The sequence below is a fragment of the Paenibacillus catalpae genome (assembly GCF_900112695.1).
In the GTDB taxonomy this organism is placed as follows: Bacteria; Bacillota; Bacilli; order Paenibacillales; family Paenibacillaceae; genus Pristimantibacillus; species Pristimantibacillus catalpae.
Map to the genome: position 1 here is coordinate 461,371 of NZ_FOMT01000004.1, position 57,671 is coordinate 519,041.

The window sequence follows — 57,671 nt, forward strand, 5'->3', positions numbered from 1 at the left end:
AGAGCCGTCCGGGTTCTTGAAGGCAACCTGCTCCATCTCTCCGCTCACGGACTCGCCGGATTCAATCCGGTAGGCACCGGTTTTCACGAATTTGCTGGCATGGCCAAACGAATAGTATTCCGAGTTAAAAGTCACATCTCCGGAGCCTTGGTTAATCGTGACGACACCCATGCAGTCTTTACAGCCGCCAATCGTCGGGCCGTAATTCTCATCAAGCGCAAGGTTCCACTTCAGGACCACCTTCGACCAGTTGCGGGTTGCGCCAATAATCAGATTTTCCATATCCCATTTCAGGTTGCCGCCGAAGTCCGTCGACCACGCTCCGCCGCTGCTCTCGGTGAAATAGAGATTCTTATCCGGGTACGCTTCATGCACCTGCGCCTGATTGCCAACCTCTCCCGCATATCCGTGGAAGGCTGTGCCGTCCACATACTTCAATGCTTCCGGGTCGTTCAGAATCGTAAGCGGATAATACGGCTCATCCCAGTTATGATCCCAGATGACAATCTTGGACTTGATGTTGTTCTTCTCAAAAGCAGGACCGATATAGTTCTTGATCAGCTCGCCCTGCTCGACCGGCTCCATCCGCATACCCGGATAGTCCTCCGGCGTATAATGCGGTTCGTTCTGAAGCGTGACCGCGTCAAATGGAACGCCTTCTGCCTCGTAAGCCTGAACCATTTTCACAAAATAATTCGCAAACGGCTCATAAGCATCAGGCTTCAGGCTCCCGCCAATAACGGAATCGCTAGTCTTCATCCAGCCCGGCGCGCTCCATGGACTGCCCATCAGCTTCAAATCCGGGTTAATCGCAAGCGCCTGCTGAAGCGTCGGAATAATATATTCCTTATCATGAGCGATGGAGAAGTTCTTCAGCTCCGGATCGCTCTCGCCAGCCGGCATATCATTAAAGGTATAGTTCTTCACGGCAAAATCCGAAGCGCCAAGCGGCACGCGCATATAACTGATGCCAATACCCGCCTCATGATCAAACAGCTTGTTCATCAGCTCTTCCCGCTGCTCGTCATTCAGTTTGTTTGCAATCAGCCAAGCCGAGGAATCCGTTAACGATGCTCCAAAACCGTCCATCTGCTGATAGACCTTCTGATCATCGATGGTGATGACATTTTCTTCCGATCCCTTTGCTTTGGTCAGCTTCAGGCTATCCTCCTGCTGCAGCAGCTTGCTCTGATCCGGCGTCGTCAGCCACACCTGAACCTGCCCTGGACCGTCAGCAGAGCTGCCCGAATTGCCGCTGCAGGCCGCCGTGAGTAAGGTCACGAGCAGAACGGGAAGCATCACGGCATTAATTCTTCTCATTAACGGCCTCCTCCAGCTTCTGGCCAAAGCCGCCATGATGACGGGTAATGAGCCCGTATTCGCGGCGAATGAGCGAAGCAACCGGCTTCTCGGTCTTGCGGTCCATATGAATAATGCCAAACGTATCAATCCAGTTGTTGTGGTTCACGTACCAGTCATACATAATCCAGAAGTCGATCCCGGCGACATAGCCGTCCGGATTGTCCTCTCCTTCGGCATTCAATGTCCCCTTCTCCATTAAAGCCCGCATGGTCTCTTCATATGTGACCACCTGCTCGCCCTCCTTACCGCCGGAGGACCAATGCCCAAACTCGGTATTCAGAATCGGCTTGTCAGGGAAAATGCGATGCGCTTCCTCAAGGTACCGGCGAGTGCCTTCGTAGTACGTTCCGCCATGGAAAATGCCAAAATACATGGTCCAAGCCGCCACATCAAGCGGCGCCATCGACGGATCATGCGGACCTGGCTGGTCAGCAGCCGAGCTCTGCGTAAGCAGGCGGCCGTCGTTGTAGTTCTCTCTCAGGTCCCTTACCAGACGCTCATTATAAGCGAGGCGCAGCCATACATCCTTGGATTCGTTTTGCGTACTCCACATCAGAACCGACGGACGGTTGTACTGGGAGAACACCATCTCCCGCCACATTTGATCGGCAAGACGCTTTTCATCCTGCGCTTCGTAATGCTCCGTCTCAAACTGCCAGAGCGGAATCTCGCTCATCGCCATCAGTCCCATCCGGTCCAGCAGCAAATACGTGTACACATGGTTCGGATAATGCCCCGTTCTAACCATGTTGACGTTCAGCGCGCGAATCTGTTCAAGATCCGATCGAATCCGATCCCAAGCCGCGGTCCGGCCCGTATCCGGCCATTCCTCATGACGGGCGATTCCAGCCATAAAGACGGACTGCTCATTGAGCAAAATTCTCGTCTTATCGGTCCGCACGGTCCGAATGCCGAATTGAGTGCTGAACGAATCCTGCTTCAGAGTCGTTGTGCCTGCCGCCGTTAGCGTAAAGGTCGCCACATACAAGTTAGGCTGCCAGACCGACCACAGCTTTGGATCAATAACGGTTACTTCGAACCGAGCAACCATCACCTCACCAGGCTGCAAGGTCAACTCCCTGTTCATTGGCTTATCCGTAACTGCAGGTACACCGGTAAGCGAGGATGCCAGCGGTGAGTCCAGGAAATGAGGGCCTTCGGGGTCCGCTTCAAGCAGACTGCCTTCCAGTCCTACCTGAACCGCATCGTTCCCCCGGTTATGCAGCACGACCTTCACATCCAGCTTGCCGTTCACATCCTGCGGGACTATGTCCGCCCGGACGATCGCAGCTTGAGGGGTGATTTCAATATAAAGATCATGAATAATGCCCGTATAGTTGAAGAAGTCTGTTCCCGCAACAGCCGGAATCGTATCCTTGCGGCTTCCCCACGGCGGATTGTCGACACGGATGCGGATCTCATTGTCCCCTGTGCGCAAGCAGCCCGTTATATCAAAGGCAAAAGGCGTAAATCCGCCTTCATGGCAGCCAAGCCACTGCCCGTTCACCCAAATATCCGCGACGTAACTGATGCCAAGCGCCTTAAGCGTGTAGGCATATCCATCGTTTTTGCTTGCAAGGGTAAACGCTCTGCGGTACCAGACTCCGTCTTCATACGTTTCCGCCGCATTCGCTTCAGGCAATCCGGTTAAGGTATTCTCCGGTGAAGGAACGGCGTGAGGCTGCCACTGCTCAAGCGCATCGCCGCGCAAGTAGTCCCCTTCCCGTTGCTCCAGCTCGGACAGCCAGCCTTCGCTCCGCGGTGACAGCGAGAAATCATGATTCATTGCCAGGCGGCGCTTGTGCCACTCGCCGTTCAAAGCGATTTTCGCTCTTGTCTGCGGTTCGAAGGAAGGTACCGGAATCCCGTTCTGGAACGGAATATTTACACCATTAATAGCTTCCAGCGTTAAGGTTGTCTTCAGCATGATGTCTCTCCTATCTCTCTTTTTTGGTATAAAAAAAGGGGATGAGGACGAATGCGCACGCCGATCCCTACGCACAGGTCACTTACATCCCCCTTGGTCATGCAATGCCTATTATTTAATTCCTTGTGCATCAAATGTTTTGTTTGCTTGCTCTTGCACATATTTCAGTACATCGTTTACGCCAGCTGCTTCCAGCTGTTTGCGGTAAGTCGCGATCGCCTTATCCACGTCTGGTACAAGACCCATCATCAGAGGCATACCATACTGCTGGATAACGGAGTTAACAGCCGCTTGCTGCGATTTCACGGGAGCATAGTCCATGATAACTTGAGCGAAGATATTAGGCTTGCTTTGCGATTTGAACTCTTCAAGCAGAGCGTCGAAGCCTTCCCATCCGCCAGCTTGCTTCTTGCGTTCCATCGACTCAACGCGCACGCCCCAGGTTGCGATATCATAGCCAACGAAGCCTTTAGCTTCTACGCCCGCAGGAGGTGTAACGATATGCTTGCCGTCAGCATCCATCGAGTAGTGAGTGCCCTCAATACCGTAGTTGAACAGGTCATAATACTTCGGATCATTGCGCAGTTTGTCCAGTACCATCAGGGAACGCTCTGCGTTTGGCGCGCTCTTCGGAATAGCCATTGCATTGTTAACCGACAAAGTTGGCGTCGTCAGGCCGTGGAAACGGCTGAACGGGAAGTAGTTCATTTTGATGTCCGGATTGGAAGACTGCAGACCTGTAATGAAGCCGCCCGCGCCGGGAGCATTACGCCAGTATACCGCGCCTTGACCTGTTTTGATGGCATCGCCGGCTTCTTTTTGGTCAGACAACGTATCCGATTTCCAGAAGCCTTTCTCTGCCCAAGTCTTCATCTTCTTCACCCACTCTTCGAACTCCGGAGTGAATGGATAAGCTACGATATCACGCGGAGTGTCGTACGATTTGGATACGATGACACCGCTGTCGCCGCCGATTTGCTGATAGCCCTGGAAGGCTTTGAACATCGTAAACACTTCGTTGTAGGCTTTGCCGTTGATCGGCGTTACGCCTTTTGATTTCTTCACGCCGTCAAGGTAAGCCTCGATGGAGTTAACGTCCGTGATTTCAGGGAGACCAAGCTCTTGTCTCCAGTCGTCGCGGTATACAATGCCGTCCGGTGTATATTCCGGATAAGTTGCCGGAACCGCGTAGATTTTATCGTTAACGGTTGCTTCTTTCCAGTCTTGCTCCGATATGCTGCTCCAGGTTGCAGGAGCATAAGTTGGCAAGAGATCATTCAGAGGCATGAATGCGCCTTGGTTTGCGAATTTATAAAAGTCCGCCCATGAGGACGCGAAGATCATATCAATTTTCTCGCCGGAAGCAAGCAGCAGGTTGTATTTCGTCTGCCAGTCGGTCCAAGTTGTGAAGTTCAGCTTAATGGTTGTGTTCAGATCTTGCTGGAGCATTTTGTTCAGCTCGGCCGTAACCTTTGCCTGGTCTTTCGCAGGATCGCCGAGCAGATACCAGGTCAATTCAACCTTCTTGGAAGTATCCGGTGTTTTGGCATCAGCTTTGTTGTTGGAACCCGTGTTTGCGCTGGCTTCAGCATTCGTGCCTGTATTCGAATTCGTATTCGAATTGTTGCCCGACCCGCAGGCTGCAAGCATACTTGCCATAATAGCCGTTGAAACGAGCAGCGTGCCCATTGTTTTTATCTTTCTTTTCATGCTTGATGACTCCTCCTTTTATTTAGTAAACCTGTATGTTAGCCGGCCCTTTGGCCGGTTCTAACCTTTCACGGCGCCGATCGTCAGGCCTTTAACGAAGAAGCGCTGAACGAACGGGTACAAAAATACGATAGGACCGGTTGCGATAACGGCTGCTGCCATCTTGAGCGTTTCTGCGGGCGGCTGGAAGTCTGGCGACAGGTTGCCTGCCACGTTCGTCTTGAGAACAGCTGCGCTCGCGAGAATCTTGTACAGCAGGAATTGCAGCGGATAATGGGTTTCGCTTGTAATGAACAAGTTCGCCATAAACCAGTCATTCCAGTAGCCAAGGGCCATGAACAAGCCGATGGTGGCAAGACCGGGACCGGAAAGCGGAAGAATCAATTTCATGTAAATCGTAAATTCGCCTGCTCCGTCAATTTTGGCTGATTCGACGATCGAATCCGGTATCGATTTCATGAAGTTCTTCATCAGGATGATATTCCATGCGCTAAGGAGTGTCGGAACGATCAATGCCATATAGGTATCTTTCATATCCAGATGTTTGGTAATCAGGATGTACCATGGAATCAGGCCGCCGCTGAACAGCGTCGTGAAGTAGATGAAAAAGGACAGCTGATCCCGGTACTTGAAGTCTTTGCGGGAAAGCACGAAGCCCGCCATGGAAGTCAGGAACAACCCGACTGCCGTACCAACGACCGTGATAAAGATCGTCACTTTGTAGCCGTCAAAAATTTGCTTCGGATTGCTGAAAGCTGCCTTATAAGCATCCAGGGAGAATGTCTCCGGGATCAGGCTGAAGCCCTTGGATATAATCTGCATCTCCGGCGTGAACGAACCGGAGACGATCAGAAGGAAGGGCAGCAGGCACAGCACGGTCAAGACGGTAATCAACACGTAACCAATGATGTTAAAGACGATTGTTGCGCTTTCCATTTTAATTTTCATGCGATCCCCCTCCTAGAACAGTGCGTAGTCCTTCTGCACCTTCCGAATAATATAGTTAACCAGAATAATTAAGACAAAGCCGAACAGCGACTGATAAAGACCGGCTGCCGTACCCATGCCGATATCGAAGTTAACCGCAAGCGAGCGGTATACGTACGTATCGATAATGTCTGTCGAGTTGTAAAGCATGCCGTTGTTGCCGATGATTTGATAGAACAGGTCGAACTGGCCTTTCAGGATGCCGCCGAGGCTAAGCAGGATCAGCAGAATGAACGTAGGTACAAGCAGCGGAAGCGTAATATGCCTAACCCGCTTGAAGATGTTCGCTCCGTCGATCTTCGCTGCTTCGTGGTATTCATCGCTGATGCTCATAATCGCAGCCAGGTAGATTACCGTACCGTACCCGAGACCCTTCCACACATGGAAGAAGACGATGATGTATTTCCACGGCGCGGTATGCAGGTAGAAGTCATAAGGCTGCAAGCCCATCGACGTCAGCATCGTGTTCACGACGCCCGCGTTCGAGAAAAGGTTAAATACGAAAGCGCCTACAAGGACGAACGATACGAAGAACGGCAGGAACATAATGGACTGCGTCGATTTCTTGAACCATTTGCCCGGCAGCTCGCTCAGGAAGATTGCGCATGCCAGCTGCAGCAGATTACTGATGATAATGAAGGCGATGTTGTAGAGCACTGTATTTTTTGTCAGATTCCACAAAACACCCGAGTTGAACAGAAATTCAAAGTTCTTGAACCCGATGAATTCACCGCCGAACAACCCTCCGTCAAAGCTGAACCGGGTGAAAGCGTAGTAGACCCCCACCATCGGGACGTAGGCAAAGACAATAAAGAATAGCAAGGCAGGCGCAATCATGAGGAATAAAATCCTATTCCGTACGAGCTCCTGGAAAAAACCTTTCATACCGGCATTCCTCCGTGACATCAAAATAAACGTTGAATGTAATCGATTTCTTTTTCCTTCAAAATAAAAGGCTTACTTCGTTGCTTGCTGGCTGTCATTCTCGCGGGTTCTCGCAAAGATCGAGGATTCCCGGATAAGCAGCTTGGATTCCACCTTAAAAATCCGTTTGTCCTTAAACTCATTGTTGTTCATCTGGTCGATCAGCTTCTCCGCGAGCAGCGCCCCCATCGTGTATTTCGGCTGATCCACCGTGCTTAGGCGAGGTGCAATGTACTTCGTAAGCCGGATGTTATCTACGCCAACAACCGCCAGCTGCTGAGGGATTTGAATCGAAAGCTGCTTGCAGGCTTTGTATACGCCAAGCGCCATTTCGTCATTCGCTGTAAAGATCGCTGTAAAATCGGCATTCTTCTCGCGAAGCCTCATGAAGCTGTGGTAACCGCCGTCCTCATTGAAATCTCCGTTATCGATGAGATCCGGAATGAAGGGCATTCCTGCATCTCGAAGCGCTTTCATGTAACCTTCAAGACGTTCGTAGCTGTCAATGGCATCCGCATATCCGCTCAGGAACGCGATCTTCTCGTGCCCCTGCTCAATCAGATGATTCACAACATCCCTGGCCATCTTCACGTTATCCGTGAAGGCGCATGGAATCTGTTCATGCTCGATGTTTCTCCCAATTACCCCAACACTGTAGCCATCCTCCACCAGCCCGATAATTTCCTTGTTGGTCATCTCGGGGGTAACGAAAATCATGCCGTCTACGGTACGGTTCTGCAGCAGCGAAACATACTCCAGTTCCTTCTGCTTCTTGTTCTGCGCATCACAGATAATGACGTTGTAGTCTAGGGAATTCGCCATATTCTCGATCCCTTTAATAATCTCGGCGAAATACGAAACTTCAATGTCCGCAACAACAACGCCAATCTTCATCGTTTTCTTGGACCGGAGATTCTTGGCCATCGCATTTGGAGTATAATTCATCTCTTGAATGGCTTCGAGCACCCGCTTCTTCGTCTTCTCGCTAACCAGCTCGCTTCGATTCAGCACTCTCGATACTGTCGCTACGGATACTTTCGCCCGGTTCGCTACGTCAATGATCTTGCTATCATTCATTGCATCACTTTCTTTTTGCCTGACTTATATACACCGATATTAGCATGGACTGAAATCGATTTCAATACCAATTTTTAAAGTTTGTCCCTGTTTTCTAAGAAAACGGCCGAAAACCGCATAGATACGGGCTTTTTCGGTCCGTTTTCCGGCAGTGTCCGGGAAGCACTATGTGAAATCGATAACATATATGCGCTAAAAACAACTGATTTACATCAAAACAGCTGGCATTTATCCTCTTTTGCTTTCCGATTACATCCGCAACGCATTCCCGCTCCGTTCAATAAAAAAAGACTGCCAATGGCAGTCCTTCTAATCCCGTTTATAGCTGGATGATTCTCTTATTATCAATGTCGATTCAATCACATGCTTCTTCTGCATGTTCTGTTCATTCCCGCTCATCTGGGCGATCAGCTTCTCCGTAAGCTGCGATCCCATCTCATACTTCGGCTGCTCTACCGTGCTGAGAGCCGGCAGCAAGTATTCCGTAATCCGGTTATTATCGACGCCAACGACTGCCATGTCCTCCGGAATGCGGATGCCTCTCTCCCGGCACGCACGGTATACGCCCAGCGCCATCTCGTCATTGGCCGCATAGACCGCAGTGAAGGACTGATTACGCTCCAGCAGGCGGCAGAATGCCTGGTAACCGCCGGTCTCTTCGAAATCACCATTATCAATGAGGGATGGCAGGAACGGAATCTTCCCTTCCTTCAGTGCCTTCATATAGCCTTCCATCCGTTCATAATTCTCCAGGGAATCGGAATAACCGCCAATGTAGGCAATCTGCTGATGTCCCTGCTCGACCAGATGACGCACCGCTTCATTCGAGAATTTTACGTTATCGGTCTTGCAGCTTAGGATGTCTTCATGTACAACTGCTCGTCCTACAACGCCAATCACATAGCCTTTCTTCACATACTCCTGGATCGTGTCGTCACTTACCCGCGGTGTAACCAGAATCATCCCGTCAACCGTTCGGTCCGGCAGCAGATCCAGGTACTCCATCTCCTTCTCGATCTGGTTGTCCGAGTCGCAGATGAGCACTTTGTATTTATGGGCGTAAGCCTTATTCTCAATGCCTTTTATAATCTCGGAGAAGTAAGACACATTAATATCCGGCACGATAATGCCGAGCGTCATCGTCCGTTGGGAACGCAGATGCTTGGCTGCCGCATTCGGATGATAATCCATCTCCTCGATGGCTTTGAGCACCTTTATTTTCGTTTTCTCCGATACAAGACTGCTCTCATTCAGCACCCGCGATACAGTCGCGGCAGATACGCCGGCCAGCTTCGCAACATCCACTATTTTTTTGTCCACGATATGATCCCTTACCGTAACGTTTTTACTCATTATATGAATAAATTCTTGCAAGTTCAATATAAGCTTTTCAATGCTTGGGATTGTCGTCCTTTTTGCTGACGGCTACAACCGAAGCTGAAGCTTTATGACAATCTGATTGTCCTGGAACTGCATGTCACCAATTGAAATCAGGCTCGGAAGCTCAATCGGAACAACGATCCGGTCCAACCTCTCTTTCCCCAGATCATAGTCTTTGACCGACAAGGATAAGGGCTCAAGGATAAGATTCGGAGCCTGCCACGTCATCTTGTATGTTGCAAGCATGCCTAGCGGCAGGAAATCGCGGTACGTCATGTTCAAATGGGCAATCAGCCTGTCGCCGCTGAGTTCAAAGCGTGCGCCGTCAAGCGTGGTGTCCGGAGGCAGAGATTCGGGGCTGCCGCTTTGGAGCTGGCTTTTGATCAGATTGTTCACATCGGCTTCCGACAGGACAATCTCCGGCTTTAACTTCTGCACCATCTCCATTGCTTTATCCTTTATCGAGACGGGATCATAGGCTAAATCAAGCTGCTCGGACGGGGCAACATAGGATTTGAGCCATAATCCTCCGCCTGCCACAACGGCAGCCAGCAGCACAATAACAAGAATTAACCATTTCAGCCAGCGGAACATCCTGTCTCCTCCCTTTTTGCCTACATAAAAATAAAGATAGTGCTATAATAAATCATCAGTGTTTGTCGAATCGCGACTATAAATGAGGTGACGCTATTATGGAATTTCAATCATCCTATTTTACCAAGATCGGACTTGAAGATATCGTTCATGCCCAAATGCATCTTAAAGATGTCATTACCCGCACGCCCTTACAATATAACCGCGTCCTCTCCGAGCGTTACGGCTGTAATGTCCTCCTGAAGCGCGAGGATCTGCAGATCGTCCGTTCGTTCAAAATCCGCGGCGCTTACCATCTCATGCGCACTCTGCCGCCCGAGCGTCTCGCTGCAGGTGTTGTCTGCGCCAGCGCGGGCAATCATGCGCAAGGGGTTGCTTATTCCTGCCAGGCTCTTGGCGTACAAGGCAAAATCTATATGCCAAGCACAACGCCGCGGCAAAAGGTAAACCAGGTCTCCTTCTTCGGTGGCACATTCGTCGAGGTTATATTGACCGGCGATACGTTTGATGACGCTTATGCCGAAGCGATCGCCGAAAGCCAGCGCAGCGGTATGGCCTTTATTCACCCGTTTGACGATCCGAAAATCATTGCAGGGAACGGAACCGTTGGCCAGGAGCTGATGGAAGCGGCGGAAACCGTTCCTGATTATGTGCTCGCTTCCGTTGGCGGCGGCGGTCTGGTAGCAGGCGTAGCCTCCTACGTGAAGACCGTCTCCCCAATGACAAAGGTCATTGGCGTGGAGCCGGAAGGCGCGCCTTCGCTCCGCTTATCTCTTGACGCCGGAGAAGTAACTCCTCTCGAGCATATCGACAAGTTCGTAGACGGCGCTGCCGTTAAACGGATCGGCGACCTGACCTTTGCGATCTGCCGCGAGCTGCTCGACGATGTACTGACCGTTCCGGAAGGCAAAATCTGCACGACTCTGCTAGACCTGTACAACGAGAATGCCATTGTCGCAGAACCGGCAGGCGCTTTGCCTATCGCCGCTCTCGACATGCTCCGCGAAGAGATTGCGGGCAAGACGGTCGTGTGCGTCATCAGCGGCGGCAACAATGATGTCGACCGGATGCAGGAAATCAAGGAGCGCTCGCTCATCTATGAAGGGCTGAAGCATTATTTCATGCTTAGCTTTCCACAGCGAGCTGGAGCGCTCCGAGAATTCCTTGACGATGTCCTTGGCCCAAGCGACGACATTACCCGATTCGAATATACGAAGAAGCATAACAAGGACAACGGACCGGCTCTTGTCGGCATTGAGCTCAAGCAGCGTGAGGACTACGCGCCGCTTATCGGCCGGATGCAGAAGAAAGGCTTCCAGTTCGTTGAACTGAACAAAGATCCTGTACTCTTTAACATCCTGATCTGATCCTTACGTGACGCGCCGACGGCTTACCGCTTGGGAGATTACCAAGCGTAGGCTTTCGGCGCGTCTCCGCCTGGACCAGGGAAGATCTCATCAATACGTTTCAATGTCGACTCATCAAGCGTCAGTTCAACCGCGCGAAGCGACCGTTCGAACTGCTCTAGCGTACGAACCCCGATAATTGGGGCTGTAACGGCCGGATTCGCGAGCAGCCATGCCAGCGATACGAGATCCTCCGGTTCGCCCAGCTCATCGCATAATGCCCCGTAAGCATCCAACTGCTCTTTTACTTGGCCAAAACGTTCGTTTTTCTCACCGCTGCGTCTACCCGATGCACCGCGGCGATGATTGCCGGACAGGAGACCTCCGTCCAATGGGCTCCATGGAATAACGCCAAGACCCAGCGCCTTCGAAGCCGGCAGTACTTCCAGCTCCGGCAGACGGCAAAGCAGGTTGTATTTATGCTGCTCGGACACAAGACCCAGAACGCCCCTTGCTTTCGCCTCGCCCTGCGCAACCGCAATATCCCAGCCTGCAAAGTTACTCGAGCCTACATAACCGATCTTGCCTTGATGAACGGCCGTCTCGAATGCACCCCACAGCTCATTCCAGTTCACATTCCGGTCAACGTGATGCATCTGGTACAGCTCGATATGATCCGTCTGAAGACGGCGCAGCGATCCTTCCAGATGACGGCGAATTTTATAGGCAGAAAGACCTGCATCACGGTTTGGACCGTCATAAGGATCATGCATGTCGCCGTATACTTTGGTAGCGAGCACTGTTTTCTCGCGGCGACCGCCGCCTAGTGCGAACCAGCGCCCGATAATCTCTTCGGTGCGGCCGGAATTCTCGCCCCAGCCGTAAATATTAGCTGTATCAATAAAATTAATGCCTGCGTCAAGCGCCGCATCCATTATGCGGAAAGCTTCTTTCTCATCCGTGTCCACGCCAAAATTCATCGTTCCCAGGCAAAGCCGGCTCACACGAAGGCCAGATTGGCCCAAATAGGTGTACTTCATCTCCCGATCACTCCCATTAGTGAGTTTTCCCTGGACCATCCCAAGGAAAGTCTCAGATCAAATTTTGGATACATGTCCCATTATACAAAATTAACATGAGGGAACCAACTTGATCACAATGCGTTGACATTGATCCGCTATACTTGCGGCAGGAGGTGTGCATCTATTGGTTCGTTATCCTGACAGCCATCAGCCTAAGGTGCTGATTTTGTATGCTTCGTATGGTGAAGGTCATCTGCAGGCCGCCAAAGCCATCCGCGATGCCCTGGAGGAACAGGGCAATAACAGAACCGTGATGGTCGATCTGATGGCCGAGTCTCATCCCTGGCTGAACGAAATGACAAGGCGCGTGTATTTGAAAAGCTATACGCATATTCCTCATCTGTACGGCTGGGTATACGATGTCACCCGCCCCATGAAGCATAACTCCTTATTCGGCGGATTCCTGCACTCCTTTGGCCGCGACAAAATCAGAAAGCTGCTCCAGAAAGAAAAGCCCGATGCGGTGATCCACACCTTCCCATTCTTCGCGCTGCCCGACCTTCACCGCCGCCGGCCGAAAAAGACCGTTCTTCCGCAGGCTTCCATTCCAACCTACACCGTTATAACAGACTTTGACCTGCATCGCCGCTGGGTTCATCCCGGTATCGGCCGGTATTTCGTCGCAACAGAAGACATGAAGCAAGAGCTGGGTTCGCTTGGCATCCACCCGGGACGCGTGTCTGTAAGCGGAATCCCGCTTGCGCGGGGCTTCCGAAGCAGCCTGACTCCTTCCTTTGAGCTTTATGAGAAATATGGACTTTCCCCCGAGCAGCCTGTCATTCTGCTTATGCCCGGCGCACAAGGCGTCATGCCGGACTGCGATGAACTATGCCGCCATTTGCTTGAGCAGCACCCAAATGCACAGATCGCCCTTATATGCGGACGCAATAATGTGTTGAAATCCTCAATGGCGGACCAATTTAAACACCATGCAGCGGCAGACCGCCTCCATCTGTATGGCTATGTCAATCAGGTGCATGAGCTGATGGCGCTGTCGACCTGCCTCGTCTCCAAGCCCGGCGGTGTCACGCTTGCCGAAGCGATATGCGCCGGTCTGCCATTATTTCTCTACAAGCCGGTTCCCGGCCAGGAGAAAAACAATGCCCGTTACCTGCAGTCGAAAGGAGCGGCCAGCATTGCCAACGACCCCGAAGAAATGGCAGCGGCCATCATCAAGCTGGTTAATGATCCTGAGCAGCTGAAGCTCAGCGAAGCAGCCGTGCAGCGCCTTCAGACAGAAGGTGCGGCAGCGGACAATATTGCCCATCATATTTTGCTGGAATGCGGTTGGAATGCAAAATTTGGTCAACGCTATAGTTAAGGGTAATTCGAAAAGGAGCCTGACTGCAGGTGAAAAATATGGGGATGAGATTCGGAGCGGAGATGCGGCTGATCTCCGTCATCCTGTTTCTGGTTGAATTTGTACGGGGCGCGGTGCTGATCAGCCTGCTCCCCATTTATGGGGCAAAGGTTCTTGGATTGTCACTGGATGTGATCGGCATCGCGATAACAGCTCATTATTTGACGGACACGCTGCTCAAGATGCTCATTGGCTATCTGCTCGACCGCTTCTCGATCCGTTTCGTGGTGCGGACAGGCCTGTTCATTTCGCTTGCCGGTGTATTCCTGATCCAATTTGCCGATATGGCCTGGCTGTTTATTCTCGCTGCTGCTCTGTACGGCATCGGAATGTCGCCGATCTGGATTGTTTGTCTGACGAAGGTATCCGATGACAAAAGAGCGACACAAATGGGGCTGCTCTATACGATATGGCTTGCCGGACTTGGTGCCGGCCCGATTGTATGCAATATTTTGCTCGACTATTATGTGAACGGTACATACTTCCTGCTGCTCATTCTGTCGGTCTTTGCGACATTCCTGGCTTTTTTCATGAATGGCGCGAAGGCAGTAGGGCAGCAAATTCAAACCATTCCATTAAAACGGCAACTTGCAGCTCTGATCGAACGTATAAAAGCTATGCGCATGCTTCTGCCGGGTATGATTCTGCAGACAGCAGGCGCCAGCATGCTTGTTCCCGTCCTGCCAAACTTCGCCGAGAAAGAGCTTGGGCTTGCAGGTGCCCAGTACTCCCTTCTGCTGACGGCGGGCGGAATATGTGCCGCGGCAGGGCTCATTCCAATGGGCCGTTTATCGGACAAGCTTGGCGGCAAGAAGTGGTTTCTGATCATCGGCTTTGCCGTTTTTGCTGCCGGGCTGTATATGTTGGCATGGCGGCTTCCGTTTTGGTATTGTTTAGTTATTGTGATTATAATCGGGTTATCCTATGCAGCGATCCTGCCGGCCTGGAATGCTTTGCTTGCGGCATACGTGCCCCCGAAGCAGGAAGGTTTAGGCTGGGGGCTGCTGTCGACCGTTGAAGGTCTCGGCGGTATGATCGGGCCCGTTGCGGGCGGCTTAATAGCCGCAAGCTATGGCGCATCCTCGGTCCTGTATATCAGTGCCACGCTGTTTGGGCTCATTGCCCTTTTGTATGTGATGATTCCGGCAGCCAGGATGAACGGCAAGAACGGATAGTTGATTCGAATTATTTTCCCGCAAAGGGGTAGAGTGGGGTTGTATTCAACAATGTATGTGATGGAGAATATGAAGAATCTGTTAGTCCAGATGCGAAGTCTGGATCTTGAGCATTTGCAGCGGACGCTGGAGAGTTATTCGCAGTTTGGCATTTTGCCCGGTATTTTGCTGCCGCTTCTTGAATCGTTCCTGCCATTCCTTCCCTTGGTCGTCATTGTCGCGGCGAATGCGAATATTTTCGGACTGTGGCTTGGCTTTCTGCTCTCCTGGATCGGCGTATCCATTGGTGCCGTATGCGTATTCCTGATCAGCCGTAAGCTGGGGAAGAATGTGAAGGCTAAGATTGAACGGAGATTCCCTAAGACCGAGAGGTTCTTCAAATGGGTGGATCAGAAAGGATTCACGCCGCTTTTTCTGCTGGCCTGCTTCCCGTTCTCTCCTTCCTCCATTATTAATATTGTCTCCGGCTTCAGCAAAATCCCGTTCCGCACCTTTGTCCTTGCAACCGTTCTGGGTAAAGCGGTCATGATTCTCAGCATCTCGCTGATCAGCTTCAATATCGGCAGTTTCCGCGAGGAGCCTTGGCGCATCTTCGTTACCTGCGCCGTGATTATTATCATGTGGTTCGGCGGCAAAAAAATCGAGTCCCGTTATCACGTGAACTAAACAGTAATTTGTTCCTCTTGCCCTTGACTGCTCATACAATGCCTCCTTTCGTGGCAAACTCTAAAGGATTAACTGCCGAAAGGAGGATGGCAGCATGTCAGGTGAATGGCCGTCCCATAAACAAGTCGAAGCCAGCAAAGCGCAATCATTAGCGGACCGTACCGGCAAAGGCAAGCAGAAGGCTAACGAAATGCAATCCGAAGCCGATGCAGCAGCGGTACCGAAGCACGGATTATAAGCTAAGGGAAGGACGAGTGGCCATGAGCGAGCAAGAACATCAGCATAATGAGATGGATCCGATGTCAGGCGAGCACGTCGAGGTATCGGGTGTTTATAAAAATGAATTAGGCCGCGTAGAAAAGCTTGAACGCGGCGTTGTATTCCCGGCCGATCCGCAGCTCGGGACGACCGAATGGGAGCTTGTCGAGCTTGATTTCGACAATCACCATGAAGGCCGTACGGATCCGCGGCTTATTCCGAAGGATGACGACGACGATCCGGAAGCTCATATGCAGCATCCGCGCCGCCATAAGGGGAGTAACAAGACGGACTCTTAGGTTGTGTTTGTGAGGCGTGGTGTGCAGCGGTGGTCGGGGTGACGGGAATGTGTCTACCCCTCCCCTAGCTGCACCAAACACAAAAACGGCCCCCTCTTATTTTTGAGGGGGCCGTTTTTGTGTTCGGCTGCTTGGCCTGCCGACCGGCTTAGTTCGAATTATTTTTGTACTTGCGGTTTTCCTTGATCATTGGGATCGTTAGATCGCGACGGTTTATGCTTTGGCGTATTATTATCGGGTTTGGCTTTCGTACTCATAGCATTGTTCACCTCCTTGGTTAATCATAAAGAGTATCTCTCTAAACCGTTATCCTTATGAGACTTCGCTGTCGCTATATTTTTAGTGTCTAGAAAGCAAAAAAAAAGAAACCTGTCGTTTAGAAAACGTCAGGTTTCTCTGCCATTTGCCCCGTTAATCCTGGATCGCCGCGGGCTCGTCTGCCTTGTCGGCGCTGCGTCGTTCCTCGGCTTCGCCGGAGGTGCGCTGGGTATGGTCGACCAGCTTCTCAAGGCGGCGAAGATGGTAGGCGTATTCGAACAACGCGGAGGCGACGAAGATAAGCCGCTTATGTTCATCCGGATCCTCGCGGACATAGTCCGTGAGCTCGGCGACAAGGCGCGCCTCCCGCTCCTCGCCAGGCTCCATGGACATGTTAGGCTTCATCTTGTTTTCGAGCTTCAGCACGATTGATTCGTGGTACTTCGTCAAATCCTCAATTTGACGGTCAAACCGGACTGCCCATTCCCCTGCCTTCGGCGAAGCGAAATAATGCTCCTCGACGACCTCCAGCAGATCCGAGCCCTTCTGCAGCGCCCGGATCATCTGCTTGGACACAAGCAGCTGCCTGGCGTGGCTTCTCTTCGCGCGGGCAAGCACCTTCCGTTCCTCTTCGAACAGGTTGTAGCTGTCCTCGAGCTTGCGCAGTGTTTTGTGCAGCTTATCCTTCTCCTTGCGGTAGACCTGCTCCCGCATTTCATTGGAAATCGCCGTCCGCAGCAGCAACGACATCTGTGAGAACGCATGATGTCCCTGCTCGGTAAACTGCCTTCTTGGACGAGGCGGGAAGACAAGCACATTAACCGTAAAGGCTGCTCCCATTCCCGCCAATACCATCAGAAACCGTTCAAGCGCAAGAGTCATCTCCTGGCCGTGCGCCTCCATGATGGCTACTACAGTGACTAGCGTAACGCCTATGGTTGTCTCCATTTTAAGCCTGATACTTACCAGAATAACGAGAATACATACAAGTCCAACTGCAATTGGCGTTTGCCCAAACAGCTTCATCGCAGCCAGCGCCATCGCGGCTCCCAGCAGATTCGTCTGGAGCTGGTCCAGCACCTGCTGCCACGAGCGGTAAATGGACGGCTGGATGGTCAGAATAGCTGCGACCGTTGTAATAAGCGGGGAAGCAAAACCAAATAATCCGCTTAGATAGATGGCAAGTGCGACTGCCATACCTGTCTTGAGCACCCGCGCTCCAATTGTCATACCAACTTCTCCTTCACGAGCGAGAAGACTCGCCCATCCTTGTCTTCCCTTTATTATGCCACAAACGCTAAATTAGCCAAGGATTTCATCCTGTTTGTTCACTAAATCTTCTACCGTGAGCACAAAAAAAAGCCCGAGACGCCCCTCACGGAAGCATCTCGGAACGTCCAGATCACTTGCTGAATTAACCTGCTGCCAAACTAGATTGTTCTGGCGATCAGCTCGGACAGCTGGCGGGCAATGCCTGACGGTCCTGCCTGAAGCTGTTCTTCGGTAAATCTGCAGCGTACAAAGGTTTCATCCATATCAAGCGCTTCGGCGAACAGGCCGCTCAGCCCTCTCGCCCGCCGGTCAACCTGAAGAATCAGCTCCAGCTCGCGGTCTGACGAAAAGAACATAACCTCCAGCTCATCCAGCTGCCCCCTGAACTGGCTGGTTGGCACAAATTCGAACTCTTGCACGAATGGCATTCCCCCTCCATGACGCGGGGAATATTCGCACTCTGCCTGCCGCAGGCGGAAGCCAAGCAGATCCAGCGCATGAAGCACGGTGTTAATCCCGCTTGTTGGCAGTACATCAATCCGGTCGTTATCTCCCGGATCCACGGCACCGCGAATATCAAGCTCTGTCTTCACCCATACCGGTGCCCGGCCGATGGTAAGCGGGGTTTGATACGGCAAACGGAAGGCGAATGGAACCTCTTTGGTTTCGCCGGCCTGCAGGGTGAACGGAGCGCTGACATGATAACGTCCAACTTCCCCGTGCTGCCTGATTTTGCTGTCATTGCTTTCCCTAATGTATTCGGTCATAACCGACAATTGAATGGTATCTATGTTTTGCGGAACACTGCCCCCACGAATATTGACTACACCCCGAACCTCTTCGCCAGGCACATATTGTGACTTCTCAAGAAGCGTATCGATTTTGGCGGAACCAATTCCAATACTGGCCAATAAACGATTAAACATGTCATCCATCCCTTCACGCTCATAATTGGATTAAATAAGATTGCCTAAACCTATTACGGCCGACTGGCGAAAGAAGTTGCATTTTTCTAAAGGGTCATTTCATCCTCATTCCACCTCGTACTTTCTATCGGAAGCAAGATCGACTAATATAGTAGAGTAGATTTCATAGAGTTTGGCAGGAGGGATTTATCATGAAAAAATTTATTCAGGAATTCAAGGAATTCGCCATTAAAGGGAATGTGATCGATCTTGCGGTCGGTGTTATTATCGGCGGCGCCTTTGGCAAAATCGTCACTTCACTCGTGAACGATATCATTATGCCTCCCATCGGGCGGATGTTAGGCGGAGCCGATTTCAAGGACTTATTCATTAATCTCGGCTCGGACAAGCCTCTGCCCGAAGGCGTTACAATGGACTCTATCCATACGATTACCGATGCGACCAAATATGGAGTAGCCGTTATCGCTTACGGCCAATTCATTAACGTATTACTGGACTTCTTCATCGTTGCCGCTTGTATCTTCCTCTTGGTCAAAGGCATCAACATCCTGCGCCGCATCAAGCCGGAGGAAGCTGCAGCTCCCGCAGAGCCTACCGAGAAGGAATGCCCGTACTGCTTGTCCCAAATTCCGATCAAGGCTACGCGCTGCAAGCATTGCACTTCCGTTCTGGAAGAAGGAACAGCAAGCAGCAGTTAGGAACCTGACAAAAAGGTGGCTATCCCATGGCAGAAGAACGCTTCGATATTTACGATGAACATCTGAGGCCGCTTGGCACCGCCAGCCGGGCTGAGACGCATGCGCTTGGCTACTGGCACCGTTCCTTCCATTGCTGGCTGACGCGCCGCGAGGAGAACCGCCGCTTCGTGCGGTTCCAGCTGCGCCAAGCCGGGAAGGATACCTATCCCGGCTGTTACGATATTACCGCAGCGGGCCATCTGACCGCCGGCGAGACCATACAAGACGCGGTGCGCGAGATCGAAGAGGAGCTTGGTGTTGCCGCCCGCTTCGAGGACCTGATCCCGCTCGGCAAAGCACGCAAGGAAATGTTCGGCGAAGTAAAAGGCGTGCCTTTCATTGACCGCGAGGTCAGCGACGTTTTTGCTCTTGTGTGCTCTTTGCCGCTTGACGCCTTAAAGCTGCAAGCTGAAGAAGTGGCGGCTGTATTCGAGGCTGACGTCGAACAGCTGATTCGGCTGTTCGAGGGAGAGCTTCCGGAACTGATTTGCCAGGGCGTTGGGACATCGGCTGAAGGTGTCCTATCCACGGTGACGAGAGCCGTCCGAGTTGCTGAATTTGTGCCGCGGGAGCCGAGCTATTACGCATCGATAATGCGGGCCTTGCGCGATTGTACGTAACCGAGACCCCGCTTGGGAGCTCCGGCTTCCCGCTGTTTGAGCGGACACCCCAGGCTGCTTCCCAGTTCTTGTACCACTGGTCGATCATGCCGTGGATATTGTAGAACACCGTTTGTCTGGGCGCCAAGTCAAAGTTATCGATCTCCGGCGAGTTAAACAGCCTCGAAGAAGTCGCATGGATACAGCCGTGAACCCCGCTTGATTCAAGAAACCGGCCGAAATCATCCAGCGTGGGGAACGACCTCGGGTTGTAGAGAATCCGGTATAACGCCTGCTGATTCATACAAGGGGCCTGCATGATACCCGCCGGCATTTCCGGCCAGCCAGCGATAGCCCGTTTGTCATATCCTACGTTGTCAAACCAGGTATTTACCTTGTTAATAAAATAGCGGTGGAACCGTAAAAACTGCTCGCCGAACCCGGGTGGCGGAATCGTCCCTGGCGTCACATGATGCCGATGATGCCATACTTTATGCTCCTCCAGCCATTCCCGCGGGAAGTTCGGGATAATAGGCATTGTCATTCGCCTCCTGTACCAAGCGATATCTTTCATATCGTATGCGTAGGCGGATGAATAAGTGTAGACGCCTATCAAGCTGCAAACAGAAAGGCTGCTCCCTTAGACGGGAGCAGCCTTTCCTGCGGTTTGGAACATTAGAACCAGCAGCAGCCTCTGTTATTATTTTGTCGATCGCTGATGTCATCCACTCCGCGACGACGAACGCAAATATCAAATGATACGACTACATCTCTGTAGCGACCAAAAGAGCATCTAACGCGTACGCAATCTGCATTTCTCGTACGGAAGAAATCCACAACGCGGCAATGGCAGCCGACCAGGCACTGTACGGCTTGGGCATCATGATCGCGGATAGCTCTAACAAGCTTCTCAGCAACTCTTTCGTTTTTCAGATTGTCAAACACCTTGCTTAGATGTTTACCCGCATCCTGTACGCCTTCTACCGCAGGATCCTGATGGTCATTGTCACAATGACGATGATTGTTTCCGCCGGATTCAACGCCACCTACACGATCCCCCATTGAACACCCACAGTTCGAGATGCGAGCTCCTTTTTTCGCTCTGCGTTTCACGCTTTTAACTTTCACTTTAAATTTAGCAGACAATACTTTCACTCCTCTCAATCGATCTGCTTTTATACTATTCAGATTTAAGAGAGAAGTATGGACGAGTGGATAGGGTGAAACATACAAATTAATAGACATACAGATTTAAAGGTAAATTATTTATGCGGCGAATTTGCCGCTTATGAATAATTAACCCCCTCTTGGTAAAAGCTAACTTGGAAATTACGCCCCAAGGAGGATAACATGAACAAATCCATTATGCTGTGCTCGCTTGGCTTCCTGATTACAAGCTGCGGGTTCTCCAGTATGGCAGCCGCCAGCCATGGACATGGCCATCACACACGTGGCCACGTGATGGAAGCAAAAGCTGCGTTTATTGATACGAAAGGCAATCAGATCGGTACTGTCGTACTGACGGAGGAAAAAGACGGCGTGCACCTGAAGCTGGATGCCAAGGGCCTTACGCCAGGCGTTCACGGCATTCACTTCCATAACGTCGGCAAATGCGAAGCGCCGTCCTTCGAATCCGCAGGCTCTCACCTGAATCCGAAGAACAAGCAGCATGGCTTCGACAATCCGCAAGGCTTCCATGACGGCGATCTGCCGAACATTACCGTTGGAAAAGACGGTACCGTAAAAGCCGAGATTATCTCGAAAAATGTGACGCTGGACAGTGAAGCACCAAACTCTCTGCTGCCAGCAGCAGGCACTGCGATTGTCATTCATGAAAAAGCCGATGATTACAAAACAGACCCGGCCGGCAATTCCGGCAGCCGTATCGCTTGCGGTGTAATCCAGCATTAGAACGTCAAAGGCACAGCATCCGGCTTCGGATCGCTGTGCCTTTTTCACCTCAATATCTTCTCTCCACAATAAACCGCGGCCGCTCATTTCCGCTTCGTAAACGTCTGCTTCACGACCTGGTTTCCGTATACGGAAACCGCTCCGCATAAAACACCCTGCAGCACGCTCTGCACATCAAAGCCTAAAATGAGGCACGAGCAGATAATAGCAACCCCCGTAACCGCATACACAATGCTCCAATCCGGCACGGCCGGCGTCTGCTTCAGCATGTAGCCGATAACCCAACAAGCCGCAACCACAATCATTAACCGGGGATCAATCAGATCGGTAATATCATCCCAGGACATACCGCCACTTCCTTCGCTCCACGATATAAGAACCCTGCTTTATTCTATGAATCTATGGACCGCGAAGTTCCGGACAACCACCTGGAGCAGACAAAAAGCGCGGCATCCCGAAACCTCGGAACCCGCGCCGTTACTGGCTTTGAAGAATGCTGATGAAGGGAATTGAACCCCCGGCCTACGCATTACGAGTGCGTTGCTCTACCCCTGAGCTACATCAGCGAGACAATTATTAGGATACGAATTTTTATTTTAAAAGTCAACCCGTTTCCGCCTCTTTTTCTGGGTGCTCATACCTTAACCGGATTCGACATTTTGCCGCCTCATTCGTTATTTCCCGAGGAATAATGCTCCAGAATTCCCTCCAGAATCCGTCCGCATTCGGCTGCCGTCTGCCATCTGCTCTCAAGCAGGCCTTTGACAAAACTTCTTACTTCGGGCTTCAGCGTAAGCTCTTCCTCCCAGCCTCGCTCCTCCTCTCCCTCTTCCGGCGTATAGCCGGCATACATGAGGAACAGGAATAGATGACCGAGACCATACAAATCACTAGTCCGGTCCGGCTGGCGCATGCGATGCTTGACGGCCCCCCAGCTGTCAGCGAATCCGCTTGGCGCCTCTTCTTCCCGCCCGTCAGGATTTTTTTCCCCAATCCGGCAAGCAAGGCCAAGATCAATCAAATAAATGTTCTCCCGGTGCAGCATAACATTCGGGATCCGTACATCACGATGCACATAACCCGCTTCATGCAAATGCTTCAAGGGAGAGAGCAAATCCTGTACCATCAGCAGAGCTTCAAGTTCTGTATAGGTTCTTCCCTCGAGCAAAATCGCCTGCTCCGCATTAACCCCATCAATGAAGGCCATAATTAATGCAGCTTCCCGTCGGTGCATTGCCCAGTCCAGCCATTGCGGCATCTGCGGATGATCAAGCTTCTGAAGAATATCATTTTCACGTCTCAGCAGTCTTCGTCCTGTATCCCGCTTGCTTGGTTTGGCACGCTTCAGCAGAACGGACGTCCCGCTCCGAAGATCCGTACAGCGATAAGCCTGACCATAACTGCCCATCCCGAGGAATTCCTCGATCCGGTAGGTTTCCGCCCAGACGAGCCCTTCCCTTAACGGGTAGTCCATCCATTTAATTATCCATTGCTTCCACCAGATAGGAATCCCTCCTTGCCATTCACAATACGGGATGAGAGCAGGTTTGGTTTCCTGGTACCAAAAGCGGAATAGCCGGAATGAACGAAACCTGGGGTATACAGCTGCGTATTATTTGATAAGTCTAAAGTGTTTCAAATCTATAAAAAAGACTTAATTATGAATATAGGAGGTCAAAATTATGATTAGACACTTGATACAAAGACTCCTCGGTTCGATTACCGGCAAGCATAATAACCATCATGGTCATTATGGCCATAAAGGCCATCAAGGACACTTCGGCCGCAGCAGCAGCGATTACAAAAAAGGCAACTACTATCCGCCACAACAACCGCCGTACGGTCATAGCCACTACAAGAAAAAGTATGGCAGCTACAGCAGCAGCTAAAGGAAATTGTTAGGAGTATGTTAGCAAACTAAACAATAACCTTATGACCATTTTATAAGCGGCTAAAACGTTTCTAGTAAACTGGAAAAAAACGAGTGGAGGTGCGAATGGTATGATGAAAATCATTACCTTCAAAGACCGTTCGGTTCCCGTTTATTACGTTAACGAGCAAGCGGCTTCCGTTGAGCAACTTCATCATAAATTGGTTGAGATGGAATTCAACTTCGATTTCCGCAAGAAGTGGAAACGTATATCGAAGGTCGAGGTTGTCCGCGACGTTGCGATTTTCCAATATAATGACGGGACTAAGCTGTATCTTGAAGTAAGCTAACGAAAGAAAAGAACCAACTGATCGGCAAACACAAAAGCCCCGAAAGATCCGCTGTCATGCGAATCCTTCGGGGCTTTTAGATTTAATCCGGTTTATTATTTAGGCCGTTTGCGGCGACTTGCGGATAATCGACATGTCGAGCAGGTCCGGCTGCATCGGCGAGCCAAGCAGGAAGCCCTGCACAAAGTCGCAGTTCCATTCCTTCAGCAGCTCATACTGCTCCTCGTATTCGACGCCGCCTGCAATAACCATGATCTCCAGCTTATGCAGGAGCCCAATCATCGCCTCTACGATATGACGTTCTACGCTCTGCACGTCAATCTGGCGAATGAAGGATTTGCTGATCTTCACGCTGTTGATCGGCAGCTGCTTCAGGTTCGCAAGAGACGAATAGCCTTCTCCGAAGTTGTCGAGCGTAATTCTCACGCCTAAGGCACGGAGCTTGCTGAGTACGGCCAAAGTCTGATCCGTGAAATGAAGAATGACATCCTCCTTCACCTCAAGCTCAAGCGATGAAGGCTCAATCCCCGCCTCCTCCAGCACATGAGCGACCATGCTGCAGAAGGAACCGTCCATCAGCTGGACATGGGAGACATTAATCGAAATAACGAGCTCCTTCAGGCCATATTCCTGCATGCCTGCGAGCATCTTGCAGGCCTCACGCAGCACCCATTCGCCAATCGGTACAATAAGTCCATTTTGCTCTGCGATCGGGATGAATTCCCCCGGCCATATCGTTCCAAGCTCCGGGTGATTCCATCGGAGAAGCGCCTCAAAGCCGCGCAGGCGCCCGCTCTCGGTACGGAAAATCGGCTGATAGCTCAAGTGGAACTGACGCATATAAAGAGCCGGACGCAGAGCCGCTCCAACCTCCAGCCAGCGGTTCATCTGCTCCGTCTCTTCTTCACTATAAAACGTAATTCGGTTGCCGCCATGCTCCCGGGATTTGATAAGCGCTGTTTCGGCGTGGCCGAGCAGTCTCTCGCTTGTCCGTCCGTTCTGCGGGAACAGGCATGTCCCTATGCTGGCCGTGAGATTTAATTCTGCACCCTCATAGGAAACCGGATATTGCGCTGCATATTTCATCTCTTCTACCGCGCCTGCGCATTCCGCCTGCGAGTATCCGATCTCTCTTGCCATCAGAAAGGTATCGCCGCTAATTAAGGTGACAAAGGCCGTGCCTTCCCCCTGCCTTAACCGCCCCCCGATACTTTCAAGTACCTGGTTGCCTGCCTCTAAGCCCTTAGCCTCATTCACACCATAGAATCGATCGATCTGAATCAACGCCACAACGAGCCGCTGTCCTGAAGCCCGCACGTTGCTCAAAGCTACTTCCAGCTGAGCATATGCCTCCTGCCGTTCAGGTAAACTGGCTAACCCACGCACGATTGCTACACCATCCTTTTGTCATAACTGTTAATCCTATAGTCCCATATAAGTATTAGAAAAATTGCGGATTGTTCTTTAGAAGTATGTTAGGTATTTGCAGCTGTTGGAAATGGGAGTACAAAAAAGATCACCCTGCAGCGGAGGTGATCTTTCGGGCGATTACCTTAATCATTGTCCTGACTGTGGTCGGTCGTATATTTGTAACCAAAGCCCCATACCGTACGGATTAAACGGGGCTCTTTCGGGTTTTGTTCGATTTTTTTGCGCAGATTCACGATATGTACGTCAATAGCTCTATCCGTTACAAAAGAATCAAACCCTCTAATCGTATTAATCAGTTCTTCCCTGCTGAATACCTTGCCCGGGTGGGATAAGAAGAGTTTCATCATTTCAAATTCAGAAAAGGTCGTCTCAATCAGCTTGCCTCTTACAAGTAGCATTCGGCGCTCGGCATCGAGCTGGATTGGCGCAAAATCTATTTCTTCCGCTTCTTCGCCGCTCGCGATTTCAGCCGTACTGAAGTGTGAACGCCGGATTAAAGCTTCCACTCTCGCCGTCATCTCATGCATACTGAATGGCTTGCACATATAATCATCAGCTCCGGCCTTCAAAGCCTGAACGCGCTCAGAGACTTCGCTTTTCATCGACAAAATCATAATTGGCACATGCGATCGTTCACGAATAGAAGCGCAAACCTCCATGCCATCCCTATCTGGCAGCATCAGATCCAGCAAGACAACATCAGGCACAAAATCCTGAACGATCTGCAAGCCCTCTTCGCCAGTCCCCGCTTGCCTAACCGAATACCCTTCTTCTGACAAGTACATCGACAGCATATCCCTCATCATGACGTCATCTTCAATTACTAAAACTTTATACATTGGCGCCACCCCTATGGGAAAGAAGATTTCTGTCAAAAAATATAAATCTATCTCTAATATACAATAACGATGGAAGGGTTAACAATAAAATGTTAGAAGATTGTTAGGAGAAACTGTCGAAAAATGAAAACGGTTTACTTTGAAGACCGGCTATCACTCGATGGAGCTCTGCCTTCAGCTGTTCGGCAGCTGGCTTCCAATCGTCTTCCCCATCCTCTTTCTTCAAAATTTCATTCAGCCGCGCAGCCGCCTGCACCACATCATTCGCCGATAAGTGGCTTGCCGCCCCCATCAGCGTATGCACCATGCGTCTTGCGGTCACGATCTGACCGCTTGCCAGCTCTTCAATCAGCTTATCCGGGAAACCCTCGTAATCTTTCAGAAAATGAATCAGCATCTGACGAAGGATAGCTACTTTACCGCTTACTCTGGCAAGCGCGGTGTCGATTTGAATGCCGTCGAGTTCAGGCAGCGAATGGTCTGATTCGCTCCAGGAACCATGCTGCAGCATAGGGAACTTCTTGTTGTTCAGCAGATTGGTGATAACCATAGAGAGCTTATCGGGATCAAGCGGCTTGGTCACCACTCCGTTCATGCCAAGCTGCAGGTAATGCTCATGATCCGCGCGAAGAGAATTCGCCGTTACCGCAATAATCGGCAGCTGTTCATACCGGGAATCGGCACGAATAAGCGTTGTTGCTTCCATCCCGTCCATCTCCGGCATGTGAATATCCATCAGCACAAGATGCCAGCCCCCTTGCTCGAGCTTCTCCAGCACTTCCCGGCCGTTCTCGGCAACCCCAACCTCAAAGCCCCGCTCCTTCAGCAGCTCGATTGCAACCAATTGGTTAATATGATTATCTTCGGCAAGCAGAATGCGCACTTTATCCTGAGGTTCGGCGGATGCCGCCGCTTCCAGGGCGCCGCTCATCCATTCCTTCACCTGTACCGGCTTCTGATCCAACGTCCCGCTTAACGCGTGGAATAACGCAAGACGGGTAACCGGCTTGGTAAGAATCGCATAAGGACGGCCTGAATCCGGCATTTGCATCAGCTCATCCCGGCCGAAGGAAGTCGTAAGCGCCACTGTCTTCACACCAGCTGCCGACGCCAGCTTGTGGAATTCCAGCCATGTCTCTGCGCCATACATATCGGGCATTTCCATGTCCAGCATAATCAGCTTGGGCATAGCCCCTGCGCCCATCCGGCGCAGCTTCTCTCTTGCGCTAGACCAGGAAGAGAAGGCTACCGGGGTCAAGCGGAAGGACTCCGCGAGCTCGCACCAATGATGCCGCATCTCGTCGCTGTCCTCCACCACCCATACGCATTGATCCTCTAACTCCTTGCTGACAATCAGCCTGTCCTCCGCAACGGAAGACAGAATAGGAAACGTAAGGACAAAGCTGAAACGGCTGCCTAAGGAAGGCTCGCTGTCTACCTGCAGCTTGCCGCCCATCATCTTAACAAGCCCGTTGGCAATCACAAGCCCTAGGCCGGTGCCGCCATATTTGCGCGTTGTCGAGCCGTCCGCCTGCGTGAATGGAACAAACAGCTTATCAATTTGTTTCCTCGTCATGCCGATACCGGTGTCTTCCACTGTAAAACGAAGCTTTAACCCCTCCGCTTCATGCTCCAGCATCTCGAGAACCAGCTTCACATGACCGTGTTCGGTAAACTTGATGGCGTTCATGCAGAGATTAAGCAGAATCTGCTCAACGCGCATCTGATCGCCGAGAAGCGCAGAAGGCAGCTGCTCCGGCACATCCAGAATAAATTCGAACTGCTCCTTGCCGCCCATAAAGACGCTGAGCTGGTCCGTTAACCGGCCGAGCAAATCCTGCGGATGGAAGGCAATCCGTTCTACCTCGACCTTGCCTGCCTCGATTTTGGAGAAATCGAGCAAATCATTAATGATGCGAAGCAGCGTTTCCGACGAAGTGCCGAGCTTATCCATATAGTCCTTCTGCGAAGGCGACAGTCCGGTGCGCCGCATCAGCTGCGACAGGCCAATTATGCCGTTAAGAGGCGTACGGATTTCATGGCTGACCAAGGCAAGAAATCGGCTTTTGGCCGCATTCGCCTGCTCTGCCTCTTTGGTTGCACGGATCAGCTCTTCCTGGATATGCTTCTGCTCCGTAATATCCCGCGCAATACAGGAGAAATAGAGCTCTCCGGTATTCGTATACGAATGCGCCACGATTACAAGGGATACATTCACCTTGTCTCCGGATTGCGTCAGAAGCTCGGCCTCACCCTCCCAGTAGCCGCTTTGCTGGGCAATTCGGGAGCCTTTAATGAGATAGAGAGACATCGATGGCTCAACGTAGCTCTTGTAATCCTTCGGCTTATAGTTCAGCGGCAGTCCCAGCATTCTTTTGCCTGCTTTATTAATGTACACAACCTTCCCGTTGCGATCGAGAGAAGCGATTAAATCCTTGGCCGAGCCGATAATGTCGAGCAGAAGGTTGCGGGATTTCTCTACCCTTACATGCTCCGAGATGTCATACGCCATTCCGAGAATGCCGGTCAGACGGCCCTGCTGATCGCGCAAACCGTTCGAGAAGTGACGGACCGGAATCTTGGTCCCGTCTTTATGTACATAGGTCCACTGCCGCTCATAAGAGAAATCGACCTGACGAAGCATTCTGAATACTTCGAGGCCGGGCTCTACGTGGACGCCCAATTTCTCCGATAACACTTCCGCTTCACGCTCGATTTCTTCCGGATCCATGAACAGAAGTGGTGTCGCATGGCCCTTTAGTTCCTCCGTGGTATAGCCGATCAGCTTCTCTGCTGCCTGATTCATGTAATTAACCCGATAATTCTCATCGAGCAAAATAAAGGAGTATTCGTTCTGCTTAATAATCGCCTCAAGCCTGCCAAACATGTCCTTCAGATGCTCCATCATCCCGTTAACCGATTCGGCAAGCTTGCCAACTTCATCTCCCGGCTCCTGGGACAGATGCTCCACCTCAAATTGGCCGTCAGCCGCTTGCTTCGTAACGGTAAGAATTCCTTTAAGCCGATTAATGATGGTACCGAAGTATAACGAGAACAGAATGACAATAACGACCTCGGATAAAGCGATCGTTGCAAAGGTCCACCACAATACTTTGGACAAGCCTTTATTGAGGTTCGCTTCGGGGATCTCAAGAGCTGCATGCCATGGAGCTGCGCTGTCTACATCCATATAGAACAGGACATGATCCACATTCCCGCGCTTCATGTTCATCTGCCCGGTCGGCTCCAGCAGCTTGTCGAGCTTAAGACCCGGCTGCCCGTTAAGCAGACCTGAGCTGGGCTTAATACCGGCTGTTGCCGAATACGAGTGGAACAGAACAACCCCGCGCTCGTTATAGAGCCAGAATTCCGAATCGGGGTCTTTATCCACGAGGAAATAAGGCGACATCGTCGACATCGGCATGGAGGCATACACCACGCCGCTGATCTTGTTCGTCTGATCGTATACGGGGATCACAATGAGGGACTGCTTCAAATTATCAAAGGAAGGCAGGAACAGATCCGTAATGGCCGACTTGCCCTTGACCGCGTCCCGGTAGAAGGCTTGTCCGCTCATATTAACCGGCTCACCGTTCGTACGGATGGCCCGTCCGTTCAAATCAATATATCCTATCGCGTGATAGGTATAATCGGAGCGAGAAAGCTCCTGCCTGAAATAGTTCATTTTCTCTTCCTCGCTGCCGAATCGGACAACATCGGTGCGGCTCATGACCACTACCTCGGCGCGTCTGATCTGCACCCAGGAGGCGAGGTAGTTCGCGCTGACGCTCAGCCGGCTGGCCGTTCTCTCGGAAGCGGTATTTATCATCTCCTGCTTGATTGACAAGTAGTTGATCACTCCAGCGATGCCAAGCGGTATGAAGGTAATTAATACGATAATTAACAGGCCTTTTGTCCGCAATGATAGATTGTTCAAGCGAGCGGTCCCCTTCCGAGTAAATCTACATGTATTATATCGTCACGAGGGGGGAGAATCGATAGACGACTTGGTATGCGCGGAATGTATCTCCTTCGGCTGCTGTTGCGAGCGTGAAACTTTGAATCAACTCGCATTAGCGAGATTTCACGCTCACAAAGGCAGGCGCTGCGCTCCTTCAGGAGATACATTCCCCTCCAATCGTCCTCGATTCTTCTGGGGGAGGCAGAAATAAACCGCCTCCGTTCCTTGGCGGTTGCTGAGGCAACAGCATGGCGCTATCAGCCTTGCTGTTGCCTGCACCGAACACCTCTTAGCCCCGCCAATGCGGGTCTAAGAGGCAGTTCGAGATAACAGTGTCGGACTGACATCAGCCCTCCATCACGAACGATGTCGCCTGAATATTTAACACTACTGTACGCATCTCATAAACTCACTCTACACCCGCCCTTTGTGGCGAGCGATGCTAGTATAATACTGGTTAATCTCTATCGTTATCTCTGCACCAGACCAGCCCCTCGCAGTTTGCTCTCCAGTACGCTTCATGTCCGTCACTCCGCACCAACCTGCCCAGCTTAGGCACAATGTTGCTTTCACTTGTTTGTTCTCAGTATGCTTCATGCCCATCCACTCGCACCAACCTGCGCATCGCAAACCTTTATTGGCTCACACTGGTTACTCAATTTGTGGCAACATGAGCCGCCCCCCCCACCAGACACGCCGGTACGTTGTAGTAAATGCAGGATATTCGAGCATATGGAGCATGTTGGAGGCAATATCCTGTACGGAGTGCAGGATATTCTTCTATATTGGGGCCAGTTGAGAGGTTGGAGGTCAAATATACTGCAGAATGTACAACATATTTTCCGAGAAGAGGCATTTGGGGGCAAATATGTTGTAGAAAGTGCAATGTAAACATTGAAAAGGCAGGTTATTGATTTTTTTGCTTATACCAGGTGAGGGCGAGTTGTTCCATTTCGCTTACGAATGCTTTTTTGGCGGGGCTGTATTCGCTGGTTCGGTCATAACGCTGGGCTAGCTCTTCTTTAAAACGGCTGTATCTGGCGGCTTCCTCCGGATGCAGGCGCAGATAGTCTCGGAAGATGAGATGCCGCTGAATTTGAGGGTTATCAGACTGGTAGAAATGAATATGGTGGGTACGCTCTTCTCCGCCTTTACGGAACAGCCTTCTGCCGGGGATGCCCCAGTCACCTGCCACATCGTATCCGAGAGCGGCCATCGTATCGTTATATCGATCAACCTTGTTAATGTCATCTACGATCCCCATCATATCGATGACAGGCTTTGCTTTCATTCCCGGAACCGCCGTGCTTCCGAAATGCTCAAATCGCATTTCCACTCCCTGAAATACAGATTGCAGGTATTCCGCTTCATCCCTAAACATCCGAATCCATTCTTCCTGATAACCAGACAACCGTACCTCCACCCTTGCCCCTCCTCTAAAAAAGGCTGCCGTATTAAATCGGCAGCCTTTCTTTGTTTTAAAAATAATATCGTTGAGAGCCAAAGGAATTGTATCTCGTGTAGGAGCGCAGCGTTTGCCTTTGTCTGCACATGGTTACCTTGAAACTTTCGTTCAGGCCATGTGCAGACAACAGCAACCGGAAGGAGATACATTCCTCAGGCGACACGACGATATTTTACGCCAGGATACTCTCGATCGCCTTCAGCTCATCCTCGGAGAAATCGAGGCGGCTGAGAGCAGCAACGTTATCGTCGATTTGCTCGACGCGGCTTGCGCCGATCAGGGCGGAGGTTACGCGGCCGCCGCGAAGTACCCAGGCAAGGGCCATTTGTGCCAGCGATTGGCCGCGGCTTTGAGCAATCTCATTCAGCGCGCGAACTTTAGCCAGCTTCTCGTCAGTAATGCTGTTCGAGTTCAAGAAGACGCTTGGTCCGCCTGCGCGGGAATCGGTAGGAATGCCGTCCAGGTAACGGTTCGTCAGGAGGCCGCCGGCAAGCGGCGAGAACACGATAGAACCGATGCCTTCCTGGTCGAGCACATCTTGCAGGCCATTCTCGATCCAGCGGTTGAACATCGAATACGATGGCTGATGGATCAGACATGGCGTGCCCAGCTCTTTCAAGATCGCAGAAGCTTGAGCGGTCTGCTCCGCAGTGTAGTTGGACAGGCCAACATACAGAGCTTTGCCCGAACGTACGATATGGTCAAGTGCGGCCATCGTTTCTTCAAGCGGTGTTTCCGGATCCGGACGGTGATGGTAGAAAATATCTACATACTCAAGGTCCATCCGTTTCAAGCTTTGGTCAAGGCTCGAGATCAAATATTTGCGGGAGCCCCAATCGCCGTAAGGACCTTCCCACATGTAGTAGCCTGCTTTGGTGGAAATAATCATTTGGTCGCGGTATGCGGCCATGTCCTGCTTCAATACTCGACCGAAAGTCTCCTCTGCGGAGCCCGCCGGAGGACCGTAGTTATTCGCCAGGTCGAAATGGGTAATGCCCAGATCGAAGGCGCGGTGAATCATGGCGCGTCCGTTCTCCAAACGGTCGCTGCCGCCAAAGTTATGCCATAAGCCAAGCGATACAGCCGGCAGCTTGAGGCCGCTCTTGCCTACGCGGAAGTATTTCATGTCTTCATAACGAGATTTCTCTGCAATGTATGTCATTTCTGTCATTCCTTCCTTTCTATAAAGAACTATCCATATGTAACTCCTTTATCATACACCCGCCGCCTATGGAAATAAACCCGGGCTATTCGCCCATGCCGATCTTTACAATATAACCACAAAACCAATCAGCCTGCCGAAGCCTTAAAAGCCCAGCCCTTCTCACCCGCTATCCGTACCAGAGCATCTACACACAACGGGTCAAAATGCTTCCCGCGCTCCTTACAGATGATGCTTATCGCTTCCTCATGCGACAGCGCAGCCCGGTAGGACCGGGATGAGGTCAGCGCATCATACACGTCCGCAACAGCCGTTACCCGCGCAAGCAGCGGAATATTGTCCCCGCTAAGCGCATCCGGATAGCCGCTTCCGTCCCAGCGCTCATGATGCGAGCGGATAACAGCCAGCTCCTCCTGCATAAAGCCAAGCCTGCGGCACAAGTTAAATCCGGTAACCGGGTGCTTCTCGATGACCTCCCGCTCTTCCGGAGTCAGCTTGCCCGGCTTGTTCAGAATATGATCGGGAACGATGAGCTTGCCGATATCATGCACAATGCCGCCCTGCGCTATAGCCCGAAGCTGATCCCGCTTCAACCCAAGCTCCTCCCCAAGCTGAATCGCATAAAGCGCCACGCGGTAATTATGTCCCGCCGTATAAGCATCCCGGGTTTCCGTCGTCCGAATGAGCTCCTGTACTGCCGGGGACATATACCCGTGAATCCATTCCTTCGGATCATTCTGGAACAGCTGCTTAAGCGACATGGTATAAGAGCCGGAGCTCCGGTACTGATAATAAATGCCGACGACCATCGCAATAACGGAGGCAAGCAGCAGCAAGTGATAGATCCACCAGCTGACCATCCACATTTTCCCCGTGACGTTAATGAATTGAGCCCCAATCATCCAGCCTGAGCTGTACACGATGGCAAGCTGCAGAGGAAACCGGGTGGACAGATAAGTCTCCAAATACCGATACATCGTCCAGCCATTTAAACCAATGATAAGCACGGTAGCTGCCCACTTGATAGGCTCCTGCTTCATTTGAAGCCATGACATCTGGTCGGAAAACAGCCACAGCAGCGCACAAATGACCGCAATCGACGCGGTCCAGATCGGCAGCAGCCAGCGCTGATGCGCCGAAAGCCATCCAATGATGCGGCGGTCCGAAGACATAGACGACAGCCATAGCCACATAACCGCCAGCAATATACTCATTTGAGCGGCATTGCTTGGCAAAGCTGTTGCATGATCGGCATGTCTTGGCGTGGATAAACCGTGGACTAGGAAAAGGGCTGCCAACGATACAAAGGACAAGGACAAAAAGCTGATTTTCAAATTTCGAAGCCGAATCGCCGCAACCCCAACTGCTACAGCAAGCGCAAAGGCCGCGCCGGACACAATGCTGACGACGTAAAAATGACCGCCCGGTGAATGAAGATGATAATCCCAAGCCGGATTCGTATGAAGCACGATAAAAAGGATGAGTGGGACCGCCAATGACAACAGAAGATACAGATAGATTTTCGCCTGATTACTCAAAATCCGACGCCCTCCTTGGCTAACGATTATCCGATCAAGCTCTGCGACGTATGTCTTCCATTAACGAACATCGACTGCTGCAACCAAAGATCAAGATCAGCACGTGATATCGGCTTGCTGAAGTAATAGCCTTGCATCATACTGCAGCCGGCGGATTGCAGAAATGCCATTTGCTGCTCCGTTTCGACTCCTTCGGCGATGACTTCCAGATTAAGCTGCTTCGCCAGCATAATAATCGTATGGATGATCGCGCGCTTGGATGGCGAATCGCTTTGCTGCATGTATAACTTGTCTATTTTTAACGTTTGGAAAGGAATCAGATCAATGGAGCCTAGCGCCGAATAGCCTGCGCCAAAGTCATCCATCGAGATCTGCACGCCTATCTCCCGGATGGACTTCAGCTGCTCGACCACATCCTCGACGTTGTGCATGACAATCGTCTCTGTAATCTCCAGCTCCAGCAGCGTGGCATCAAGCCCGGAATGCAGCAGAGCCGAGACGACCATATCCTCAAGATTTTTGCTGTCGAACACGCAGACGGACATATTAACCGATACGCTAAGCGGCTCGGTTCTGTCTTCATTCCATTCGAAGCAGTCCCGGCAAGCTTGTCCAAGCACCCAGCGCGTGATCGGAACAATCAGCCCTGTCTCTTCCGCAATCGGAATAAACTCCTCGGGCGAAATCCGGCCCAGAATAGGATGATTCCAGCGCAATAGCGCTTCTACCCCGATAGCACGGTTAACGGCTGCATCCCACTTCGGCTGGTAGTGAACGACAAATTGATCCCTGGCGAGCGCGATCCGCAGATCCTTTTCCAGCTCCATCCGGCGCAGAAGCTCCCGCTCCAGATGCTCGTTGTAAAGGCAGTATTGGTTCTTGCCCCTGCGCTTTGCCTGATACATCGCCGTATCCGCCGCAATCAGGAGCGAGGATCGCTCATTGCCATGCTCAGGGGACAAGCTGATCCCGATACTGCCCGTTATGTAAAGCTCATTGCCTTCGAGCAAATACGGCTTGCGGATATCCTCCAAAATATGAGTGGCAAGCTGCTCTACCTGAGCCGGCTCCATTCCCTTCGTCATCAGCAGGAACTCATCCCCGCCAAGGCGGAAGGTCTGCGCCCCCTCGTTCTCATGAGAACGAAGCCGCTTGGCTACAGCTTGTACAAGCAAATCGCCAACATCATGACCAAGCGTGTCATTAATAATCTTGAATTGATCGAGATCGAGGAAGAGCAAGCCGTACGTACGTGCATTCTCAAGCTTATGGTCGAAAAACCGGTTCATCGCATGGCGGTTCGCAAGTCCGGTCAATGGATCGCTGAAGGCCATACGTTCCAGCACCGTGCGGTCCAGATAGATGGCGATCCAGGTGACGAGCATAATAAGAAGCGTAACTAATGTAACACTTATTAGAAGGAACAGATTGATCGGGATGTCCTCCGTTAACAAGGTGACAGCCTCCTCGCCGCACCAGAAGGATGCCGCCCCCATTCCCGTATAATGCATTCCGCAGACCGCCAGCCCCATAAGCGCGGCCGCAGCCCATTTGGACCATACCGCCTTGCTGCCATCCCGGAAATTAATAAAGAAGTATAGCGCTGCACAAGAAGTCAGGACAGCAATGGCAGCGGATAATATGACTATAATTGGGTTATATTGTATAGACATTGTCGGAGAATGCATCGATGCCATGCCGGTATAATGCATAGCAACAATTCCCGCCCCCATAACGAAGCCGCCTCCGAGGAGCTTAAGGCGGTTAATTTCTTTTGCCATCGTTAAATAAAAGGCGATATAAGAAGCGCCTATGCTGGCGGTAATAGATAACAGAGTAACGGGTACGTCATAGGCGATGGGAATACCAATATGAAACGCCATCATCCCGATAAAATGCATGGTCCAGACCCCGCTGCCCATTACGAAAGCGCCAGCGAGCATCCAGCCGAGCTGGACTTTACCCTTGGACTGCGAGATTTTGTACACCAGATTCAAAGCGGAGTACGAAACGAATAAAGCGATAATGAATGAGAGAAGAATAACCCAGCCGTTATATTCTCCATGTAATGTGACCAAACGTCCCCCACCTTCCGTCACTAGTTCTCGGGACATGCCTGCTGTGACTAAAGCCTAATATTGTATACATATACCATTATACGAAAAGCGACTGAATGCAACATATTTTTATTTTGAATTAAGGTTTTTTCCCGGTTGTTTTGTTATAGTAGGTGAAGATTGTAAAAATAGTGCCTTTTTGTTGAAGGGAGTTTTATTGACAATGGAAAACAAAGACTCGCAGCACAAAAGAGAAGACGAAGAACGGGATAATGCTGCGGAGCAGGAAACACAATACGTCTATGAAGATGACACCAAAGACGATCAAGCAGTAGATGCAGTTAATGAAGAAGAGGTTATTGACGAGGACGATAAAGAGCAGAAGCAGGCTCCAACTTCCGAGACTCCCGCGCAAGGAGCTGGCGGCCGCAGCGGCGGCAAAGCATGGATCGCGGTATCGGCGATTCTGGCCATCGTGCTTATTATCGTACTGATCAAGCCGCCGTTTGGCGGCGGCACCGAAGCTGTTGCAACAGTTAACGGCGTTAAAATTACAAAGGACAAGCTGTACGATTCCCTGGTGGATCAAGGCGGCAAGTCTACGCTGGACAACATGATTACGCAAGAGCTGATCGACCAAGCTGCTGAAGACGCAAAAGTAACGGTTACTGAAGCAGATGTTGATAAAGAAATCGAGAACCTGAAGAAATCGTTTGGTTCTGAAGATGAATTCAACCAAACGCTTGCACAATACGGCATGACGGTTGAAAGCCTGCGTCAAGATGCGGAAGTTCAAGTGAAAATCCGCAAGATTCTTGAGCCGCAAGTTACTGTAACTGACGACGACATCAAAAAGTTCTACGATGAGAACAAAGCGTCCATGTCGACGCCGGAGCAAATCCGCGCTTCGCATATCCTCGTTGCTACTAAAGAAGAAGCGGAAGCTATTCTGAAAGATCTGAAAGGCGGCGCAGATTTCGCAACCTTGGCGAAAGAGAAGTCCACGGATACTGGCACGAAAGATAAAGGCGGCGACCTCGACTTCTTCGCTAAAGGCACGATGGAGCCGGCATTCGAAGAAGCAGCATTCGCACTGAAAAAGGGCGAGCTGAGCGACATTGTACAAACAAGCTACGGCTACCATATCATCAAGAAAACCGATGAGAAAGCAGCTGTAACCCCAACGCTTGAAGAGAAAAAAGAAGACATCAAGTATCAGCTGGTTACGCAAAAAGTAAGCGAGATGTCCTCCACTTGGATGGCAGACCTGAAAGCAAAAGCGAAAATCACGAACAAACTTGATTCTGCGACAGCAGAAGAATCGGCTTCCCCGGAAGCAAGCCCTGAAGCAAGCGCAGCGGCTGGCAACGAAGCGAAATAATACAGGAAGGCTGTCCCTTGGTGGACAGCTTTTTGTTTTATTTATGGTATTATGGGATTAGAAAACAGATACATAGGAGGGCCATATGAGCCAGTTTCAAGTAACCAGCTATACCGATACGTATAAGATTTATGAACTAGTCGAGGAAAGCACATCTTCCCGTATTCTCGTCTGTCCGGAGCGCGGCGGAATCGTCATTGGCTGCCAGCTGCACGGACTGGAACTCTTCTACCTCGACAAAGCAACGTTCGAGCATCCCACTGCGAATATCCGCGGAGGCAATCCGATCCTGTTCCCGATCTGCGGACAGCTCGAGAATAAGACCTACACATGGGACGGCAAATCGTATGAGATGGCTAACCACGGCGTCGCTCGTACATCCGCTTGGGAAGTCGTTGGCACCAACACAGACGGTGAAGCGTCGATTACGATTATGCTGCGGAGCAATGAAGAAACAAAGGAAAGCTTCCCGTTTGATTTCGAGCTGACCTTCACATACGCATTGGCAAACGGAGAACTGCATATCCGCCAGCAATACCGCAACTTGACAGAAGCTGCATCGATGCCGTTCTACGCCGGCTTCCATCCGTACTTCAACGCCGATGCGAAGAAGCTTGCGTATGAGACAGACGCTACCCGTTACCTTGATTATAACGATATGGTCGAAAAGCCTTTCACCGGCGAACTCGATCTGGACGGCATGGTCGAGTCGGTTACGCTGCTCGGCTCCGTGAAGCCTGAAATTACGTTCCCGGTCAGCGGCGGTGCCCGTGTTCGCATGACCTATAATGATATTTTCAAATACCTCCAGCTCTGGTCCGTACAGGACAAGCCATTCGTCTGCGTTGAGCCTTGGATGGCGATGACCGGCGAGCTGAACCGCCAGGAAGAGCTCGTTATGCTCGAAGCCGGCGGCACGCTTAACGCGAACCTGACCATTGGCTGCGAACGATAAATTGTTGCATTGAAGAAGCCCTCCCTGCATGAGGGCTTCTTTTGATTGCTCTTCACCACCATCAGACGCCAGGGGGGTTCTCCTCGTGAGTGGTATAGGCTAGCGCAGGAATGATTCATACTACCTGCGACAGGTACGCATGAAAAAGGTGGCTCCCATGAAGGATATTGAACATAATATCGCCCTAATCACGAAATCTGCAGGCAGAAAGTCTGCCTTTCACTTTACAAGAGCGAGAAACTTGCAGGCAATCGCTCATTTGGATTCCTTGTGGTCCAGCCATCATTTGCTGCCGGAAGCAACGGGGGAACGCCGAACCTCGACGGAAGAAGTAACGTATGAAGGAACATCCATTACGGTTAATTCACATCTTCGCATTCCCGAGGCTATGATGGAGGCGAACTGTACCGTTGAAGAGTTCAGGACCTTTATCGACAAGCATGTCTTCTTCTGGCCAACTCGCCGGGACTGTCTCAAGATGCTGACTACTTACATGAAGAGAGAGCCTTCCGAGCGGTTTGCCGTCATTGAGCTTGAAGCGAGCGAACTGCTCCGTGAGCACGAAACGTCTGTCCGATTCTCCAAGTATGATTCCGGCAGCTCACCACGTTTTCCAAACACCTGTATGTACAGAAAAAGCCCCGATATGTTTGTCTCTCTTGCTGATTTTGGCCGCAAAACGAATCATGCGGTACCCGTTAAACCGTCGGAGATCAAGGAGATTCTGATTGAAGACCAGGTACGCTCCGTCACGCAGCTTATTAAGTCTGTTTATGTTCAGCATCCGGAGGACGTGCCAGCAAGATGGCTAAATGAATTTCAACCACTCGACGCCTTACTTGCTCTTGCCGAAGGCAAGCCTCCTGCGGATTAGGGAGAAGTTACATCCTATCGTACCACCTGCGGTCCTTACGTCGGATGCTCTCCACTCTTATGCGCTTAGTTTCATGCCCAACATGGTGGGAATAGCGGAGATGCGTTTTCGGGGCTGAAAGCACGCGGCTTACACATACAAAAAAAGGCCGTCCCAAAGGGCGGCCTTTCTACATAAAAATCCTTACACGCCAACGACAGTGACTTGCTTGCCGTTCTTTTGCAGGCGGTCAACCGTCTTGCGGACGGCAAGGTTCGCGGTGTGATCCCATACCTTCGTACCGGTAAGGTCAATGTGGACCTTCTCCGCTTCGCAGTCATGCTCGATCCGCTCCTCCAGCTCGGAAGCGGAAGCGAAGAACAGCTGTCCTTGCACGCGGTACGTCCGCGTTGAACCGCTCCATTCGCTGTGAATTTGCACCTTGGATGCATGAACGGCGAACCAGATCATGCTGACGAGCACGCCCGCAAGCACCCCTATCGCAAGGTCATGCGTCAACAGGACGGCGCCAACCGTCACCAGCATAACCACGGTCTCGCCAAGCGGCAGACGGTTCAAGCGGAATACGGAATTCCAGTCGAAGATCGCGATGCAGACCATCAGCATAATGCCCACCAGCGCGGCCATCGGCACAAGCGACAGCAAGTCGCCAAGCAGCACGACGAGCAGAAGCAGGAACAACGCGGCAACCAGTGTGGACAAGCGGTTTTTTCCGCCCATCTTCACATTCAGGACTGACTCCGCTACAAGCGCGCAGCCAGCCATCCCGCCAAAAAATCCGGCCACGATATTGGCGATGCCCTGCCCTTTCATCTCCCGGTTCTTATCCGTTCTCTCTCCGGTCATCTCATCAAGCAGGTTATGCGTCAGCATCGTCTCCGTGTATCCAACTATCGCAAGCGACAGGGAGTACGGAAGAATAATCCAGAGCGTATCCAAGCTGAACGGAATATCCGGCAGCAGGAACGACGGCAGCGAAGCATCAATCTCGGCGATATCGCCGATTCTTGTTACATCGCCCATGCCAAACGCCCATACGGCGAGCGTCAGCACGACAACCGCGATAAGCGGCGACGGAATTGCCTTGAAGAAGCGCGGCACCAGATAGATAATGCCAAGTGTTACGGCAACAAGCACGTACATGACCCATGACTCGCCTTTGAAATACCGCAGCTGCGACAGAAAAATCATAATCGCCAGCGCATTGATGAAGCCGGTAAGTACGCCTGACGGGACGAAGCGCATCAGCTTGCCGAGCTTAAATACCCCCATCAGGAACTGAATCACCCCGGTCAGCACCGTTGCTGCAAACAAATATTCGATGCCATGCTCTTTCACGAGCGTCAGCATCAGCACGGCCATGGAGCCCGCCGCAGCCGAGATCATGCCCGGTCTGCCGCCCAGGAACGTGATAACGATCAAAATACAAATCGAAGCATAAATGCCTACGACCGGCGGAACACCAGCCATAAACGAGAAGGCAAGCGAATCCGGTACAAGCGCCAGCGTTGCCGTAATGCCAGCCAGTACGTTCACTCTTACGTTACTCGTCCACTGCTCCCGCCAGGAAGTGATACTACTCATAATCCACCTCAATTAATCTATGATAACGTCCGACCGGGTTCTCCCGATCCGGCACCTCATCCTCGAAACGCGAAACGACACAACACCTAACTAATCATCGTACTGCCGAAAATAAAAAAACCAGCTCCACCGAGCCGGTCGTTCGACTTCTTTTATGATACCCCCCCCTCCGCAAAGGGTCAATCCCAAATGAAGGGACGACCGAATCCGGCCGCCCCTTCCAATCTTCGATTAGTACCCTTCGCCTTTACCGCCAGTCACGATTGCCACACTGGAGCTCGCGCCGATGCGGGTCGCGCCGGCTTCGAGCATTTTGACCGCTGTCTCCAGATCACGAACGCCTCCGGAAGCTTTTACGCCCATATCCGGTCCAACCGTACGGCGCATTAACGCGATATCTTCAACTGTAGCTCCGCCTTTGCCAAAACCCGTCGACGTCTTCACGAAGTCCGCTCCCGCTTCCTTGCAAATCTCGCAGGCACGAACCTTTTCTTCATCCGTCAGCAGGCCTGTCTCCAGGATAACCTTCACAACCGCTTTGCCTTTGCACGCTTCAACAACGCCTTCAACGTCACGCTTTACGCCTTCGAAGTCGCCCGACTTGATCAGGCCCACGTTGATGACCATATCGACTTCCGTTGCCCCATTCGCAATCGCGTCCTTCGCTTCAGCTGCCTTCGTAAAGGTTGTTGTTGCGCCAAGCGGGAAGCCCGCTACTGTCGTAATGCCAACGCCGGAGCCTGCAAGCTCCTTCGCAGCAAGCGCGACATAACCCGGATTCACGCATACCGTTGCAAAATGGTACTGCTTTGCTTCCTCGCACAGTTTGATAATCTCTTCTCTAGTGGCTTCCGCCTTCAGTACAGTATGGTCAATTGCAGCGGCAATCTCTGCCGACGACAAGTTATTATTGCTCATAATCCAATCCTCCAATAGTTATCTACTCTACTCTGCTTTGAAATCCAGCAGATGCTGCGCGGTAATCTGGTCCGTAATTAACGTATTCGTATACTGGCCGTTTAATGCGCCGTATATCGCTTCGATCTTGCTTGGGCCTCCGGCGACAAGAACAGACCATTCTTTCTTTTTCAGCTCGCCCAAGTCAATGCCGATCGTCCGCAGATCCAGCTCCTCGCTGCACAGCTGCCCGTTAATATCGATAATCCGGGAACAAATATCTCCAACTCCACGCGATAAAATTATTCCCAAATCCTCGTCGGAGAAATAATTTGCGCGGATCAGAACCGAATCCTCCGTCGGCGCTCCTACCGTCACGACCGCGATATTGGCCTGCTTGCCCATATCGAGGATTTTGCGGATATGCCTGTCCGCTTCAATCGCGTGCTTCACTACCGCATGGTCAACAATCGCCGGCAGCGGAATCAGGTATGGCGACGTCTGATAAGCCTTCGCGAACAGCTGTGCAATCTCGTACGCATACGTGTTCGTCTCGGAATGGCTCACCCCGCCGTTCAACTGCACAACCTTAACCTTCTTCGCGTGTTTGTTCGGCAGACGAGTCGCTACTTCATACAAGGTTGTTCCCCAAGTGACGGCAATCGTATCGCCATCCTGCACCGTATCATGAAGAAAATTAGCTGCCGCCTCTCCGATGACCTTCTTGCACATGGCGTCCTCGTATTTCGGCACGGAAGCTACAATCGCTTCCTTCAAGCCAAACCGTTCCTTGAGCATGCGGGCGCGTTCCTGGTTATCGGAGGCAGGGTCCATAATGCGTATCTGCACGATGCCGTCTTCCTTCGCCTGCTGCAGAAAACGCGATACCGTCGGGCGCGATACGCCCAGCTTTTTCGCTATCTCCTGTTGATTATAGTCGAGCTCGTAATACATACGGGCTGCTTCGATCATTTTCAACCTTTTATCGCTTAGCTCCTCCATCCGTCTTCCCCTCTCGCAGAGCTGTCATAGTATGAGAATATGTTCAATTTAATGTGACAATATTTCACGACTATTATACGTGCCCCCACCTGCAAGGGCAATAAGCTAATCGGCCTTGCGCGGCTTTTGGACATATGTTCATATTGAACGCAATCGATTGTGCATGAAACACAGAAAGCTGTTGTCGAAAATTCAGGGAATACGACGATCAAAAAGGACTTCTGGACTAATTTGCTAAATTTTCAGATAATTAACACGAAATTGGAAGGAAATATGTAGAAAGGCAACGAATACGTACTTGCGTTATAAGAAAAATAAACTGTGGAGGGATACGATGCTTATCAAGCTTAGAAAAATGAAGTGGGCAGTGTCAACGCTGCTTGCCGTCTCGCTTCTCGCCGCGTCCGTCGGTACGGCTCTTGCAGCAGAGGAAACGGCAGTCCCCGCTTCCGCCAAGCACATCACGCTTCTGCATACCAATGATACGCATGCGCGCGCCGTGGAAGGAACCTCAGGAGAAATGGGCTATGCGAAGCTTGCCGGCATTATTGACAGCTACCGCAAGGCTAATCCAAATACACTGCTGCTGGATGCAGGCGACGCGGTGCACGGGACAACCTTTGCCACGCTTGTGAACGGTGAAAGCGTTGTTCAAGTGATGAACAAGATGGGCTATGACGTCTTTACTCCGGGCAATCACGAGTTCAACTATGGCTACGAGCGTCTCCTTGAACTCGAATCGATGATGAAATTCCCGGTTATCAGCGCTAATGTTAAGATCGCCAAAGACAATACGTCCTTATTCAAACCTTATATCATCAAGGAAGTTGACGGCGTGAAGGTCGGCATCTTCGGCCTGACAACACCGGAGACTGCCTATAAGACGCATCCGAAAAATGTAGAAGGTCTCACCTTCGCCGATCCAACCAAAGACGCGCAGGCCATTGTCGATGAGCTCGAGGACAAGACCGATGTCATCGTCGCGCTTGGTCATATCGGCCAGGACACCTCCAGCGTGGATACAAGCCTGAAGATCGTTAAGGCAGTAGACGGCATTGACGTCTTTATCGACGGACACAGCCATACCGTTCTGGAGCATGGACTGACAGCCGATCATAACACGCTGATCGCTAGTGCCGGCGAATATACGAAGTACCTCGGCGTTGTGGATCTGTGGGTAGACGGCGGCAAAGTCGTGAAGAAGGAAGCAAAGCTTGAGAGCAAAGATACGGCTGCAGCTATCGCGCCAAATGCCGAAATTGCGGATTTTGTAGCTTCTATTCAAAAGAGCCAGGAAACCATCCTTGCCGAAGAAGTTGGAACGGCCAGCGTGAAGCTGGACGGTGAACGCGAGCAGGTCCGCGCCAGCGAGACGAACCTCGGCAACCTGGTCGCTGACGCGATTCGCGATGCAGCCGGTGCCGATGTTGCCATCACGAACGGCGGCGGCATCCGCGCCTCCATCGATGCGGGCACCATTACAAAAGGCGAGGTCATTACCGTCCTGCCTTTCGGCAATCAGATCGTATCGCTGAAGGTCAAAGGCGCCGATATCAAAGCGGCTCTCGAGAACGGCGTATCCGATTATCCGAATTCGAAGGGCGGCTTCCCTCAAGTATCCGGCATCACCTTCAAGATTGATACCGCGAAGGCAAAAGGCGAACGCGTCCACTCCGTCACGGTCGGCGGCAAGCCGTTGAACCTGAAAGCGGAGTATGTGCTCGCGACAAACGACTTCATGGCCGCTGGCGGCGATGAGTACACGATGTTCAGCCCTTACCCGCAAGCCGGCATGTACGGTTCGCTGGATGAAGCGCTAATCAACTATATCGCCAAGCTTGGCACGGCTAATCCGAAGGTTGAAGGCCGCATCACGGCCGCAGCAACTCCGGTTGTCACGCAGCCGAAACCAGATCCGAAGCCGGAGCCTAAACCTGATCCAAAGCCGGAACAACCAAAGCCGGAGCCTAAGCCTCCCGTTAAGCCGGAACCAGCGAAGCCCGCTGTCCATGTCGTGAAGACAGGCGATACGCTCTGGGCTATCGCCAAGAAGCACAACACCACCTGGCAGAAGCTTCAAGCCTTAAACCATATCAAGAACCCTAACCTTATCTACCCAGGGCAAAAAATCAAGCTGCCTGCTTAAGCAGGCAAAAAGGGCTGTTCCAGCCGGTCTTCATGACCGGCCTGGAACAGCCCTTTTGTTATGGGCCGCGCCGTTCATCCAGCCGAGACGGCTAGGTTAGTAACTACTTAGCCGAAGCCCCCGCACCCGCCTCCTACGTTGGATCTCAACAGCATAATGATGCGCCAAAGCCAAGTAACTATAGCTACATGGGATTCCATCCAGCGGAATCCGCTCATTTGGGCCAAAAGGAGCTCACAACGACGAAAGCTGCTGGAGGAAATCCAACGTAGCCTGCACCAGCGGGCATACGAGCTATCTTACGTTGGACAAACTCCAACGTAAAGGACGGACTAGTTAGCTGAAGCACTCCGCTTGCCTACCTACGTAGCACATAATGCAGGATATTGGAGCATCTGAGCCCTGTATTCAGTAATATCCTGCACAGATTGCAGGATATTCGGGCTAAATAGCCGAGTTTGGCTCGTTTCCGCGAAATATGCTGTATTCCCTGCAGCATATCTCATCTACCCCTGCCATTCTGGGCAAATATACTGCACTTCGTACAACGTGAGACAGCGGGTACGACTCGTAACCGGTAGTGGAGAGTACAACGTAGGTCTACCGAGAGAATAGACAAGTAACTAACTAGTTATCTGAAGTCCCCGCACCCGCCTACGTTGGATCTCATCCAGCATAATGATGCGCCAAAGCCAAGTAACTATAGCTAAAGTGGACTCCATCCAACGGAATCCGCTCATTTCGGCCGGAAGGAGCTCATAACAACGAAAGCTGCTGAAGGAAACCCAACGACGTACCCAGCACCAGCGGGCATACGAGCTTTCTTACGTTGGACAAACCCCAACGTAAGCGCGGACATACTACTTAGCTAAAGACCCGCTGCTCGCCTGCGCTACACATCATGCATCATAACTGGAGCATTTGTACATAAAGAACGGTTGGTGCCAACAACACAAAAAGAGCGGTGCCCGCAGGCACCGCTCTTTCCGTTCAAATCAACCCGCTTCCTTCTTAATGCGCAAGCTTGCTTACCCCTCCGCCCGCTCACGCTGGCGGCGCAAATACAAGAAGTACACGCCGAGATAAATCACATATAAGACAGCGGACAGCAGGAACATCGTCGTGTAGTCCGTCAGCGTAACGACAACTCCGAGCAGGATCGAGCCAAGCCCGATGCCGATATCGAAGAAGTTGTAATACGTCGCTGTTGCAACCCCGCGTCGTTCCGGCTGCACGAGGTTAATAACCCAAGCCTGCAGCGCCGGGAACATCGCGCCAAAGCCTGCGCCATAGAACACGCCGGCAAGCAGCAGCATGGCCATCGAATCCGTGTAATACAAGATCACGCAGCCGATTATACATAGGATCGCAGTGGGGAACAATACCCAGAACGGTCCTCTCCGGTCGAACAGCGGACCACTTACGAACCGGATCAGCACCTCGCTGATGGCCACAACGAGAAAGAAGTAGCCGGTGTGCGTAATACCAATATCCTTGCTGAATAACGTAACGAAGCTGAGCATACCGCCGAAGGCAAAGCCCACAAGCGAGCCAAGGATGGATGGCACAAGCACCTTAGGCTCAATAACCTCCGCCCAAGGCGAAGGCTTCACCCCAGCCGCATGAAGCTCTGCCGCCGCTGCAGCTTCGGCTGCCGCTATTTCCACCGTCTGGGCACGAGGCTGACGAACAAGCAGCGTCAGTACCAGGGTGATGGCGAGAAAGATCACTCCGGCTCCGAACAAGCCGGCATAATCATATTGCTCCAGAAGCCATAAGCCAAGCATGGGACCAATTGAGAAGGAGACGGCATTGCCCATGGCAAAGTACCCCATTCCTTCCCCGCGCCGTGCGGCAGGGATCGCGTCGGATACCAACGTGCCGTACAAGGCCGTTGCGATACCAAAACCAAAGCCATGCACAATCCGAAGAGCAAGCAAGGCAGAGATTGAAGCGGCTGCGTAATAGCCCGCCATCCCAACAAGGCAGATCGCAACGCCAATCAAGAGCAGCTTTCGCTTCCCAAACCTTCTTAGTCCGATCCCAATCAGGAGGCGGGACACTACGGCCGAGAAAGTAAAGATGCCAAGCAATAAGCCGATCTGCGACCCGCTTCCCCCTTGTTCGTCAGCGAAGAGCGGAAGCGTAGGCAGCAGCATCTCAATGGCAAAGAATAAGAACAAATTAGAGAACGCCAGCAGAATGAAATTTTTCGTCCAGAGCTTTTCTGATTGGTGCATTAAAACTTACGTTCAATCAATTTGAAGTCATCGTAATGGAAGCCTGGTGCTACGATGCAGGATACGAGTACCGGCTCATCGCCAAGCGGTCTGGCCTTCTGCCATTCGGTTGCCGGAACAAGCGCTTGCGGATGCTGGCCATTCGCAACATCGCCCCCAACAATAATCTCTTCACGAACTTCCGGATTCTCTGCCGTACCGCCCAAGGTCAGCAAGAGCGGGCTCCCGGAATGCCACAGCCACAGTTCGTCCGATAGAACCGTATGCCAATCCGACTCCTCACCGGGATGAAGCAGGAAATAAATCGAAGACGCCGCAAAGCGCGGTCCGGAATACGGCTCACCCAATACCGCCTGCGGAATTTCAAAATTCGCCTTCCAAATCTCTTTGTACCAGCCGCCCTCCACATGAGGCTTCAAGTCCAGCGCCGCTACAAGCGGGGATAGTTCTTTTACTGCTGTTGCCGACAATATTGCCCTCTCCTCTCTATCTCTCACACTATCTTTTTGTTAGCTGTGACCAATGTACTATGCAATGCCCAGTCCGTCAATGCATGAGTTGTGGATGCTAGCAATATAAAAGAGGCTGTTCCATTTTCGGAACAGCCCCCGTCTGGTCATACGAGTACTTAACCAGGTTATTTATTCATCCACGTCTACGTAAGGCTGACCGTCCTTGAAGCGCACTAATCCGATGCAGGTTTCACGGAGCACGCTGGCTTCCGGCTCGGCGAGCCGATGGTAGATCAGGTACCATTCATTTTCATATTCCGTAAGCGAAGCATGTCCTGTACCTACGGCGTTGACTGATTCCAGCGTCATCCGGTTATTCTCCGGCACCTCGTAAGGACCTAGAATATGGTCGCTGAATGCATAAGCAATCTGGTATCTTGGATCACGCGTATCATAGTTGCTCCATGTGAGCCAATAACGGCCGTCACGCTTTTGCATATGCGGCCCTTCATTGTACACCGAAATATCGCCCGCTGCGGCATCGCTGCCTTTGCTGTTATGAATTTGCGCCGACAATTGCACGGGCTCGGATTTGAACGTCGTCATATCGTCCTCCATCGGAACAATCCAGCACTTCCCTTGCCCCCACAGCAGATAGGGCTGTCCGTCGTCGTCGACGAATAAGTCCGCATCAATCGATTGGCAGTCATATTGATTACGGGTAATAAGCGGACGGTCCAGCATATCCTTGAACGGTCCAAGCGGAGAATCGGCAACGGCAACGCCAATCTGCGCCTCCGCAGAGAAATACATATAATATTTCCCCTTATATTTGGCGATGCCAGGAGCCCATGCCTGCTTGTCAGCCCAGCTGACATCGTTTAGGTCAAGCGCCAGATAAGGCCCGTCCCAGTTAACGAGATCCTTGCTGTGGAACACATGAAACTTCTCATACATCCAGCCGGCACTGTCCTTAGTCGGGTATAAATAATAGTCGTCGCCATCGCGCAGGATAAAGGGATCTGCCCAGAAGCCAGGCAATATCGGATTGTTGATTTGCATGCTGCATCTCCTTTTTGTGAATGCTTATTCCTTTACGGAGCCGAGAGTAATGCCGTGTACGAAATAACGTTGCAGGAATGGATAAATGATCAGGATCGGCAGCATCGTTACGACGATTTTGGCTGCGTTAAATGTCCGCTGGGAGAAGTTGATCAAATCCTCCGGTCTCGTGGAAGACGTAATCGATGGAGCAACCACCAGCTGCTGGATATACGTTTGCAATGGAATATTATGCTGCTTGTTCATTAGAATCAAGCCGTCAAAAAACGCGTTCCAGTGACTTACGATACTAAATAGAGTGACTGTTGCGATAGCCGGCATTGCAAGAGGAACGGCGATCGTAATGAGCGTGCGCCATGGACCCGCACCGTCCATTTTAGCCGACTCATTAATTTCCTTCGGCAAGCCTCGGAAGAAGTTCATCAGCAATATCACATTAAAGATGGGAACGGCCGTCGGGAGCACGAGCGCCCAGATCGTATCCGTCAAATGAAGGCTCTTCACGACCATATACCATGGTATTAACCCGCCCGTGAACATCATCGTGAATACGATGACCCACATATAGATATCTCTTCCCCTGAACTCTTGACGTTCCCTCGCAAGAGGGTAAGCCATCATAATCGTTAATACGAAATTGATTGCCCCGCCAAGCAGCACCCGCTTAACCGATACGCCGAAGGCATCAAAGAACCGGCTGTCCTTAAACATATATTCATAGGAATAAAAGGTGAAATCAACAGGAAACAAGGTAACTGCGCCGGATGCTGCCGCCGACTTGCCGCTGAAAGACAATGATACAACATTAATCAACGGCAGCAGGCAAAGCAGTGTAATGAGCAACATAACGAGCGTCAAAATAATATCAGTAGTCCTGATTCCGCGTTTACCTGTGAGCGGCATGGGACACTTCCCTTCTAATTACAATAATGCGTTCTCTCGGTGCTGCCCTGCTTAGAAAATGCGATAACCCGCAAACCTGGAAGCCAACTTGTAGGAGACAAATATAAGAATGAACCCGACAACCGACTTCAGCGCTCCAACCGCAGTAGCTAAACCATATTGATATTGGACGAGTCCGATGCGGTATACATAGGTGTCGATAATGTCTCCCGACTCGTAGACCAAGGGATTGTATAGGTTATAGATCTGATCAAAGCCCGCGTTAAGAATGTTACCGATGTTAAGCGTAGACACGAGAATGATCGTCGGCAAAATCCCCGGAAGCGTGACGCTCCAGATTTTGCGGATCCGTCCAGCCCCGTCAATGGAGGCTGCTTCATAGAGCGACGGGTTAATCGCCGTTAAAGCCGCTATGAAAATGATCGTATTAAAGCCAAACTCTTTCCATACATCGCTCAGAACAACAACAACCGGGAACCAGTTATTGCTGCCAAGGAAGAAGATCGGTTCGCCGGCAATGGCGGTTACCACTTGATTGACAATGCCGTTCTGCGAAAGCATATCGGTCAAAATACCGGCCAGAATAACCCACGAGAGAAAATGCGGCAAATAAATAATGGTCTGCATCCATCGTTTTAATCGGTTAAAGACGATTTCATGAAGCAGCAAAGCGGTGAATACCGGAATGAGCACGTTCATGAGCATTTTCATTACAGAAATAAAGATGGTGTTGAAGAAAATGGTTTTGCTGTCATCAAGCTCGAACATGTACTTAAAATTTTCCAAGCCAATCCATTTGGAGCCGAATATCCCTTTGACGGGAATAAAGTCTTGAAACGCAATCGCCATTCCAAATAGCGGAACTATTCCGAAAATAATAAGGAGGATCATGCCCGGCGCCAGCATCAGATGATAATGTAACGAATTTTTGGAATCTCGCAAAGCTCCCACTCCATCCTTAAGCAACTCTAATTTCACCGGAGCCTAAGCAAGTCTGCCTGGCTTTCGCTTAGGCTCCGATGCCCTGCATTTATTACTTCGCTGCTTCAGCGATTTCTTTCGTAATTTGATCGCCGCCCTGCGACTTCCACTTGTCTACGAACGAATCAAATGACTCTACCGGCTCATTGCCCATAATGATCTTGAGGAAGGTTTCATCCTCCAGCTTGCGAAGGTTCGCCCATTTGGTACGCATCGTGTCGGTTTGATCATAATAGATACCAACCTTGCGGTTGATCTTCTCATCCTGAATCAGCGGAAGAGCGCCTGTCAGAAACGCATGTCTTTGCGACCACGCGGCCAAATCCTTTTTCGGATTTTCTTTATCCTTCAAGTAAGAGTTGTAGATTTGCTTTGTTTCGCCTTGCAGGGTATCCGCGTTTGCTTTGCCGTCGATGACGTCTTGTACGAGTTTAGCCTTCTTCTCTTTATCGTCATAGTTGCTCAGCAGGAGGGAGAACGGCATGTTCATCCAGTTATAGGCGTCCTTCTCCACGATACCTTCACCTTGCAGCTGATCGGCATCAAATTGCATGTTGAGCGTCTTCAATACGGCCTCCGGATGCTTAAAGCCTTTCTTTACGACCAGATATCTTGTCGTCGGAGACGCCATATGCGTATTCATTTTCCCCTCGGGACTAAGCGGCGACAGGTACGATACCCACTCGGCCTTGGAATCCTGAGCAACGGAATCCGCCAGCATGCCAAACGGCAGCCACCATGGTCCGAAGAAAATACCTGCTTTGCCGCTAACGACAAGCTCATTGACCTGCTCATTCTTCTTCACAGCGAATTCCTTATCAATTACGCCTTCTTGCACCCAGCCTCTGATCTTGGCCAAAGCCTCTTTCACCTCAGGCTGAATCGAACCATAAACCGCATTGCCGCTTGCATCTTCCGTCCACAGCTGCGGATACGCATTGTAAGCACTAAAGATGGAGTCAAAGCCAAATACGCTCGTTCCGATGTTGACGATCACCTGATTGCCCAGTAGGCCAACGGAGCCTTTTTTGTCCATGAAGGCTTTCGTTACGTTAATAATGTCATCCATCGTTTGCGGAGCTTCCAATTGCAGTTCATCCAGCCAGTCTTGGCGAACCCACAGCATGTTCTGGGCATCCGCTCCCGGGCTTACGTTAGGGAAGGCCATAAGCTTGCCATCGAATGTTGCGGATGCAAGGCTGTAGCCGTCCGTAGAATCATAAGCCGCTTTGAGTGCCGGCGATACGAAGCTCTCGTAAGTAGAGGTCAGATCCTCGATCAGGTCCGCGTTGACCAATTGAACAAGCTGCTGCTTGTCTACGATCATGACATCAGGAATGTCGCCAGTCGAAAGCGTTAGTCCGACCTTCTGCATGTAGGCATCACCTGTCGCCTGCCATTCGTTCGTATATTTCACGTTCAGCTTCTCTGCGAAATAACGGGTCAGCTCGTTATCCTCAATCGTTGAGCCGCTTGGCAGCTTCGGATCAACCGCCGCTTCCTTGCCGATGCTTATTGTTACCGTTTCGGTCATCGGCGCGTACGGATCAGCAGGTTCTGTTGTCCCTCCGGCAGCATTCCCGCCTGTGTTATTGCTGCTATTTTCATTGCCGTTATTTCCAGAGCATGCCGTCAGTACCATCAGCGCACAAATGATTAGTATGCCTAGTGTTTTTTTCATCTCAGCTTTCCCCCTGCACATCATTTATTGTTACATCCCAAGTATAAGCCCGTACTGCGAATGTAAGGGTCGGAGCGAAGTTCACAATCAGGTGTGATTTTGTATCCGCTCTCATCAAGGGATAATGGCAGCTAGCAACATTACTCTCCGTTCCGGCTGACAAACTTCCTACCCCGTCTTTTCTACCTCTCCCATTGCTTTCGAAAATCTGAAGGCAGCACTCCAATTTCCTGCAAAAACAGCTTGCTGAAATACTTCTCGTCCTTGAAGCCAACGAGTTGAGCAATCCGATAGATAGGCGTATTCGTATGCACGAGCAGCTTCTTCGCTTTGGACATCCGAATTTCGGTCGCGTAATCATTAAACGACTTTCCGGTCACGTTCTTGAAGCATTGGCTGAAATACGTCCGGCTCATATTGGCAATGCCCGCGATCTCATTCTGGCTGAAATCCATCTCTTCCTGTTCATGCATATAACGGATCGCTTTATAAATCACCCGCAGGATGTCATCGCTATATTTGGTCTTGCATACGATGCTGCGGAGCTTAGTGCGCTCCTCTTCAAGCACATCCCGCCATTCCTCCCACATGCGAAGCGGCTCCAGGCGGAAAATCAGCTGCATCGACCATTCCAGCATTAGCAGCCAGCGGCCGTTCTCCAGAAAGGCAGGGAACAGCAAGCTCTTCAGCTCGCTCATCGGCAATCGCATGGCCGCTGTATTCCGCAATAATTCCTCGTATACCTCATTGCTATAGATCCATTCCGAATTGTTCCACCGATGGCCAAGCCGGGTCTTCTCCGGGTTCAGCGGCTCCTTCTCTTCGTCGGCCTTCCACTCCCAGAAATTCAGCATCTTCGTATAATCGTATAGCAATCCTGCCGCGAGATAGCCATGCAGCTTGTCCACCGCATCGCTTAGCGGAACATGGCCTAAGCCATGCACAAGCACCGGCAGGCAGCCTGCCTGTTTAATATCGTTAATTAAGGATTGTTCCTCATACTCTCCAATATTGCCCAGCGAGAGAAACCAGCAGCGTCTCTCCAGATAGTGAATCACATGGCCGGCGGACAGCTTTTGAACCAATTGCCCCGCCTTCGAGGCGTCCTCAAGCTCAAGAACAACCATCACCCTGTCGAAGGTCTTCACTTCAGGCGCGGTTCTCACCTTCACCTTATCCTCATAGCTGTGCACAATACGCTCCAGCACCTCATCCATCACGTCGGTTTCCAGATCATTCTTAACGATATAATCAATCGCTCCAAGCCTAATGGCTTTCTGCGCAAACGAAAATTCCTCATGGCAGGACAACACGACTGCCGATTTGGCCGGATATTGTTCATTCATTGCCTCGATCAGCTCAAAGCCCGACATCTCCGGCATCATCAGATCGGTAAACACGAGATCAATCTCTAATGTCTCCAGCAGTTCCAGTGCCTTTCTTCCGTTCCCCGCTTCGCCTACAACCTCGATGTTGTATTTTGCCCAGGGCATCATTGAAATCAATCCGCGCCTGACCAGCTTCTCATCGTCTACTATAATGACCTTCATTGCTGGGACTCCTCCTTCTTATACATAGGCATACGAATGGATACCGTCGTACCCTCCCCGATTTGGCTGTCTATATTCAGCTGGCTGGCGCCGCCCGTAAAGCTGCTCAATGTCCGCACGACATAATTAAGGCCGATCCCCAGACCCGAAATATTATTTTTCCGCGTATCCGACTCCAGCAGCTCCTTGATCTTCTCCGGACTAATCCCGTTCCCGTTATCCTTGACCATAAGAACCAGCATCGCTCCCTGCTCCTGTGCGGTTACCTCGATGATTCCTTTCTCGTCCATCATCCCGTGATACAAGGCATTCTCTACGATCGGCTGTAAAATAAACCGCGGCAGCGGCGTTTCCAGAAACTGCTCGGGGATGGAGTAGCGGACGTCAAACTCGAAGTCGTACCTGATTTTTTGCAGCTCGACATAATCATTCAAGGAATCTATCTCATCCTTCAGCGTAACGATGGTGCCGTCCTTCGCTAAATTGTATTTCAACACCTTAGTGAATAGCGACAGGAAGCGATCGATCTCGTGCTGTCCCTTCAGTCGTGCAAGCCACTGTGCTGTATTAAGCGTGTTGTACAAGAAATGCGGGTTGATCTGGGCCATCAGCTTCTCCATCTCGATCTCCTGCTTTTCGCTTGCTTCCTTTGCCACTTCTTTAATCAATTTCTGAATGCGGTATTGCATATCACTAAAGTTTTGAATGAGAAAATCAAACTCCCTTAGTCCCGTCATTTGAAAGTTATCATTAGGCTCTTGGCTGATAACGGCGGATATGCCCTTGCGGATGCGGTGCAGCGGCGCGATAACGACCCTCCATGTCCGAAAGGCGGACCATATGCTGATCAGCAGTCCAAGTACAACGATAAAAGCATATTTGACGAACCAATCTCGAATCTCCTTCTGGTATTCGCCCTTCTCAACAAACACGCCAAGTCTCCACCCTTGACTGCCCGTCACCTCGTGGAAATAGTATCGCTTCATCTTATTTGCATCATATGTGCTGCCTATCGGAGTCAACTCGGGTTTGTCGCTAAAGAGAATGATGCCGTCATTAGTCATAAGCAAATGAGATACATTCATCCCATATTGCTCTTTGTTAAGTATATTTTTGATGACGCTCACATTCGTTTCCGCATACACGATCAGGGGGTTATTGGGATCCGTAATGCCGCCAACGCTTCGCACAATGGAGAATACGGAAATATCATTGTATTTATAAAGGGTTAAGTGCGGACCGTTGAAGATATGGTCGGATTTGACGGAGAGCTTCGGCAATCGGTCAAAATCGGGGTGCAGATCTCTTGTTATATAATTGTTATACTGAATTTCTCCCGTGGTCGTATCATAATAAAAAACTAGGCCAATTGTCGGATTCGACGCGTTAAGGATGCCCATATTGCGTTGAATGGCCGAAACCAGCTGCGATTTCTCGTAATTGTCCTCGCTTGTTTGGAGCGCTTCTACATCGTGCCCCACAAATCCTTGGTAAGACATTTGCTGGGACACGTCATAGAGGTTTTCCAACGTTTCCTCCAATGAGCCGCTCACCCTCTGCAAATTCTGCTCAATGCCCTTTTCGATTTTGTTATACAGAATATTGTAAATCGAATACACCGTCAAAATACCGACTAGAACCAGCGGTATGACGGAGCTGACAAGCAACGTCCAATAAAGCTGACCGCGCAGCGTGTCCCATCCGAAGAACCGCTTCACATAGGAGCCTTCTCTCTCATCCATAACTTTCACCTGCCGAGATATATTTTGAACAACCACACTATATCACAATTTGTTTATACGAGTATTTCTTAACCTGTGGTTATAGGAGTAGAACAAAAAGACGCACCGGATGGAACCAGTGCGCCTTCAAATACGATTTCATAATACCTATGAAGCTCCAAATTGCGCCTGATGCAGGCGGCTGTAGACGCCTCCGGTTGCAACAAGCTCCTCATGGCGGCCTTCCTCGGTAATGCCGTTCTCCGTCACCACTACGATGCGGTCGGCATTCTTGATTGTCGCCAGACGATGCGCGATAACCAGCGTTGTCCGGCCCGCGGACAGCTCAGCGAGCGACTGCTGAATCGCCTGCTCGGTCTCTGTATCGAGAGCCGAGGTCGCCTCATCCAGGATGAGGATCGGCGGGTTCTTCAGGAACATGCGGGCAATCGCCATCCGCTGCTTCTGGCCGCCGGACAGCTTCACGCCCCGCTCCCCGACTACGGTATCAAGACCGTCCGGCTGGGAATGAATGAACTCTTCCAGTCTTGCACGGCGCGCGGCCTCCATGATGTCGGCATCCGATGCGCCAAGCTTACCGTAAGCAATGTTCTCGCGGATCGTACCGGCGAACAGGAATACATCCTGCTGCACAATCCCGATCTGCTTGCGGAGCGATTCCAGCTTCAGATCGCGAATGTCGTGGCCATCGACCGAGATGCCGCCACCGCTTACTTCATAGAAGCGCGGCAGCAGACTGCATAGCGTTGTTTTGCCGGCACCGGATGGGCCAACGAACGCTACCGTCTCCCCTGCCTTGATCGACAAGCTAATATTCTCGAGAACCTTCGCTTCGCCTTCATAACCAAACGTCACATTGCGGTACACAATATCGCCATGCAGACGGTCAACTTCCTTCGCATCAGGCGCGTCCGCTACATCCGGCTCGGTCTCGAGCAGCTCCACATAACGGCGGAAGCCCGCGATACCACGCGGATAGCTTTCAATAACGGCATTAATCTTCTCAATCGGCTTGAAGAAAATATTCGTCATCAGGACAAATGCAACGAATTCCCCGTACAGCAGCTGGCCGTCGATAACGAACCACGTACCGGCGAGCAAGACGAACAGCGTAACGAGTCTCATCAGCATGTAGGTGATGGACGAGTTCATTCCGATGATTTTGTACGAGATCAGCTTCGCCAGACGGAACCGGCTATTGTTCTGTTCGAACAGCTTGCTCTCATGCTTCTCGTTCGAGAAAGCCTGAACGACGCGGATACCGCCAACCGTATCTTCCACGCGGGCATTGAAGTCGGCCATATCGCCGAAGAGGCGGTCGGCAGCCTTTGTCATTTTTCCATTGAAATAGAGCACCAGCAGAATAATAACCGGTACAACAATAAACGTCATGATCGTAAGCGGCAAATTAATGTACGCCATAATGCCAAACGCGCCAATCAGCGTCATCACGGCAATGAACATATCCTCCGGCCCATGATGCGCGACTTCCCCGATCTCGAACAGGTCATTGGTCATACGCGAGATCAGATGTCCGGTCTTCGTATTATCGAAGAAGCGGAAGCTCAGCTTCTGTACATGATCGAACAGCTTCTTGCGCATATCCGTCTCGATATTAATGCCAAGCATATGCCCCCAATACGTCACGACAAAGGACAGGAACGTATTCAGCAGGTAGACGGCGAGCAGAACCGCGCA

The 57,671-nt window shown here is 51.2% G+C and carries 48 protein-coding genes and 1 tRNA gene (2 of these 49 only partly in view); 15 read left to right on the forward strand and 34 right to left on the reverse strand.

Annotation, left to right across the window (positions count from 1 at the left end):
• The 8 genes from BM200_RS19860 to BM200_RS19895 all read right to left on the reverse strand — a co-directional run.
• Window positions 1–1,320, reverse strand: the 5' portion of a protein-coding gene (locus BM200_RS19860; protein ID WP_091188384.1) for a glycoside hydrolase family 30 protein. It extends 141 nt beyond the left edge of the window; 1,320 of the gene's 1,461 nt are visible here — the first part of the coding sequence; its start codon is at window positions 1,318–1,320; its stop codon lies beyond the left edge, outside the window.
• Window positions 1,307–3,289, reverse strand: coding sequence for a glycoside hydrolase family 2 TIM barrel-domain containing protein (locus BM200_RS19865; protein WP_091188385.1), 1,983 nt, complete (start codon window positions 3,287–3,289; stop codon window positions 1,307–1,309). Before BM200_RS19865 ends, BM200_RS19860 begins: the two co-directional genes overlap by 14 nt.
• A gap of 111 nt (window positions 3,290–3,400) precedes the next feature.
• Window positions 3,401–4,999, reverse strand: coding sequence for an extracellular solute-binding protein (locus tag BM200_RS19870; protein WP_091188386.1), 1,599 nt, complete (start codon window positions 4,997–4,999; stop codon window positions 3,401–3,403).
• A 60-nt stretch (window positions 5,000–5,059) separates the two neighbouring features.
• Window positions 5,060–5,947 (reverse strand): carbohydrate ABC transporter permease, encoded by an 888-nt coding sequence (locus BM200_RS19875; RefSeq protein ID WP_091188387.1) that lies wholly within the window; start codon window positions 5,945–5,947, stop codon window positions 5,060–5,062.
• Window positions 5,948–5,959: 12 nt separating this feature from the next.
• Window positions 5,960–6,871 (reverse strand): ABC transporter permease, encoded by a 912-nt coding sequence (locus BM200_RS19880; protein WP_091188388.1) that lies wholly within the window; start codon window positions 6,869–6,871, stop codon window positions 5,960–5,962.
• A gap of 72 nt (window positions 6,872–6,943) precedes the next feature.
• Window positions 6,944–7,987 (reverse strand): LacI family DNA-binding transcriptional regulator, encoded by a 1,044-nt coding sequence (locus tag BM200_RS19885; RefSeq protein WP_091188389.1) that lies wholly within the window; start codon window positions 7,985–7,987, stop codon window positions 6,944–6,946.
• A 309-nt stretch (window positions 7,988–8,296) separates the two neighbouring features.
• Complete coding sequence (locus BM200_RS19890) at window positions 8,297–9,307, reverse strand: LacI family DNA-binding transcriptional regulator (protein WP_091188672.1); 1,011 nt, start codon at window positions 9,305–9,307, stop codon at window positions 8,297–8,299.
• Window positions 9,308–9,412: 105 nt separating this feature from the next.
• Window positions 9,413–9,961: a hypothetical protein gene (locus tag BM200_RS19895; protein WP_091188390.1), complete on the reverse strand. Its 549-nt coding sequence runs from the start codon at window positions 9,959–9,961 to the stop codon at window positions 9,413–9,415.
• A 98-nt stretch (window positions 9,962–10,059) separates the two neighbouring features.
• Here BM200_RS19895 and ilvA point away from each other — a divergent pair, with 98 nt between their 5' ends.
• Window positions 10,060–11,328 carry a threonine ammonia-lyase IlvA gene (gene ilvA, locus BM200_RS19900; RefSeq protein WP_091188391.1) on the forward strand — a complete coding sequence of 423 codons (1,269 nt, stop codon included), beginning with the start codon at window positions 10,060–10,062 and terminating at the stop codon, window positions 11,326–11,328.
• A 38-nt stretch (window positions 11,329–11,366) separates the two neighbouring features.
• Here the strand turns inward: ilvA and BM200_RS19905 are convergent, their stop codons facing one another.
• Complete coding sequence (locus BM200_RS19905) at window positions 11,367–12,347, reverse strand: aldo/keto reductase (protein ID WP_091188392.1); 981 nt, start codon at window positions 12,345–12,347, stop codon at window positions 11,367–11,369.
• 166 nt (window positions 12,348–12,513) lie between these two features.
• Here BM200_RS19905 and BM200_RS19910 point away from each other — a divergent pair, with 166 nt between their 5' ends.
• From BM200_RS19910 to BM200_RS19925, 5 genes are all read left to right on the forward strand, one after another.
• The gene (locus BM200_RS19910) at window positions 12,514–13,710 is read left to right on the forward strand and encodes a diglucosyl diacylglycerol synthase (RefSeq protein WP_175532934.1); all 1,197 of its coding nucleotides are present in this window, start codon (window positions 12,514–12,516) and stop codon (window positions 13,708–13,710) included.
• A gap of 38 nt (window positions 13,711–13,748) precedes the next feature.
• Window positions 13,749–14,924, forward strand: coding sequence for an MFS transporter (locus BM200_RS19915; protein ID WP_175532952.1), 1,176 nt, complete (start codon window positions 13,749–13,751; stop codon window positions 14,922–14,924).
• Between the two features lie 39 nt (window positions 14,925–14,963).
• Window positions 14,964–15,590 (forward strand): TVP38/TMEM64 family protein, encoded by a 627-nt coding sequence (locus tag BM200_RS19920; protein WP_342716429.1) that lies wholly within the window; start codon window positions 14,964–14,966, stop codon window positions 15,588–15,590.
• Between the two features lie 94 nt (window positions 15,591–15,684).
• Complete coding sequence (locus tag BM200_RS30070; protein WP_175532935.1) at window positions 15,685–15,828, forward strand: hypothetical protein; 144 nt, start codon at window positions 15,685–15,687, stop codon at window positions 15,826–15,828.
• A gap of 22 nt (window positions 15,829–15,850) precedes the next feature.
• Entirely contained in the window at window positions 15,851–16,147 is a 297-nt protein-coding gene (locus BM200_RS19925; RefSeq protein WP_091188395.1) for a transposase, read from the forward strand.
• Between the two features lie 411 nt (window positions 16,148–16,558).
• Here BM200_RS19925 and BM200_RS19930 read toward each other — a convergent pair whose 3' ends face one another.
• Window positions 16,559–17,635, reverse strand: a complete 1,077-nt coding sequence (locus BM200_RS19930; RefSeq protein ID WP_091188396.1) for an FUSC family protein — start codon at window positions 17,633–17,635, stop codon at window positions 16,559–16,561.
• A gap of 200 nt (window positions 17,636–17,835) precedes the next feature.
• Complete coding sequence (locus tag BM200_RS19935; RefSeq protein WP_091188397.1) at window positions 17,836–18,612, reverse strand: sporulation protein; 777 nt, start codon at window positions 18,610–18,612, stop codon at window positions 17,836–17,838.
• Between the two features lie 182 nt (window positions 18,613–18,794).
• On the opposite strand from BM200_RS19935, the gene mscL reads away from it, so the two are divergent.
• Window positions 18,795–19,301: a large conductance mechanosensitive channel protein MscL gene (gene mscL, locus BM200_RS19940; RefSeq protein ID WP_091188398.1), complete on the forward strand. Its 507-nt coding sequence runs from the start codon at window positions 18,795–18,797 to the stop codon at window positions 19,299–19,301.
• Between the two features lie 26 nt (window positions 19,302–19,327).
• Window positions 19,328–19,960: an NUDIX hydrolase gene (locus BM200_RS19945; RefSeq protein ID WP_091188399.1), complete on the forward strand. Its 633-nt coding sequence runs from the start codon at window positions 19,328–19,330 to the stop codon at window positions 19,958–19,960.
• 654 nt (window positions 19,961–20,614) lie between these two features.
• On the opposite strand, the gene BM200_RS19950 is transcribed toward BM200_RS19945, so the two are convergent.
• The gene (locus BM200_RS19950) at window positions 20,615–21,085 is read right to left on the reverse strand and encodes a hypothetical protein (protein WP_139230815.1); all 471 of its coding nucleotides are present in this window, start codon (window positions 21,083–21,085) and stop codon (window positions 20,615–20,617) included.
• Window positions 21,086–21,289: 204 nt separating this feature from the next.
• On the opposite strand from BM200_RS19950, the gene BM200_RS19955 reads away from it, so the two are divergent.
• Window positions 21,290–21,850, forward strand: a complete 561-nt coding sequence (locus BM200_RS19955; protein ID WP_091188401.1) for a superoxide dismutase family protein — start codon at window positions 21,290–21,292, stop codon at window positions 21,848–21,850.
• Between the two features lie 83 nt (window positions 21,851–21,933).
• Here BM200_RS19955 and BM200_RS19960 read toward each other — a convergent pair whose 3' ends face one another.
• The 3 genes from BM200_RS19960 to BM200_RS19970 all read right to left on the reverse strand — a co-directional run bounded on the left by BM200_RS19960 (window position 21,934) and on the right by BM200_RS19970 (window position 23,324).
• Complete coding sequence (locus tag BM200_RS19960; protein WP_091188402.1) at window positions 21,934–22,197, reverse strand: phage holin family protein; 264 nt, start codon at window positions 22,195–22,197, stop codon at window positions 21,934–21,936.
• 147 nt (window positions 22,198–22,344) lie between these two features.
• Window positions 22,345–22,416, reverse strand: a tRNA-Thr gene (locus tag BM200_RS19965).
• 101 nt (window positions 22,417–22,517) lie between these two features.
• Window positions 22,518–23,324 (reverse strand): serine/threonine protein kinase, encoded by an 807-nt coding sequence (locus tag BM200_RS19970; RefSeq protein WP_091188403.1) that lies wholly within the window; start codon window positions 23,322–23,324, stop codon window positions 22,518–22,520.
• 208 nt (window positions 23,325–23,532) lie between these two features.
• Here BM200_RS19970 and BM200_RS19975 point away from each other — a divergent pair, with 208 nt between their 5' ends.
• Window positions 23,533–23,739, forward strand: coding sequence for a hypothetical protein (locus BM200_RS19975; RefSeq protein WP_091188404.1), 207 nt, complete (start codon window positions 23,533–23,535; stop codon window positions 23,737–23,739).
• A gap of 112 nt (window positions 23,740–23,851) precedes the next feature.
• Complete coding sequence (locus BM200_RS19980) at window positions 23,852–24,070, forward strand: hypothetical protein (protein WP_091188405.1); 219 nt, start codon at window positions 23,852–23,854, stop codon at window positions 24,068–24,070.
• A gap of 99 nt (window positions 24,071–24,169) precedes the next feature.
• Here BM200_RS19980 and BM200_RS19985 read toward each other — a convergent pair whose 3' ends face one another.
• The 7 genes from BM200_RS19985 to BM200_RS20020 form a co-directional block, all read right to left on the reverse strand.
• On the reverse strand, window positions 24,170–25,456 hold the full coding sequence (locus BM200_RS19985; RefSeq protein ID WP_091188406.1) for a putative bifunctional diguanylate cyclase/phosphodiesterase: 1,287 nt from the start codon (window positions 25,454–25,456) through the stop codon (window positions 24,170–24,172).
• Between the two features lie 167 nt (window positions 25,457–25,623).
• A complete protein-coding gene (locus BM200_RS19990; protein ID WP_091188407.1) occupies window positions 25,624–26,340 on the reverse strand; it encodes a response regulator transcription factor in 717 nt (238 codons plus the stop codon).
• 103 nt (window positions 26,341–26,443) lie between these two features.
• Complete coding sequence (locus BM200_RS19995; RefSeq protein WP_091188408.1) at window positions 26,444–30,277, reverse strand: response regulator; 3,834 nt, start codon at window positions 30,275–30,277, stop codon at window positions 26,444–26,446.
• 931 nt (window positions 30,278–31,208) lie between these two features.
• On the reverse strand, window positions 31,209–31,724 hold the full coding sequence (locus BM200_RS20005; RefSeq protein WP_091188410.1) for a GrpB family protein: 516 nt from the start codon (window positions 31,722–31,724) through the stop codon (window positions 31,209–31,211).
• Between the two features lie 214 nt (window positions 31,725–31,938).
• A complete protein-coding gene (mgrA, locus tag BM200_RS20010; protein WP_091188411.1) occupies window positions 31,939–32,928 on the reverse strand; it encodes an L-glyceraldehyde 3-phosphate reductase in 990 nt (329 codons plus the stop codon).
• A 128-nt stretch (window positions 32,929–33,056) separates the two neighbouring features.
• Window positions 33,057–34,466, reverse strand: a complete 1,410-nt coding sequence (locus tag BM200_RS20015; protein WP_091188412.1) for an HD-GYP domain-containing protein — start codon at window positions 34,464–34,466, stop codon at window positions 33,057–33,059.
• A 26-nt stretch (window positions 34,467–34,492) separates the two neighbouring features.
• A complete protein-coding gene (locus BM200_RS20020) occupies window positions 34,493–36,544 on the reverse strand; it encodes a bifunctional diguanylate cyclase/phosphodiesterase (protein WP_091188413.1) in 2,052 nt (683 codons plus the stop codon).
• A 202-nt stretch (window positions 36,545–36,746) separates the two neighbouring features.
• Between BM200_RS20020 and BM200_RS20025 the strand changes: the two genes are divergently transcribed.
• The 3 genes from BM200_RS20025 (at window position 36,747) to BM200_RS20035 (ending at window position 39,733) form a co-directional block, all read left to right on the forward strand.
• On the forward strand, window positions 36,747–37,904 hold the full coding sequence (locus BM200_RS20025; RefSeq protein WP_091188414.1) for a peptidylprolyl isomerase: 1,158 nt from the start codon (window positions 36,747–36,749) through the stop codon (window positions 37,902–37,904).
• An 85-nt stretch (window positions 37,905–37,989) separates the two neighbouring features.
• The gene (locus tag BM200_RS20030; RefSeq protein ID WP_091188415.1) at window positions 37,990–38,859 is read left to right on the forward strand and encodes an aldose epimerase family protein; all 870 of its coding nucleotides are present in this window, start codon (window positions 37,990–37,992) and stop codon (window positions 38,857–38,859) included.
• 157 nt (window positions 38,860–39,016) lie between these two features.
• Window positions 39,017–39,733, forward strand: coding sequence for a DUF7002 family protein (locus tag BM200_RS20035; RefSeq protein WP_091188416.1), 717 nt, complete (start codon window positions 39,017–39,019; stop codon window positions 39,731–39,733).
• A 183-nt stretch (window positions 39,734–39,916) separates the two neighbouring features.
• Here BM200_RS20035 and BM200_RS20040 read toward each other — a convergent pair whose 3' ends face one another.
• From BM200_RS20040 to BM200_RS20050, 3 genes are all read right to left on the reverse strand, one after another.
• Complete coding sequence (locus BM200_RS20040; RefSeq protein WP_091188417.1) at window positions 39,917–41,317, reverse strand: SulP family inorganic anion transporter; 1,401 nt, start codon at window positions 41,315–41,317, stop codon at window positions 39,917–39,919.
• A gap of 231 nt (window positions 41,318–41,548) precedes the next feature.
• Window positions 41,549–42,235, reverse strand: a complete 687-nt coding sequence (gene deoC / locus BM200_RS20045; protein WP_091188418.1) for a deoxyribose-phosphate aldolase — start codon at window positions 42,233–42,235, stop codon at window positions 41,549–41,551.
• 27 nt (window positions 42,236–42,262) lie between these two features.
• Window positions 42,263–43,216, reverse strand: a complete 954-nt coding sequence (locus BM200_RS20050) for a DNA-binding transcriptional repressor DeoR (protein ID WP_091188419.1) — start codon at window positions 43,214–43,216, stop codon at window positions 42,263–42,265.
• Between the two features lie 334 nt (window positions 43,217–43,550).
• On the opposite strand from BM200_RS20050, the gene BM200_RS20055 reads away from it, so the two are divergent.
• Window positions 43,551–45,362, forward strand: a complete 1,812-nt coding sequence (locus BM200_RS20055; RefSeq protein ID WP_091188420.1) for a 5'-nucleotidase C-terminal domain-containing protein — start codon at window positions 43,551–43,553, stop codon at window positions 45,360–45,362.
• A gap of 1,028 nt (window positions 45,363–46,390) precedes the next feature.
• On the opposite strand, the gene BM200_RS20060 is transcribed toward BM200_RS20055, so the two are convergent.
• The 9 genes from BM200_RS20060 to BM200_RS20100 form a co-directional block, all read right to left on the reverse strand.
• The gene (locus tag BM200_RS20060) at window positions 46,391–47,602 is read right to left on the reverse strand and encodes an MFS transporter (protein WP_091188421.1); all 1,212 of its coding nucleotides are present in this window, start codon (window positions 47,600–47,602) and stop codon (window positions 46,391–46,393) included.
• Window positions 47,602–48,072: a cupin domain-containing protein gene (locus tag BM200_RS20065; protein ID WP_091188422.1), complete on the reverse strand. Its 471-nt coding sequence runs from the start codon at window positions 48,070–48,072 to the stop codon at window positions 47,602–47,604. Before BM200_RS20065 ends, BM200_RS20060 begins: the two co-directional genes overlap by 1 nt.
• Window positions 48,073–48,243: 171 nt before the next feature.
• On the reverse strand, window positions 48,244–49,116 hold the full coding sequence (locus BM200_RS20070; RefSeq protein WP_091188423.1) for a family 43 glycosylhydrolase: 873 nt from the start codon (window positions 49,114–49,116) through the stop codon (window positions 48,244–48,246).
• A gap of 24 nt (window positions 49,117–49,140) precedes the next feature.
• Window positions 49,141–50,019, reverse strand: a complete 879-nt coding sequence (locus BM200_RS20075; protein ID WP_091188424.1) for a carbohydrate ABC transporter permease — start codon at window positions 50,017–50,019, stop codon at window positions 49,141–49,143.
• Between the two features lie 51 nt (window positions 50,020–50,070).
• Window positions 50,071–50,961: an ABC transporter permease gene (locus BM200_RS20080; protein ID WP_091188425.1), complete on the reverse strand. Its 891-nt coding sequence runs from the start codon at window positions 50,959–50,961 to the stop codon at window positions 50,071–50,073.
• 91 nt (window positions 50,962–51,052) lie between these two features.
• Window positions 51,053–52,681 carry an extracellular solute-binding protein gene (locus tag BM200_RS20085; RefSeq protein ID WP_175532936.1) on the reverse strand — a complete coding sequence of 543 codons (1,629 nt, stop codon included), beginning with the start codon at window positions 52,679–52,681 and terminating at the stop codon, window positions 51,053–51,055.
• Window positions 52,682–52,863: 182 nt separating this feature from the next.
• Window positions 52,864–54,231, reverse strand: a complete 1,368-nt coding sequence (locus tag BM200_RS20090) for a response regulator (protein WP_091188427.1) — start codon at window positions 54,229–54,231, stop codon at window positions 52,864–52,866.
• The gene (locus BM200_RS20095; RefSeq protein WP_091188428.1) at window positions 54,228–55,973 is read right to left on the reverse strand and encodes a sensor histidine kinase; all 1,746 of its coding nucleotides are present in this window, start codon (window positions 55,971–55,973) and stop codon (window positions 54,228–54,230) included. The genes BM200_RS20090 and BM200_RS20095 overlap by 4 nt, the downstream gene beginning before the upstream one ends.
• Before the next feature lie 147 nt (window positions 55,974–56,120).
• A protein-coding gene (locus BM200_RS20100; protein WP_091188429.1) for an ABC transporter ATP-binding protein crosses the window boundary here: on the reverse strand, window positions 56,121–57,671 show its 3' portion. The gene runs 168 nt beyond the window's last position; 1,551 of the gene's 1,719 nt are visible here — the last part of the coding sequence; the start codon falls outside the window, past its right edge; the stop codon is at window positions 56,121–56,123.

What these genes read in the sequence shown, in the direction of transcription:
- BM200_RS19865 (WP_091188385.1), bottom strand. Translation starts at nt 3,289, where the DNA reads ATGCTGAAGACAACCTTAACGCTGGAAGCTATTAATGGTGTAAATATT.
- BM200_RS19870 (WP_091188386.1), bottom strand. Translation starts at nt 4,999, where the DNA reads ATGAAAAGAAAGATAAAAACAATGGGCACGCTGCTCGTTTCAACGGCT.
- BM200_RS20095 (WP_091188428.1), bottom strand. Translation starts at nt 55,973, where the DNA reads ATGGATGAGAGAGAAGGCTCCTATGTGAAGCGGTTCTTCGGATGGGAC.
- BM200_RS20090 (WP_091188427.1), bottom strand. Translation starts at nt 54,231, where the DNA reads ATGAAGGTCATTATAGTAGACGATGAGAAGCTGGTCAGGCGCGGATTG.
- BM200_RS20055 (WP_091188420.1), top strand. Translation starts at nt 43,551, where the DNA reads ATGCTTATCAAGCTTAGAAAAATGAAGTGGGCAGTGTCAACGCTGCTT.
- BM200_RS19970 (WP_091188403.1), bottom strand. Translation starts at nt 23,324, where the DNA reads ATGGACTACCCGTTAAGGGAAGGGCTCGTCTGGGCGGAAACCTACCGG.
- BM200_RS19945 (WP_091188399.1), top strand. Translation starts at nt 19,328, where the DNA reads ATGGCAGAAGAACGCTTCGATATTTACGATGAACATCTGAGGCCGCTT.
- BM200_RS19975 (WP_091188404.1), top strand. Translation starts at nt 23,533, where the DNA reads ATGATTAGACACTTGATACAAAGACTCCTCGGTTCGATTACCGGCAAG.
- ilvA (WP_091188391.1), top strand. Translation starts at nt 10,060, where the DNA reads ATGGAATTTCAATCATCCTATTTTACCAAGATCGGACTTGAAGATATC.
- BM200_RS19915 (WP_175532952.1), top strand. Translation starts at nt 13,749, where the DNA reads ATGGGGATGAGATTCGGAGCGGAGATGCGGCTGATCTCCGTCATCCTG.
- mgrA (WP_091188411.1), bottom strand. Translation starts at nt 32,928, where the DNA reads ATGACATACATTGCAGAGAAATCTCGTTATGAAGACATGAAATACTTC.
- BM200_RS19960 (WP_091188402.1), bottom strand. Translation starts at nt 22,197, where the DNA reads ATGTCCTGGGATGATATTACCGATCTGATTGATCCCCGGTTAATGATT.
- BM200_RS30070 (WP_175532935.1), top strand. Translation starts at nt 15,685, where the DNA reads ATGTCAGGTGAATGGCCGTCCCATAAACAAGTCGAAGCCAGCAAAGCG.
- BM200_RS19895 (WP_091188390.1), bottom strand. Translation starts at nt 9,961, where the DNA reads ATGTTCCGCTGGCTGAAATGGTTAATTCTTGTTATTGTGCTGCTGGCT.
- BM200_RS19980 (WP_091188405.1), top strand. Translation starts at nt 23,852, where the DNA reads ATGATGAAAATCATTACCTTCAAAGACCGTTCGGTTCCCGTTTATTAC.
- BM200_RS20085 (WP_175532936.1), bottom strand. Translation starts at nt 52,681, where the DNA reads ATGAAAAAAACACTAGGCATACTAATCATTTGTGCGCTGATGGTACTG.
- mscL (WP_091188398.1), top strand. Translation starts at nt 18,795, where the DNA reads ATGAAAAAATTTATTCAGGAATTCAAGGAATTCGCCATTAAAGGGAAT.
- BM200_RS20025 (WP_091188414.1), top strand. Translation starts at nt 36,747, where the DNA reads ATGGAAAACAAAGACTCGCAGCACAAAAGAGAAGACGAAGAACGGGAT.
- BM200_RS19930 (WP_091188396.1), bottom strand. Translation starts at nt 17,635, where the DNA reads ATGACAATTGGAGCGCGGGTGCTCAAGACAGGTATGGCAGTCGCACTT.
- BM200_RS19885 (WP_091188389.1), bottom strand. Translation starts at nt 7,987, where the DNA reads ATGAATGATAGCAAGATCATTGACGTAGCGAACCGGGCGAAAGTATCC.
- BM200_RS19905 (WP_091188392.1), bottom strand. Translation starts at nt 12,347, where the DNA reads ATGAAGTACACCTATTTGGGCCAATCTGGCCTTCGTGTGAGCCGGCTT.
- BM200_RS20035 (WP_091188416.1), top strand. Translation starts at nt 39,017, where the DNA reads ATGAAGGATATTGAACATAATATCGCCCTAATCACGAAATCTGCAGGC.
- BM200_RS19990 (WP_091188407.1), bottom strand. Translation starts at nt 26,340, where the DNA reads ATGTATAAAGTTTTAGTAATTGAAGATGACGTCATGATGAGGGATATG.
- deoC (WP_091188418.1), bottom strand. Translation starts at nt 42,235, where the DNA reads ATGAGCAATAATAACTTGTCGTCGGCAGAGATTGCCGCTGCAATTGAC.
- BM200_RS19880 (WP_091188388.1), bottom strand. Translation starts at nt 6,871, where the DNA reads ATGAAAGGTTTTTTCCAGGAGCTCGTACGGAATAGGATTTTATTCCTC.
- BM200_RS20075 (WP_091188424.1), bottom strand. Translation starts at nt 50,019, where the DNA reads ATGCCGCTCACAGGTAAACGCGGAATCAGGACTACTGATATTATTTTG.
- BM200_RS20070 (WP_091188423.1), bottom strand. Translation starts at nt 49,116, where the DNA reads ATGCAAATCAACAATCCGATATTGCCTGGCTTCTGGGCAGATCCCTTT.
- BM200_RS19955 (WP_091188401.1), top strand. Translation starts at nt 21,290, where the DNA reads ATGAACAAATCCATTATGCTGTGCTCGCTTGGCTTCCTGATTACAAGC.
- BM200_RS19925 (WP_091188395.1), top strand. Translation starts at nt 15,851, where the DNA reads ATGAGCGAGCAAGAACATCAGCATAATGAGATGGATCCGATGTCAGGC.
- BM200_RS19875 (WP_091188387.1), bottom strand. Translation starts at nt 5,947, where the DNA reads ATGAAAATTAAAATGGAAAGCGCAACAATCGTCTTTAACATCATTGGT.
- BM200_RS20050 (WP_091188419.1), bottom strand. Translation starts at nt 43,216, where the DNA reads ATGGAGGAGCTAAGCGATAAAAGGTTGAAAATGATCGAAGCAGCCCGT.
- BM200_RS20060 (WP_091188421.1), bottom strand. Translation starts at nt 47,602, where the DNA reads ATGCACCAATCAGAAAAGCTCTGGACGAAAAATTTCATTCTGCTGGCG.
- BM200_RS19935 (WP_091188397.1), bottom strand. Translation starts at nt 18,612, where the DNA reads ATGGATGACATGTTTAATCGTTTATTGGCCAGTATTGGAATTGGTTCC.
- BM200_RS20030 (WP_091188415.1), top strand. Translation starts at nt 37,990, where the DNA reads ATGAGCCAGTTTCAAGTAACCAGCTATACCGATACGTATAAGATTTAT.
- BM200_RS20040 (WP_091188417.1), bottom strand. Translation starts at nt 41,317, where the DNA reads ATGAGTAGTATCACTTCCTGGCGGGAGCAGTGGACGAGTAACGTAAGA.